At 66.5% G+C, this 56,040-nt stretch carries 50 protein-coding genes, 1 other RNA gene and 1 pseudogene (2 of these 52 cut by a window edge); 29 read left to right on the top strand and 23 right to left on the bottom strand.

Annotated features, from left to right (window positions below; translation table 11 throughout):
- Window positions 1–56: a transfer-messenger RNA gene (gene ssrA, locus QP457_RS08910) on the bottom strand; it reaches 337 nt to the left of the window's first position.
- Between the two features lie 163 nt (window positions 57–219).
- Here ssrA and QP457_RS08915 point away from each other — a divergent pair.
- The gene (locus tag QP457_RS08915; RefSeq protein WP_205404668.1) at window positions 220–651 is read left to right on the top strand and encodes a GNAT family N-acetyltransferase; all 432 of its coding nucleotides are present in this window, start codon (window positions 220–222) and stop codon (window positions 649–651) included.
- Window positions 652–792: 141 nt separating this feature from the next.
- Complete coding sequence (locus QP457_RS08920; RefSeq protein WP_100552273.1) at window positions 793–1,365, top strand: hypothetical protein; 573 nt, start codon at window positions 793–795, stop codon at window positions 1,363–1,365.
- Window positions 1,366–1,456: 91 nt separating this feature from the next.
- Here QP457_RS08920 and smpB read toward each other — a convergent pair whose 3' ends face one another.
- Window positions 1,457–1,960, bottom strand: coding sequence for an SsrA-binding protein SmpB (gene smpB, locus QP457_RS08925; RefSeq protein ID WP_025878861.1), 504 nt, complete (start codon window positions 1,958–1,960; stop codon window positions 1,457–1,459).
- 57 nt (window positions 1,961–2,017) lie between these two features.
- Between smpB and QP457_RS08930 the strand changes: the two genes are divergently transcribed.
- The gene (locus QP457_RS08930; protein ID WP_025878862.1) at window positions 2,018–2,443 is read left to right on the top strand and encodes a type II toxin-antitoxin system RatA family toxin; all 426 of its coding nucleotides are present in this window, start codon (window positions 2,018–2,020) and stop codon (window positions 2,441–2,443) included.
- 3 nt (window positions 2,444–2,446) lie between these two features.
- Window positions 2,447–2,704 (top strand): RnfH family protein, encoded by a 258-nt coding sequence (locus tag QP457_RS08935; RefSeq protein WP_180167524.1) that lies wholly within the window; start codon window positions 2,447–2,449, stop codon window positions 2,702–2,704.
- A 36-nt stretch (window positions 2,705–2,740) separates the two neighbouring features.
- On the opposite strand, the gene bamE is transcribed toward QP457_RS08935, so the two are convergent.
- The gene (gene bamE, locus QP457_RS08940; protein WP_205404667.1) at window positions 2,741–3,136 is read right to left on the bottom strand and encodes an outer membrane protein assembly factor BamE; all 396 of its coding nucleotides are present in this window, start codon (window positions 3,134–3,136) and stop codon (window positions 2,741–2,743) included.
- Window positions 3,137–3,239: 103 nt separating this feature from the next.
- Between bamE and fur the strand changes: the two genes are divergently transcribed.
- Window positions 3,240–3,647, top strand: a complete 408-nt coding sequence (gene fur / locus QP457_RS08945) for a ferric iron uptake transcriptional regulator (protein WP_100552275.1) — start codon at window positions 3,240–3,242, stop codon at window positions 3,645–3,647.
- A gap of 57 nt (window positions 3,648–3,704) precedes the next feature.
- On the opposite strand, the gene QP457_RS08950 is transcribed toward fur, so the two are convergent.
- Window positions 3,705–4,949: an SGNH/GDSL hydrolase family protein gene (locus QP457_RS08950; protein WP_205404666.1), complete on the bottom strand. Its 1,245-nt coding sequence runs from the start codon at window positions 4,947–4,949 to the stop codon at window positions 3,705–3,707.
- Between the two features lie 97 nt (window positions 4,950–5,046).
- Here QP457_RS08950 and QP457_RS08955 point away from each other — a divergent pair, with 97 nt between their 5' ends.
- Window positions 5,047–5,964, top strand: a complete 918-nt coding sequence (locus tag QP457_RS08955) for a LysR family transcriptional regulator (protein WP_205404665.1) — start codon at window positions 5,047–5,049, stop codon at window positions 5,962–5,964.
- Between the two features lie 104 nt (window positions 5,965–6,068).
- Here the strand turns inward: QP457_RS08955 and recN are convergent, their stop codons facing one another.
- Entirely contained in the window at window positions 6,069–7,730 is a 1,662-nt protein-coding gene (recN, locus tag QP457_RS08960) for a DNA repair protein RecN (protein ID WP_205404664.1), read from the bottom strand.
- Window positions 7,731–7,845: 115 nt separating this feature from the next.
- Here recN and hrcA point away from each other — a divergent pair, with 115 nt between their 5' ends.
- The 4 genes from hrcA to dnaJ all read left to right on the top strand — a co-directional run bounded on the left by hrcA (window position 7,846) and on the right by dnaJ (window position 12,906).
- The gene (hrcA, locus tag QP457_RS08965) at window positions 7,846–8,910 is read left to right on the top strand and encodes a heat-inducible transcriptional repressor HrcA (RefSeq protein ID WP_089240450.1); all 1,065 of its coding nucleotides are present in this window, start codon (window positions 7,846–7,848) and stop codon (window positions 8,908–8,910) included.
- Between the two features lie 63 nt (window positions 8,911–8,973).
- Window positions 8,974–9,489 (top strand): nucleotide exchange factor GrpE, encoded by a 516-nt coding sequence (gene grpE, locus QP457_RS08970; RefSeq protein ID WP_025878870.1) that lies wholly within the window; start codon window positions 8,974–8,976, stop codon window positions 9,487–9,489.
- Between the two features lie 203 nt (window positions 9,490–9,692).
- Window positions 9,693–11,618, top strand: a complete 1,926-nt coding sequence (gene dnaK / locus QP457_RS08975; RefSeq protein WP_099820185.1) for a molecular chaperone DnaK — start codon at window positions 9,693–9,695, stop codon at window positions 11,616–11,618.
- A gap of 154 nt (window positions 11,619–11,772) precedes the next feature.
- Window positions 11,773–12,906 carry a molecular chaperone DnaJ gene (dnaJ, locus tag QP457_RS08980; protein ID WP_025878872.1) on the top strand — a complete coding sequence of 378 codons (1,134 nt, stop codon included), beginning with the start codon at window positions 11,773–11,775 and terminating at the stop codon, window positions 12,904–12,906.
- Between the two features lie 99 nt (window positions 12,907–13,005).
- Here the strand turns inward: dnaJ and QP457_RS08985 are convergent, their stop codons facing one another.
- Entirely contained in the window at window positions 13,006–13,803 is a 798-nt protein-coding gene (locus QP457_RS08985; protein ID WP_205404663.1) for a helix-turn-helix transcriptional regulator, read from the bottom strand.
- Window positions 13,804–13,876: 73 nt separating this feature from the next.
- Between QP457_RS08985 and QP457_RS08990 the strand changes: the two genes are divergently transcribed.
- From QP457_RS08990 to QP457_RS09000, 3 genes are all read left to right on the top strand, one after another.
- The gene (locus QP457_RS08990; protein WP_100552283.1) at window positions 13,877–15,076 is read left to right on the top strand and encodes an MFS transporter; all 1,200 of its coding nucleotides are present in this window, start codon (window positions 13,877–13,879) and stop codon (window positions 15,074–15,076) included.
- A gap of 551 nt (window positions 15,077–15,627) precedes the next feature.
- The gene (gene pdxY, locus QP457_RS08995; RefSeq protein ID WP_099820190.1) at window positions 15,628–16,536 is read left to right on the top strand and encodes a pyridoxal kinase; all 909 of its coding nucleotides are present in this window, start codon (window positions 15,628–15,630) and stop codon (window positions 16,534–16,536) included.
- Complete coding sequence (locus tag QP457_RS09000; protein WP_205404662.1) at window positions 16,533–17,657, top strand: prephenate dehydrogenase; 1,125 nt, start codon at window positions 16,533–16,535, stop codon at window positions 17,655–17,657. Before pdxY ends, QP457_RS09000 begins: the two co-directional genes overlap by 4 nt.
- Before the next feature lie 166 nt (window positions 17,658–17,823).
- Here the strand turns inward: QP457_RS09000 and QP457_RS09005 are convergent, their stop codons facing one another.
- From QP457_RS09005 to QP457_RS09025, 5 genes are all read right to left on the bottom strand, one after another.
- Window positions 17,824–18,018, bottom strand: coding sequence for a hypothetical protein (locus QP457_RS09005; protein WP_088101408.1), 195 nt, complete (start codon window positions 18,016–18,018; stop codon window positions 17,824–17,826).
- A gap of 68 nt (window positions 18,019–18,086) precedes the next feature.
- Entirely contained in the window at window positions 18,087–19,865 is a 1,779-nt protein-coding gene (locus QP457_RS09010; protein WP_205404661.1) for an ABC transporter transmembrane domain-containing protein, read from the bottom strand.
- On the bottom strand, window positions 19,858–20,454 hold the full coding sequence (locus QP457_RS09015) for a YigZ family protein (protein WP_180167516.1): 597 nt from the start codon (window positions 20,452–20,454) through the stop codon (window positions 19,858–19,860). Before QP457_RS09015 ends, QP457_RS09010 begins: the two co-directional genes overlap by 8 nt.
- 34 nt (window positions 20,455–20,488) lie before the next feature.
- Entirely contained in the window at window positions 20,489–21,472 is a 984-nt protein-coding gene (locus QP457_RS09020; RefSeq protein ID WP_205404660.1) for a hypothetical protein, read from the bottom strand.
- The gene (locus tag QP457_RS09025) at window positions 21,469–21,987 is read right to left on the bottom strand and encodes an RNA polymerase sigma factor (RefSeq protein ID WP_240196468.1); all 519 of its coding nucleotides are present in this window, start codon (window positions 21,985–21,987) and stop codon (window positions 21,469–21,471) included. Before QP457_RS09025 ends, QP457_RS09020 begins: the two co-directional genes overlap by 4 nt.
- Window positions 21,988–22,234: 247 nt before the next feature.
- On the opposite strand from QP457_RS09025, the gene QP457_RS09030 reads away from it, so the two are divergent.
- Window positions 22,235–25,081: an EAL domain-containing protein gene (locus tag QP457_RS09030; RefSeq protein WP_205404659.1), complete on the top strand. Its 2,847-nt coding sequence runs from the start codon at window positions 22,235–22,237 to the stop codon at window positions 25,079–25,081.
- Between the two features lie 19 nt (window positions 25,082–25,100).
- Here QP457_RS09030 and QP457_RS09035 read toward each other — a convergent pair whose 3' ends face one another.
- Window positions 25,101–25,694, bottom strand: coding sequence for a TIGR00730 family Rossman fold protein (locus QP457_RS09035; protein ID WP_025875132.1), 594 nt, complete (start codon window positions 25,692–25,694; stop codon window positions 25,101–25,103).
- 201 nt (window positions 25,695–25,895) lie between these two features.
- The gene (locus tag QP457_RS09040) at window positions 25,896–27,392 is read right to left on the bottom strand and encodes an aminotransferase class III-fold pyridoxal phosphate-dependent enzyme (RefSeq protein ID WP_100552290.1); all 1,497 of its coding nucleotides are present in this window, start codon (window positions 27,390–27,392) and stop codon (window positions 25,896–25,898) included.
- Window positions 27,393–27,638: 246 nt separating this feature from the next.
- Here QP457_RS09040 and queA point away from each other — a divergent pair, with 246 nt between their 5' ends.
- The 6 genes from queA to fabV all read left to right on the top strand — a co-directional run bounded on the left by queA (window position 27,639) and on the right by fabV (window position 35,284).
- Window positions 27,639–28,670, top strand: coding sequence for a tRNA preQ1(34) S-adenosylmethionine ribosyltransferase-isomerase QueA (gene queA, locus QP457_RS09045; RefSeq protein ID WP_099820217.1), 1,032 nt, complete (start codon window positions 27,639–27,641; stop codon window positions 28,668–28,670).
- Between the two features lie 137 nt (window positions 28,671–28,807).
- Window positions 28,808–29,938, top strand: a complete 1,131-nt coding sequence (gene tgt / locus QP457_RS09050; protein WP_025875126.1) for a tRNA guanosine(34) transglycosylase Tgt — start codon at window positions 28,808–28,810, stop codon at window positions 29,936–29,938.
- 136 nt (window positions 29,939–30,074) lie between these two features.
- Window positions 30,075–30,419, top strand: a complete 345-nt coding sequence (gene yajC, locus QP457_RS09055; RefSeq protein WP_089240484.1) for a preprotein translocase subunit YajC — start codon at window positions 30,075–30,077, stop codon at window positions 30,417–30,419.
- Between the two features lie 61 nt (window positions 30,420–30,480).
- Window positions 30,481–32,337, top strand: a complete 1,857-nt coding sequence (gene secD, locus QP457_RS09060; RefSeq protein WP_205404658.1) for a protein translocase subunit SecD — start codon at window positions 30,481–30,483, stop codon at window positions 32,335–32,337.
- Window positions 32,338–32,352: 15 nt separating this feature from the next.
- Window positions 32,353–33,333, top strand: coding sequence for a protein translocase subunit SecF (gene secF / locus QP457_RS09065; RefSeq protein ID WP_180167511.1), 981 nt, complete (start codon window positions 32,353–32,355; stop codon window positions 33,331–33,333).
- A gap of 691 nt (window positions 33,334–34,024) precedes the next feature.
- Window positions 34,025–35,284 (top strand): enoyl-ACP reductase FabV, encoded by a 1,260-nt coding sequence (gene fabV, locus QP457_RS09070; RefSeq protein ID WP_180167510.1) that lies wholly within the window; start codon window positions 34,025–34,027, stop codon window positions 35,282–35,284.
- 46 nt (window positions 35,285–35,330) lie between these two features.
- Here the strand turns inward: fabV and QP457_RS09075 are convergent, their stop codons facing one another.
- The 3 genes from QP457_RS09075 to QP457_RS09085 all read right to left on the bottom strand — a co-directional run bounded on the left by QP457_RS09075 (window position 35,331) and on the right by QP457_RS09085 (window position 39,221).
- The gene (locus QP457_RS09075; RefSeq protein WP_205404657.1) at window positions 35,331–37,400 is read right to left on the bottom strand and encodes an EAL domain-containing protein; all 2,070 of its coding nucleotides are present in this window, start codon (window positions 37,398–37,400) and stop codon (window positions 35,331–35,333) included.
- Window positions 37,401–37,491: 91 nt separating this feature from the next.
- On the bottom strand, window positions 37,492–38,676 hold the full coding sequence (locus QP457_RS09080; RefSeq protein ID WP_089240490.1) for an NAD(P)/FAD-dependent oxidoreductase: 1,185 nt from the start codon (window positions 38,674–38,676) through the stop codon (window positions 37,492–37,494).
- The gene (locus QP457_RS09085) at window positions 38,673–39,221 is read right to left on the bottom strand and encodes a YaeQ family protein (RefSeq protein ID WP_025875114.1); all 549 of its coding nucleotides are present in this window, start codon (window positions 39,219–39,221) and stop codon (window positions 38,673–38,675) included. The genes QP457_RS09080 and QP457_RS09085 overlap by 4 nt, the downstream gene beginning before the upstream one ends.
- A gap of 180 nt (window positions 39,222–39,401) precedes the next feature.
- Between QP457_RS09085 and QP457_RS09090 the strand changes: the two genes are divergently transcribed.
- Window positions 39,402–40,271, top strand: coding sequence for a pseudouridine synthase (locus tag QP457_RS09090; RefSeq protein WP_205404656.1), 870 nt, complete (start codon window positions 39,402–39,404; stop codon window positions 40,269–40,271).
- Between the two features lie 13 nt (window positions 40,272–40,284).
- Here QP457_RS09090 and QP457_RS09095 read toward each other — a convergent pair whose 3' ends face one another.
- Entirely contained in the window at window positions 40,285–40,773 is a 489-nt protein-coding gene (locus tag QP457_RS09095) for a YaiI/YqxD family protein (protein WP_099821241.1), read from the bottom strand.
- A gap of 304 nt (window positions 40,774–41,077) precedes the next feature.
- On the opposite strand from QP457_RS09095, the gene QP457_RS09100 reads away from it, so the two are divergent.
- From QP457_RS09100 to QP457_RS09115, 4 genes are all read left to right on the top strand, one after another.
- Window positions 41,078–41,287, top strand: a complete 210-nt coding sequence (locus QP457_RS09100) for a cold-shock protein (protein WP_025875108.1) — start codon at window positions 41,078–41,080, stop codon at window positions 41,285–41,287.
- Window positions 41,288–41,439: 152 nt separating this feature from the next.
- Entirely contained in the window at window positions 41,440–42,129 is a 690-nt protein-coding gene (locus tag QP457_RS09105) for a glutathione S-transferase (protein WP_100465033.1), read from the top strand.
- A gap of 31 nt (window positions 42,130–42,160) precedes the next feature.
- Window positions 42,161–43,726, top strand: a complete 1,566-nt coding sequence (locus QP457_RS09110) for a YdiU family protein (protein WP_205404654.1) — start codon at window positions 42,161–42,163, stop codon at window positions 43,724–43,726.
- A 668-nt stretch (window positions 43,727–44,394) separates the two neighbouring features.
- Window positions 44,395–44,931, top strand: a complete 537-nt coding sequence (locus tag QP457_RS09115; RefSeq protein WP_108265793.1) for an adenine phosphoribosyltransferase — start codon at window positions 44,395–44,397, stop codon at window positions 44,929–44,931.
- Between the two features lie 154 nt (window positions 44,932–45,085).
- On the opposite strand, the gene dbpA is transcribed toward QP457_RS09115, so the two are convergent.
- The 4 genes from dbpA to QP457_RS09135 all read right to left on the bottom strand — a co-directional run bounded on the left by dbpA (window position 45,086) and on the right by QP457_RS09135 (window position 48,577).
- Window positions 45,086–46,462, bottom strand: a complete 1,377-nt coding sequence (gene dbpA, locus QP457_RS09120; RefSeq protein ID WP_025875072.1) for an ATP-dependent RNA helicase DbpA — start codon at window positions 46,460–46,462, stop codon at window positions 45,086–45,088.
- Between the two features lie 101 nt (window positions 46,463–46,563).
- Window positions 46,564–46,836 carry a hypothetical protein gene (locus QP457_RS09125; RefSeq protein ID WP_180167492.1) on the bottom strand — a complete coding sequence of 91 codons (273 nt, stop codon included), beginning with the start codon at window positions 46,834–46,836 and terminating at the stop codon, window positions 46,564–46,566.
- Window positions 46,837–46,880: 44 nt separating this feature from the next.
- On the bottom strand, window positions 46,881–47,423 hold the full coding sequence (locus QP457_RS09130) for a CbrC family protein (RefSeq protein ID WP_180167491.1): 543 nt from the start codon (window positions 47,421–47,423) through the stop codon (window positions 46,881–46,883).
- A 74-nt stretch (window positions 47,424–47,497) separates the two neighbouring features.
- Window positions 47,498–48,577: a YeiH family protein gene (locus QP457_RS09135; protein ID WP_205406441.1), complete on the bottom strand. Its 1,080-nt coding sequence runs from the start codon at window positions 48,575–48,577 to the stop codon at window positions 47,498–47,500.
- Window positions 48,578–48,678: 101 nt separating this feature from the next.
- On the opposite strand from QP457_RS09135, the gene QP457_RS09140 reads away from it, so the two are divergent.
- On the top strand, window positions 48,679–49,554 hold the full coding sequence (locus QP457_RS09140; protein WP_205406442.1) for a LysR family transcriptional regulator: 876 nt from the start codon (window positions 48,679–48,681) through the stop codon (window positions 49,552–49,554).
- 328 nt (window positions 49,555–49,882) lie between these two features.
- On the top strand, window positions 49,883–51,769 hold the full coding sequence (locus QP457_RS09145) for an ATP-binding cassette domain-containing protein (RefSeq protein WP_205407021.1): 1,887 nt from the start codon (window positions 49,883–49,885) through the stop codon (window positions 51,767–51,769).
- 207 nt (window positions 51,770–51,976) lie between these two features.
- On the opposite strand, the gene QP457_RS09150 is transcribed toward QP457_RS09145, so the two are convergent.
- Window positions 51,977–52,438, bottom strand: a complete 462-nt coding sequence (locus tag QP457_RS09150) for a cytochrome c (RefSeq protein ID WP_205406398.1) — start codon at window positions 52,436–52,438, stop codon at window positions 51,977–51,979.
- A gap of 9 nt (window positions 52,439–52,447) precedes the next feature.
- On the bottom strand, window positions 52,448–52,843 hold the full coding sequence (locus QP457_RS09155; protein ID WP_089240512.1) for a c-type cytochrome: 396 nt from the start codon (window positions 52,841–52,843) through the stop codon (window positions 52,448–52,450).
- 205 nt (window positions 52,844–53,048) lie between these two features.
- On the opposite strand from QP457_RS09155, the gene QP457_RS09160 reads away from it, so the two are divergent.
- Both QP457_RS09160 and QP457_RS09165 read left to right on the top strand, forming a co-directional pair.
- Window positions 53,049–54,200 carry an efflux RND transporter periplasmic adaptor subunit gene (locus tag QP457_RS09160; protein WP_205406399.1) on the top strand — a complete coding sequence of 384 codons (1,152 nt, stop codon included), beginning with the start codon at window positions 53,049–53,051 and terminating at the stop codon, window positions 54,198–54,200.
- Window positions 54,201–54,262: 62 nt separating this feature from the next.
- Window positions 54,263–56,040 (top strand): annotated as a pseudogene (locus QP457_RS09165) (efflux RND transporter permease subunit) (its annotated part continues 1,678 nt past the right edge of the window); the annotation flags it as partial.

Here is a 56,040-nt window from a genome sequence, read left to right on the forward strand (position 1 = left end):
CCCCCTCGGCATGCGCCAGGCGACTTCACAACCCCCGTCGAAACCAATGCACCCCCGGTTTCTTCAAGTACTGCAAGGTACAAGGCCTGTTTCGTGTTGCCACGATCAGTACCTGCCTAACACTGCACATGCTACGCCAAAAAGCCTGAACAGTCACCCGGCCCCTTGGGTCCCTTGCTAGCATCGACGGTTCCTACAACCGCCCATGGAAAGGACAGGATGCAGCTCGAAATCGCCGTGACCGACGCCCCCGGCACCCAAGCACTGGAGCTAATCGCCGATGGCCTGGATCAGTTCAATCTGGAGGCCGCCGGCCATGCCGATCGACGCACCTTGGCTGTGCTGGCCACCGATCCGGCCAGCGGTGAAGTGGTGGGGGGGCTGAGCGGGCGCACCTCGCTGGGCCTGTTGTTCATCGACCTGTTCTACCTGCCGCCCGCACAGCGCGGCAACGGTCTGGGGTCGCAGATGCTTGCCGCCGCCGAAGAGGAGGCGCGCAGGCGCGGTTGCCGTTCCGCCGTGCTCTACACCATCAGCTTCCAGGCTCCAGACTTCTATGTGAAGCATGGCTGGACTGTGTTCGGCCAGGTGCCGTGCGATCCGCCGGGCACCAGCAGGATCTTCCTCAGCAAGGACCTGTCTGTCGCTTGAGCGGCAGACGCACGGTATCCGTCACGTCAATCCGCAACATGTTGTAGAGCTTCCGTCATAGCGGATTGCTAACGTCGTTGGCACGAATTTGCGACACACTGGCCACGACCATTCGAGCCAGCACAGAGACGGAGACGGCCGGTGACCGAAGCAATGCAACAGCGCAGCCTGCGTCAGCTGGTTGGCCCGGTAGGGGCCGATTACCAGCGGCGGGCACTGCCGCCCGGCTGGGTCTGGGCGGTGCTGGCGGTGTTGCTGGCTGGAACGTGGGCAACCGAGCTGCCGGCCACGGCGGCAGCTGCGCTGATCGCCAGTGCGGTGGTGGTGCACTGGCCGCGGCGTGGCCGCTTCCATTGGCTGGGTTGGCGGCTGCCGGCGCTGGCGGTGCTCGCCGCGCTGCTGTGGGGCCCGGATGTGCTGTCACAGTGGTTCGAACATGGCCTGGCCCTGACCCTGATGTCGCTGGCCAGCCTCAGTATCGGCGTGCACGTGTGGCAGTCGCGGCAATTGGCCCGGCAACTACAGGCCTCCGCCGATGCGCTGGATGATGCCCAGCTGCTGGCCTTGCTGCCCGTTGATGCCGCGCGGCTAGCGCAGCAGTGGCGTGCCGGCGATGATCGCCATACCCCGGAGCTGTCGGTGGTGATGCACCTGGCGGTGATGCACGCGGCGCTGTCCCCGCGCCTGCGCGGGCAGGGCCTGCTGGCGGGCTGATCAGCGTCTTGTAGAGCCGAGCCTGCGCTCGGCTGCTTCTTTGCCGAAGCCGAGCATGGGCTCGGCTCTACACGAAAGCGGGCCGGCGTCCTTATGCGTCGCGGTTGCCGCGACGCATCACCCGCTGCTTCTCGATCGCCCAGTCACGATCCTTGGCGGCATCGCGCTTGTCGTGGGTCTGCTTGCCCTTGGCGAGCGCCACTTCCAGCTTGATCTTGTTCTTGCTCCAGTACATGGCGGTGGGCACGATCGTGTAGCCATCTCGCTCGACCTTGCCGACCAGCTTGTCGATCTCGCTCCGGTGCAGCAGCAGCTTGCGCTCGCGCCGGTCGTTGGCCACCACATGGGTGGAGGCCTGGATCAGCGGGGTGATCTGCGCACCGATCAGGAAGATCTCGCCATCCTTCACATAGGCGTAGGCGTCGACGATGTTGCCGCGGCCAGCGCGGATCGACTTCACTTCCCAGCCCTGCAGGGCCAGGCCGGCTTCGAAGCGGTCTTCGATGTGGTACTCGTGACGGGCACGCTTGTTCAACGCGATGGTCTTGTTGGCCGTCGCGCTCTTTGCTTTATCCTTGCCGGTGTTCTTGCTCATTTCCGTATTGTCTCCGATTCGGGCCCGCCCGGTCGATTGCCGAAGCGTCCTGTATTCATGCCTACTATCCGCCGCAGTGCCCTGGTCGAACATTCGGCCGCGCGCATGTTCGATCTGGTCAACGACGTCCAGGCCTATCCGCGCCGCTTCCGCTGGTGCTCCGACGCCCGCATCCTCGAGCAGGGCGAAGACCGGCTGGTCGCTCGCCTGGACCTGGGCCTGGGTTCGTTCAGTACCTGGTTCCAGACCGAAAACACCCTGCAGCGCCCGCACAGCATCGACATGCAGCTGCGCGAGGGGCCGTTCAAGCAACTGCACGGCCGCTGGGAGTTCCATGCCCTGGCTGAAGATGCCTGCAAGGTCACCCTCACCCTGGACTTCGAGCCGAGCTCACGCCTGCTGGGTCCGGCGCTTGCGATCGGCTTCCAGGGATTGGCCGATCGCATGGTCAACGATTTCGTCCGCGTCGCCGACGAGGGCTGAACGATGATCGAGGTCGAGGTCGTGCTGGCCTGGCCACAACAGGTGCTGTCGCGCCGGCTGCAGCTGGAGGAAGGGGCGACCGTGGCTGATGCGGTGGCAGCGGCCGGGCTCGAAGGCAGTGCCGATTGTCCGGCCGTTGCCGTGCATGGTGTGCTGGCGCGGCCGCAGCAGCTGCTGCTGGATGGTGATCGTGTGGAGCTGCTGCGTGTCCTGCAGGCCGACCCGAAGGACAACCGCCGGCGGCGCGCGCGCGGCGGATGATCCTCAAGACCCGTCCCGAAGGACGGGCAGGGTGGCTCAGCGGCCGCCCTTCTTCTTCTTGTCCTTCGGCAGATTGCGGCCGAACTGGCGCACGGTCTGCTGGGCAAGTGCCTTGTCGTTGGCCGGGAAGTAATCGCCATCCCAACGGGTGACCACATCATTTTCGAAGTACACGACGAAATTCTTCACGTCGCTACGGCCCAGGCGGTTCACGCGCTCGGTCGAGGTGTAGTCCCAGCGCTGGGCGTGGAACGGGTCCGGCACCGAGGGGGTTCCCAGCAGGGCGTTGACCTGCTGCTTGCTCTGCCCGACCTGCAGCTTGGCCACGGCATCTTCCCGGATCAGGTTGCCCTGGTAGATGGGTTGCTTGTAGATGATGCCGCACCCGGTGGTGGACAAGGCAACGGCGGCGACCAACAGGAGATTGCGCATCGGGACTGGCGGTTGGGGAAATCAATCCGATGATACACTCCCGGCGTGCCACCGCGACCCAATCCGAGGCAGCTGGCGCTAAATCGCCAATGAACGGAGACCTATGGAAACCCACGACCTGCGTAAAGTCGGCCTGAAGGTGACCCATCCGCGGATGCGGATCCTGGCGCTGCTCGAGCAGCGCAATGCCCAGCACCACATGACCGCCGAAGACATCTACCGCCAGCTGCTGGAGCATGGCGACGAGATCGGCCTGGCCACGGTGTACCGGGTGCTGACCCAGTTCGAGGCTGCCGGCCTCGTGCTCAAGCACAATTTCGAAGGCGGCCAGGCCGTCTACGAACTCGACCGCGGCGGCCACCACGACCATATGGTCGACGTGGACAGCGGCAAGATCATCGAGTTCGAAAGCACCGAGATCGAAGAGCTGCAGCGCAAGATCGCCGCCGATCACGGCTACGAGCTGGAAGAGCACTCGCTGGTGCTGTACGTGCGCAAGAAGCGCAAGTAAGCCCCGCAGCCAGCTGATTGCGACGAAACCCCGGGCATGCCCGGGGTTTTTCGTTTGTCACCGTAGATCCACGCCATGCGTGGATGGACCCAGCAGGACCTCCAGATCCACCGCCTCGGCCATCGCCCGGTTTCCCGCATCGCCCGGGTGCAGGTGATCGCCGGAGTCATAGGCAGCCGCCATCCGTGAAGGATCGGCCGGATCGCGCAGGGCGGCGTCGAGGTCGATCACCGCATCGAACGGACTATCCGTGCGCAGCCAGGCATTGAGCTGCCGGCGCTGGGCATCCTTGCCAGGGGCGTAGTAGTCGTCCAGCGGGGTGCCGGGCAGGGCACCGGCAAACGGTGTCAGGGTCGCACCGAGGATGCGCAGCCCGCGGGCATGGGCGCGTTCGGCCAGGTCGCGGTAGCCGGCCTGCAGCTCGCCCAGGGTCGGCTGCGTCTCGCCGCGGGCAAAGGCCGTGCCCGGCCAGCTGATGTCGTTGATGCCGATCAGCACGATCACACTGGCGACGCCGGGCTGGTCGAGCACGTCACGCTGGAAGCGCTCCAGCGCCGATTGGCCCATACCATCGCGCAGCAATCTGCCTCCGGAAATGCCCGCATTGAGCACCGCCACGCCCTCTGGCGCCAGTCGCGTGGCGAGGTGATCGGTCCAGCGCTGGTCCTGATCGAGGCTGGCGGTGGCACCATCGGTGATCGAATCGCCGATCACCACCACACTGCGCGCGCTGGCCGCCGCCTCCACGTCGATACCCGACAAAAGCAGGCGGGCCGTGGTGCTGATGGCGCCGTGCAATGCAGGCAGGCGATGCTGGTCACCCGGCGCAATCCAGCTGGTCTGCCGCCCGTCCCAATGGAAGGTCTGCAGCGGCGTGGGGTCGGGCAGGTAGACGCTGACCTGCAAGGCCTGCCGATCAGCGGTGGGAAGGGGGAGCGGATCGCTCAGGCGGTCCTGCCCCGGCGCAATCACGACCCCGGGCTGGCCGTCGAAGCGGAGCGGCTGCGGCGTGTCACCCGTATGTGCAGCCACGCTGGCAGCGCCGATCTTCAACGGCCGGGTGCCATAGGCATTGCTCAGCCGGACCCGCAGGCGCGCCCCGCCCAGGCTGAGGCGAGCGCTCTGTCGGAAGGTCTGGTCCTGCAGTTGGCCGGGGATGAGGGTAGGGAACAGGAAATCAGCGCTCCATACTGGTTGCGGGCTGGCCTGCCAGCTGGTGACCCAGTGCGGCGCGGGTGACGCGGCGGCAGCGCCGGACAGGGCAAGCAGGGCGGTGGCGGTCAGTTGGCTCAAGCGATTCATGGGAGTGACCCGGTGGCAGGGATGGCCATGGTGCGTCCGCGCTCACCTGTGAACTAGACTGCGCATGGACAATCATCTGTGAATCAAATTCATTGCCATGGCACGCACCGACATCAACCGATCCGGCGAACTGGAAGTGTTCGTGCGGGTGATCGAAACCGGCGGCTTTTCCGCTGCCGCCCGCAGCCTGGAGATGACGCCCTCGGCGGTCAGCAAGCTGGTTGCGCGCCTGGAGCAGCGGCTGGGAACGCGCTTGCTGCAGCGCTCCACCCGCCAACTACAGCTGACCCCAGAGGGGTGTGCGTTCTATGAGCGTGGCCTGCGGGTGCTGGCTGATCTGGAAGAAGCCGAACGCTGCGCCAGCGCCCACGCCGAGCCACGCGGGCGGCTGCGGGTGAATGCCAACGTGCCGTTCGGCCAGCACTTCCTGCTGCCACTGCTGCCGGAATTCCTGCAGCGGCACCCGCAGGTGGGGGTGGACCTGACCCTGACCGACGAGGTGATCGATCTGCTGGAGCAGCGTACCGACGTGGCGGTGCGGGCCGGTCCGCTGAAGAGCTCCAGTCTGGTCGCGCGCCGGCTGGGCGCAACGCGGATGATGATCGTGGCGGCACCGGCCTATGCGGCACGACACGGATTGCCGGGCAATGTCGACGCGCTGCTGGCGCACAACCGGCTGGATATCGGCCACGCACGGTCGGTGCAGGGCTGGCCGCTGTTGCAGGACGGGCAGGAGCAGCGGGTGCTGCCCAGCGGAAATGCGCGCGCCAGCAATGGCGATGCGCTGCGTCAGCTGGTGCTGGGCGGGCTGGGCATGGCCCGGCTGGCGGCGTTCCAGGTGCAGGCCGACATCGCGGCAGGGCGGTTGCTGCCGGTGCTGGAGGACGCCAACCCGGGCGACCTGGAAGAGGTGCACGCCGTGTTCCTGGGGCAGGGTGGTTACCTGCCGCTGCGCGTGCGCGCGTTCCTGGATTTCCTGGTGGAAACGGTGGATCTGGCGCGACCGCTGGGGTGACATGCGCCGCGCTACCGCGCGGAAGCCGAGCATGGGCTCGGCTCTACACGTCGGTTCCGTTCGAGATTCCTGTAGAGCCGAGCCCACGCTCGGCGCCACCAGCCTCAGGCCTGCAACAGCTTGCGCGCGGCGGCGCGGGCTTCCTTGCTCACTTCCACGCCACCCAGCATGCGCGCCAGCTCTTCCTCGCGCGCCTTGGTGTCCAGCTTCTCCACCGAGCTCTGGGTCATGCCTTCCACCGGTGCCTTGCTGACCCGGTAGTGCGCGTGGCCCTTGGAGGCAACCTGCGGCAGGTGGGTCACGCACAGCACCTGACGCTTTTCGCCGAGGGCGCGCAGCTTCTGGCCGACGATGTCAGCCACCGCGCCACCGATGCCGGAATCGACTTCGTCGAACACCATGGTCGGTACCGCGTCCAGGTCGAGCGCGGCCACCTCGATGGCCAGCGAAATGCGTGACAGCTCGCCGCCGGAAGCGACCTTGCGCAGCGCACGCGGCGGCTGGCCGGCATTGGCTGCCACCAGAAACTCAACGCGCTCGGCACCCTGCGGGTCCGGCTTGCCGTTGTCCTGCGGCTCCAGCTCGATCAGGAACTGGCCGCCGCCCATGCCCAGCTCGGCGATGATGCCGGTGGTGGTGGCCGATAGTTCGGCAGCAGCGGTGCGGCGGCTGGCGGTCAGCATCGCGGCCTCGACACGCCAGGCCGCTGCGGCCTTCTCAATCTCGCCGGCCAGGCGCTGCAGGCGTTCGTCGGCGCCGCGCAGCTGTTCCACTTCGGCGTGCATGCGCTCACGCTGCGCACCCAGCTCATCCATCGGCACGCGGTGCTTGCGTGCCAGATCGTGCAGGCGGCCCAGGCGCCGCTCGTTCTCTTCGAACTGGTCCGGATCGGCGTCCAGGTCGTCATGTACCCGGTCGAGCAGGGCCAGGGCTTCGTGCAGCTGGATGGAGGCGCTGTCGATCAAGGCATCGACGTCGCCCAGGCGCGGGTCATGTTCGGCCACCCGGGCCAGTTCATGCCGCACCTGCTGCAGCAGATCGAGCGCCGAGTGGCCTTCGTCACCGTTGAGCTGGTCCGTAGCTGTCTGGCAGGCGCTCAACAGGGCGCTGGCATGCGCCTGGCGGCGATGGCTGGCGCCGAGTGCAGTGATCGATTCCGGCTCCAGATCTTCACGATCCAGTTCGCGCAGCTGGTGCTCGAGGAAGCCGATGCGGTCACTCACATCGCCCTGTTGCGACAGTGCCAGGGATTCATCGACCAGCGCCTGCCAGGTGGCGGCAGCGCGGCGTACCTGGCGGCGTTCGCTTTCGTTGCGGGCATAGGCGTCCAGCAGGGCCAACTGCGACGGACGCGTCAGCAGGGCCTGCTGCTCGTGCTGGCCATGGATCTCCACCAGCAGTCCGGCCAGGTCGGCCAGCTGCGCCAGCGTGACCGGGCGGCCGTTGATCCACGAGCGTGAGCCGCCGTCGGCGCGGATCACGCGGCGCAGCTGGCACTGGTCTTCATCGTCCAGCTCGTTGCTGGCCAGCCACTGGCGGGCGGCCTGCAGCTGGTCCAGCGCGAACTCGGCCGACAGTTCGGCCCTGGCAGCGCCATGGCGGACCACGCCGCTGTCGGCGCGCAGGCCGGACAGGAAGCCCAGGGCGTCGACCATCAGCGACTTGCCCGCGCCGGTCTCGCCTGAAACCACGGTCATGCCCGGCCCGAACTCCAGTTCGGTGGCGCGGACGACGGCGAAATCCTTGATTGAAAGATGTCTGAGCATGGGTAAGGGGGTGTCTGCAGCCGCGCAACGCTAGCACGCGCGGCGGGGTCGTCCAATGACTTGCCAAGGGGATGCGCCGCCATTATCTAATGTCCCTGTCTCACAGGTTGATTCCATGCACGGTTCTCCCGACCAACTTGCCCCACGCGCGCGGCACCTGCTGCGCACGCTGATCGCGCGCTACATCCAGGACGGTGAACCCGTGGGCTCGCAGACGCTGGCGCGTGTGGCCGGCCTGGAGGTCAGTCCCGCCACCATCCGCAACATCCTCGGTGACCTGGAAGATCTTGGGTTGCTGGCGTCACCGCATACCTCGGCGGGGCGGATTCCGACCGCGCATGGCTATCGGGTGTTCGTCGACAGCCTGCTGCAGATGCAGCCGCCGGGCGAAGGTGAGCTGGCCCGGCTGCGTCAGGAGCTGGCCGGAGGCGGCAGTACCCAGGCCCTGCTCGGCAGTGCCTCGGAGCTGCTGTCGGCGATGAGTCATTTCGTTGGCGTGGTCAGCGCCCCACGGCGTGAGCAGTTCGCCTTCCGCCAGATCGATTTCGTGGCGCTGGACGGGCGCCGGGTGCTGGCGATCCTGGTGTTTGCCGACAACGAGGTGCAGAACCGGGTGATCGAGACCCGCCAGGACTTCGCGCCGGGGCAGCTGGAGCAGGTGGCCAATTACCTCAATGCCCACTTCGCCGGACTGCCGCTGGCCGAGATCCGTACCCGCCTGCTGCTGGAGCTGCGCGACGCGCGGTCCGAGCTGGAACAGGTGCTGGCGCACAGCATCGAGCTGGCCGAGCAGGCCCTGCAGCCGCCGGCCGATGACATGCTGGTGGCCGGCCAGACCCGTCTGATGGGGGTGCAGGACCTGTCCGACCTGGAGCGCCTGCGCGAACTGTTCGAGCTGTTTTCCAGCAAGCGCGAGATCCTGCAGCTGCTGGAGCGGACCATCCAGGCCCCCGGCGTGCGCATCTTCATCGGCGAAGAAACCGGCGTGGTGCCGCTGCAGGGCGTCTCGCTGGTCACCGCGCCTTACACGGCCAATGGCCAGGTACTGGGCGTGCTGGGCGTGATCGGGCCGAAGCGGATGGCCTACGACCGCATGATCCCGCTGGTGCAGGCCACCGCCGATGTGCTCGGTGCGGCCTTTTCGCCCGGCGGGCGAAGTCCAGGTGCATCGGACGCTTGAAACGCAGCATCCCGCCCACACTAGGGTGGGTGGAGGCGGAGAGTGACCGCCAGGGACCCAGACATGAATCAAGATCAGCCAGACATCGCCGCCCAGCAGGCCGCCGCCGACGCAGCTGCCGCCGAGGGCGTCAACGAACAGATCGAACAGCTCCGTGCCGAAGTGGAGCAGGTCAAGGCCGAAGCGCTGCGTGAGCGCGCCGACCTGGACAACCAGCGCAAGCGCGTGGCCCGTGACATCGAGCAGGCCCGCAAGTTCGCCAACGAGAAGCTGCTTGGCGAGCTGCTGCCGGTATTCGACAGCCTCGATGCCGGCCTCAAGGCCGCCGGCGACGATGCCCATCCGCTTCGCGAGGGCCTGGAGCTGACCTACAAGCAGCTGCTGAAGGTCGCTGGTGACAACGGCCTGGTGCTGCTGGACCCGACCGGCCAACCGTTCAACCCGGAACACCACCAGGCGATCAGCCAGGTCGCGGCCCCCGGCGCCGCCCCGGGCAGCGTGGTGACCGTGTTCCAGAAGGGTTACCTGCTCAACGAGCGCCTGCTGCGGCCGGCGCTGGTGGTGGTTGCCGCCGACTGACCCCGCGCGCCGGGCCAGGCCTGGCGCGGGTGTCCTCGCCCCGGTCGGGGCATCGGCACGACCGACGCTGAACGTGTTGGGCGAACGGAAACACAGCGTTCGGGGGATGGCTTGAATGTTCCACGAGCCTCCCCCACATCCCATTCATCCACCGGCCGAACGGCCGGACTGACAAAAACAACATCCTTCAAGGAGTCTCCCCCATGGGCAAGATCATTGGTATCGACCTCGGCACCACCAACTCGTGCGTGGCGATCATGGACGGCGGCAAGGCCCGCGTCATCGAAAATTCGGAAGGCGATCGCACCACCCCGTCGATCGTCGCCTACACCAAGGACGGCGAAGTCCTGGTCGGTGCCTCGGCCAAGCGCCAGGCCGTGACCAACCCGAAGAACACCTTCTACGCGGTGAAGCGCCTGATCGGCCGCAAGTTCACCGACGCCGAAGTGCAGAAGGACATCGCGCACGTCCCGTACAGCATCCTGGCCCATGACAATGGCGATGCCTGGGTGGCCACCAGCGATGCCAAGAAGATGGCGCCGCAGGAAATCTCGGCCAAGGTGCTGGAGAAGATGAAGAAGACCGCCGAGGACTTCCTCGGTGAGAAGGTCACCGAAGCGGTCATCACCGTGCCGGCCTACTTCAACGACAGCCAGCGCCAGGCAACCAAGGACGCCGGCCGCATCGCTGGCCTGGACGTCAAGCGCATCATCAACGAGCCGACTGCGGCCGCGCTGGCCTATGGCCTGGACAAGGGCGACAACAAGGATCGCAAGATCGTTGTGTACGACCTGGGCGGCGGCACCTTCGACGTCTCGGTGATCGAGATCGCCAACGTCGACGGCGAGAAGCAGTTCGAAGTGCTGGCCACCAACGGCGACACCTTCCTGGGGGGCGAAGATTTCGACAACCGCGTCATCGAGTACCTGGTTGAAGAGTTCAACAAGGACCAGGGCATCGACCTGCGCAAGGACCCGCTGGCCCTGCAGCGCCTGAAGGATGCTGCCGAGCGCGCCAAGATCGAGCTGTCCAGCGCCCAGCAGACCGAAGTGAACCTGCCGTACGTCACCGCTGACGCGTCGGGTCCGAAGCACCTGAACATCAAGCTGACCCGCGCCAAGCTGGAATCGCTGGTGGAAGAGCTGATCAAGAAGTCGATCGAGCCGTGCCGCGTCGCCTTGAATGACGCCGGCCTGCGTTCGAGCGACATCAGCGAAGTGATTCTGGTCGGTGGCCAGACCCGCATGCCGAAGGTGCAGCAGGCGGTCACCGAGTTCTTCGGCAAGGAACCGCGCAAGGACGTCAATCCGGACGAAGCCGTGGCACTGGGTGCTGCGATCCAGGGCGGCGTGCTCGGCGGCGACGTCAAGGACGTGCTGCTGCTGGACGTGACCCCGCTGTCGCTGGGCATCGAAACCATGGGCGGTGTGTTCACCAAGATCATCGAAAAGAACACCACCATCCCGACCAAGGCCTCGCAGGTGTTCTCCACCGCCGAGGACAACCAGTCGGCCGTGACCGTGCACGTGCTGCAGGGTGAGCGCGAACAGGCCCGCTTCAACAAGTCGCTGGCCAAGTTCGATCTGTCCGGCATCGAGCCGGCCCCGCGTGGCCTGCCGCAGGTGGAAGTGTCCTTCGACATCGACGCCAACGGCATCCTGCACGTGTCGGCCAAGGACAAGAAGACCAACAAGGAACAGAAGGTCGAGATCAAGGCCGGTTCGGGCCTGTCCGAGGAAGAGATCGCACGCATGGTCGCCGACGCGGAAGCCAACCGCGAAGAAGACAAGAAGTTCCAGGAGCTGGTGCAGGCCCGCAACCAGGCCGATGCCCTGATCCACGGCACCCGCAGCGCGATCACCGAGCACGGCAGCAAGGTCGGTGGTGAAGTGATCGGCAAGGTCGAAGCGGCCCTGGCCGATCTGGAAACCGCGATGAAGGGTGACGACAAGGCACAGATCGAAGCCAAGTCGAAGGTGCTGGAAGAAGCCGGCCAGTCGCTGTTCGCTGCGGCTTCGGCCGACCAGGGCGGTGCCGCCCCGGGTGCCGACGCCGGCAATGCGGGCAAGGCGCAGGATGACGTGGTGGACGCCGAGTTCACCGAAGTCAAGGACGACAAGAAGTCCTGATCCGGACCGACGCGGGACGCTGCTTGCCAGCGTCCCGTTGTCGTATCAGGGTCCTGACCGCCCTCTGGCGCGTCGGGGCGCCCGACGCAAGAGCGGACCTGGTTCCGCTCTTCCGCTTTGACGAATCCCGACTTTCCGGAATGCGATCCACGATATGAGCAAGCGCGATTACTACGAAGTGCTGGGCGTTGCCCGCACCGCGACCGACGAAGAACTGAAGAAGTCCTATCGTCGTTGCGCGATGAAATTCCACCCGGACCGCAACCCGGGTGATGCGGCCGCCGAAGCCTCCTTCAAGGAGTGCAAGGAAGCCTACGAAGTACTGTCCGACGGCAACAAGCGCCGCATGTACGACAGCCATGGCCACGCCGCGTTCGAACACGGCATGGGCGGTGGTGGTGGTGGTCCGGGCGGCCCGGACATGAACGACATTTTCGGTGACATCTTCGGCAACATCTTTGGTGGTGCCGGCGGCGGCGGTCCGCGCCAGGCGCGTCGCGGCGCCGACATCGGTTACGTGATGGAGCTGGACCTGGAAGAAGCGGTGCGTGGCGTCGAACGCCGCATCGAGATTCCGACCCTGGCCGAATGCGGCGACTGCGATGGCAGCGGCTCGGAAGATGGCAAGGTCGAGACCTGCAATGTCTGTCATGGCCGCGGCCAGGTGCGCATCCAGCGTGGCATCTTCGCCATGCAGCAGGCCTGCCACAACTGTGGTGGCCGTGGCCAGATCATCGCCAAGCCCTGCAAGACCTGCCACGGCAACGGCCGTGTCGAGGAAGACAAGGTGCTGTCGGTGAAGGTGCCGGCGGGCGTGGATACCGGCGACCGCATCCGCCTGGCGGGTGAGGGTGAGGCTGGCCCTGCGGGGACGCCGCCGGGCGATCTGTACGTGGAAGTGCGCGTGCGTGAGCACCACATCTTCCAGCGCGACGGCGACGACCTGCACTGCGAAGTGCCGATCCGCATTTCGCAGGCCGCGCTGGGTGACACCGTGCGCGTGGCCACCCTCGGTGGCGAAGCGGAAATCCGCATCCCGGCCGAGACCCAGACCGGCAAGCTGTTCCGCCTGCGCGGCAAGGGTGTTCGTTCGGTGCGCAGCCGCAGCGAAGGCGACCTGTACTGCCGCGTTGTGGTGGAGACGCCGGTCAACCTCACCAGCGACCAGCGCAAGCTGCTGGAGCAGTTCGAAGCCACCTTCAACGGCGAAGATGCACGCAAGCATTCGCCGAAGTCGGCCACCTTCATCGATGGGGTGAAGGGCTTCTGGGATCGGATGACGTCCTGAGCCATCGACGGACATGTTGAACGACAGCGCCGGGCTCTGCCCGGCGTTTTCGTTTGCGTTGCAGTAGATCCACGCCATGCGTGGATGCCGTTCAACGGCTCAACGGAAAAAGGCGGCCGGCGTCTGACCCAGCTGGCGCTTGAACATGCTGGTGAACGCACTCGGGCTTTCATAGCCCATCGCCAGCGCCACATCGATCACCTTCTCGCCGCGGGCCAGCCGTTCCATCGCGGCCAGCAGGCGCGCCTGTTGCCGCCACTGGCCGAAGGTCATGCCCAGTTCGCTGGCGAAGTGGCGCTGGATGGTTTTCACGTCGATCGCCAACGCCTGCGCCCAGTCCTGCAGGGTCGCCTCGTCGCCGGGATGCTTCTGGATGTGCTGGCAGATCCTGTGCAGGCGCGGGTCGACGGGCTCGGGCAGGTGCAACGGCAATACGTCCATGCGGTGCAGCTCATCGAGCATCAGTCGCACTACGCGGCCATCGCGGCTGTCTTCTTCATGCGGTCCGTCGATCAGGATGGCGGCCTGCAGCAGTTCGCGCAGCAGCGGCGCCACCTGCACGGCGAAGGGCTCGGCGGGCAGCTGCGGGGCGAACGCCGGTTCGATGTACAGGCTGCGCATGTGCACCTCGGCGATGCAGTCCACCGCATGCGCCATGCCCGCCGGCATCCAGATGGCACGGGTGGAGGGCACCACCCAGCGGCCGACTTCCGATCGCACCACCATCAACCCGGACATGGAATAGACCAGCTGGTGTCGGCGGTGCTTGTGTGCCGAGATGTGGGTGCCGGCACGGTAGTCGCGCGCGCGGCAGGTCACCGGACGATGCACCGGCACCTCGTTCCACGGCGCGGTTTCGCGGACAGGGCAGGGGGTGTCCTTTTTGCGATAGGCCATGACCAGAACGCGGCAGAAGGGAGTGGAAGGCCACCGTAGCATGCACGGCTCGCCCCCATCCTGACCGTGCGCAATGTCGACTCTGGCTTCTCCCGCCGTATCCGCCCGCCCCGTATCGCCAGGAGTGCTGGCGGCGATCTCCAGCTCGCACATGGTCAACGACATGATGCAGTCGCTGATCCTGGCCATCTATCCGGTGATCAAGGGCGGCTTCAACCTCAGCTTTACCCAGATCGGCCTGATCACGCTGACCTACCAGCTCACTGCCTCGATCTTCCAGCCGCTGGTCGGGCTCGCCACTGACCGCCGGCCCGCCCCGTATTCCCTGCCGATCGGCATGGCCTCGACGTTGTGCGGCATGCTGCTGCTCGGCTTCGCGCCCAATTACGCGATGGTGCTGCTGGCCGCCGCGCTGGTCGGCATCGGTTCGGCCATCTTCCATCCGGAAGCCTCGCGCATCGCGCGCCTGGCCTCCGGCGGCCGTCATGGCCTGGCGCAGTCGGTGTTCCAGGTAGGGGGCAATTTCGGTACGGCACTGGGGCCGCTGATCGCCGCCGCGGTGATCGTGCCCTACGGCCAGCATTCCGCATCGTGGTTCGCCGGTGCAGCGTTGATCGGCATTGCCCTGCTGACCTATGTCGGCCGCTGGTACTCGCTGCATCTGGGCGCTCCCCGCCCAGCAACACATGGCGTGATCGCGGCGCGCCATCCACCGCGCACGATCGCCCGGGTGCTGGCCATCCTGCTGGTGCTGATCTTCAGCAAGTACTTCTACATGGCCAGCATCGGCAGCTATTTCACCTTCTACCTGATGCATCATTTCGGCATTCCGGTGGCGCAGGCGCAGCTGCATCTGTTCGCCTTCCTGGTGGCGTCCGCGGCGGGCGGTTTCTTTGGTGGGCCGCTGGGTGATCGTATTGGTCGCAAGCCGATCATCTGGGCCTCGATCCTGGGCGTGGCACCGTTCGCGCTGATGCTGCCGCATGCCGATCTGTTGTGGACCACGATTCTGGCGGTGCTGATCGGCTTCGTGCTGTCTTCCGCGTTCTCGGCCATCGTGGTCTATGCGCAGGAAATGATGCCGCACCGGATCGGCATGGTGTCCGGGTTGTTCTTCGGCTTCGCCTTCGGCATGGGTGGTCTCGGTGCAGCAGTGCTCGGTCTGTTGGCCGACAAGACCAGCATCGAATTCGTCTACCAGCTCACCGCGTTCCTGCCATTGCTGGGTATCGTCGCGGCATGGCTGCCGCCGTCCAGGCCTGCTGCGCACTGAGGGGGTTCTTCTGCAGGGCTGCGCCCTGCACCTGCCGAGGCAACGGCAACGGCGACAGCCAAAGCCAAAGCAACAGCGGGCATTCCGTGGGATGGCGGGGTGGGTCCGGTTGCGGGGGACGCCGTAAATACGTCCCTGTAGGCTCGGTCGCGCCATCCATGGCGCTCACGCCCCCGCAACCGGACCCACCCCGCCTTCGACAGATTTCTGCGAACTGATTGAATGGCTCTTGGGGTCAGATCCGTTTTCCGTAGGAAAACGGATCTGACCCCAGATTGATTTCGATATCTGAAAGAGATTCATCCACGCATGGCGTGGATCTACTGCTCGCGGGGAACTGTCGAAGGCGGGGCACTGTGGGTTTGCGGGGTGTGAGCCGCATGGATGCGGCGACCAAGCCTACAAGGACGTACTTGCGGCGGCCCCGCAAACCCACAGTGCCCCGCCATCCCTCGGAGTACCGCTGTTGCTGTTGCCGTGGCTTTGGCTGTTGCCTCTGCAGGTGCAGGGCGCAGCCCTGCCGAAAACCCCCTTGGGCGTAGAATGCGGGCATGAGCGAATCCCTCGACAACCACCTGGTCCACGGCCGCCGCCAGCGGCCCGACGGCCCTTCGCCGATCGATGTCATTTCGGTCCAATCACAACTGGTCTACGGCCATGCCGGCAACAGCGCCGCGCTGCCCCCGATGCGCGCGCTTGGCGTGCGCGTGGCCTCGATCCCGACCACGCTGTTGAGCAATGCGCCGTTCTACGAGACCACCCGTGGCCGTGTGCTGCCCAGCGACTGGTTTGCCGACCTGCTGCTCGGTACGCGCGAACGTGGTCTTCCGCAGCGAGCGAAGATGCTGGTGTCCGGCTATTTCGGCAGCGCCGCCAATGGTGCCGCGTTTGCTGATTGGCTGGACGAGATCCTGCCCGCATGCCCGCAGCTGCGCTACTGCCTGGACCCGGTGATCGGCGATACCCACACCGGTCCCTACGTGGAGCCAGGCCTGGAAGCGATCTTCGCTGAGCGCCTGCTGCCGCATGCCTGGCTGGTCACCCCCAATGCCTTCGAACTCGGTCGCCTGACCGGCATGCCCGCGCTGGCTGAAGCCGATGCCATTGCTGCCTCGCGCGCGCTGCTGGCACGCGGCCCGCAGTGGGTGCTGGCCCACAGCGTCGGCGGCAATCCGGGCGAGCTGGTGACGCTGGCTGTGGGTCGCGAGGAAACCTGGCGCTGGACCTCGCCGCTGCTGCCGGTCGACGTGGCCGGTACCGGCGATGTGCTGATGTCGCTGATGGTGTCCTTCCTGCTGCGCGGTGAGCCGATGCAGATGGCGATCTCGCGCGCCATCGCCGGCACCCATGCGGCGTTGGAGGCGACCCTGGCCCATGGTTTCGAGGAGTTCGATGTGATCGCGGCCGCACCGGCGGCGTTGGCCGACGGGATGCGCTTCCGCGCTGAACGGCTGGCATGAGCGAGCTGCACGAACGTACGCCGCGCACGGTCGGCATCGTCGGCAGTGCCGGCGCCTACGGGCGCTGGCTGGCCCGCTTCTTCGAACAGCACATGCAGGTGCAGGTGATCGGCCACGATCCGGCCGATCCGGATTCGCATGCGCCGGAGCAGCTGCTGGAACAGGCCGATGTGCTGGTGTTCTCCGCACCCATCCGGCACACGTCCGCGTTGATCGCCGAGTACACGCGCCTGTCGGCTGGCCGCGAGCAGGAACGCTTGTGGCTGGACGTAACCTCGGTGAAGGAAGCGCCGGTGCAGGCGATGCTGGCCTCGCGCGCCGAGGTAGTGGGTCTGCATCCGATGACGGCGCCGCCCAAGGCGCCGACCCTGAAGGGCCGGGTGATGGTGGTCTGCGAGGCCCGGCTGCAGCAGTGGCGGCCCTGGGTCGACGCGTTGTGCCAGGCGCTGCAGGCAGAGTGCGTGCGGGCCACGCCGCAGCACCATGACCAGATGATGGCGCTGGTGCAGGCGATGGTGCATGCGACCCATCTGGCCCAGGCGGGTGTGCTGCGCGAGTACCAGCCGCAGCTGGGCACGCTGGAGGCGATGCTGCCGTATCGATCGGCTTCATTCGAACTGGATACGGCGATCATCTCGCGCATCCTGTCGTTGAATCCGGCGATCTACGAAGACATCCAGTTCGGCAATCCCTATGTGGCGCCGATGCTGCAACGCCTGATCGGCCAGCTGCAGACGCTGCAGGCGCAGGTCGGGCAGGGCGACGATGCCGCGCGCGGCGCATTCCGCGAACACCTGCTTGGTGCAAATCGGAGTGCCTTCGGTGATCAGGCGCTGGCTGCGGGAAACTACACCTTCGAGCGCGTCGGCTATCTGCTGGCCGACCTGACCGAGCGCAACGCACTGTCGGTGCATCTGCCTGAAGACCGCGCGGGTTCGTTGCGCGAACTGCTCAACGTGTTCGAGCAGCATGGCATCAGCCTGGCCTCGATCCATTCCTCGCGCACGCCCGCCGGCGAAGTACATTTCCGTATCGGCTTCGTGGCGGGCAGCGAGCCAGGGGCTATCGCGGCGGCCGCCGCCGAGGTGGACGCCAGCGGGATCGGCCGGGTGCTTGCATAGGACATTCATCCACAGGGCGTGTGGATGGCTTCTGCGCAAACATGTGGATAACCAGCTGCAGGCCTTGGCGGGCAAGGTTGTCAAGATGGTTGGTCAAAAAATGACCAACCTTTTTTTGACGGAGCCAACGGCTGAGACGAGCTGGGCTCGGCGCTATAGCGGACCGCTAGATCGACAGCCTGACCTCACCACCGCTGGTGGTGAATTCGCGGCCGTTGCGCACCAGCTGGCGGCCGTCGTCGAGTTCATAACGCGGCGTCGTCTCGGAGCCATGCCCGCTGCCGCTGGCTTCGGGCTTGAACTCGATGATGATGTGGCTTTCACCATTGCTGTCGACAGCAGGGAACTGACGGAACGACATGTTCGACCTCCTTCAGTGGTTCATCGCTACGACGTCAGAGTGAGCCGGCCGGTGTTAGCCGGCCGTCATCAATCGATGAACTGCAGGCGTGCAAGCTCGGCGTACAGGCCGCCTTCAGCCAGCAGCTCCGCATGCGTGCCCTCGGCCACGATGCGACCGTGGTCCATCACCACGATGCGGTCGGCCTTCAGCACGGTCGCCAGCCGGTGGGCGATGACCACCGTGGTGCGCCCGGCCATCAATCGTTCCAGTGCCTGCTGCACGCCGTGCTCGCTCTGCGCGTCCAGCGCGCTGGTGGCTTCGTCGAGCAGCAGGATCGGTGCGTCCTTCAGCAAGGCACGGGCGATCGCCACGCGCTGCTGCTGGCCACCGGACAGGCGGGCACCGCGCTCGCCCAGTTCGCTGTCGTAACCCTGCGGCAGCGCACGCAGGAAGGCGTCGGCCTCGGCGGCACGGGCTGCCTCTTCCACTTCGGCGTCGCTGGCCTCCAGCCGGCCATAGCGGATGTTGTCGCGTGCGCTGGCGGCGAACAACGTCGGCTGCTGCGGCACCAGCGCAAGCTGTGCGCGAAGCGCGGCCGGATCGACGTCGCGCACATCGATGCCGTCCACGCAGATGCGCCCGGCGGCCGGATCGTGGAAGCGCAGCAGCATCGACAGCACCGTGCTCTTGCCGGCGCCTGAGGGGCCAACCAGGGCGACGGTTTCACCCGGTCGCACGTGCAGGTTGAAATGGTCCAGTGCGGCCTGGTCCGGTCGCTGCGGGTAGTTGAACACCACGTCGTCGAAGTGGATTTCGCCACGCAGTGGCTGCGGCATCGCACGCGGCGTGGCCGGCGCACGGATCTCGATGTCTTCCTGCAGCAGCTCGCCGATGCGGCCCATGCCGCCGGACGCGCGCTGCAGTTCATTCCATACTTCGGCCAACGCACCGACCGAACCACCGCCGATCAGTGCGTACAGCACGAACTGACCCAGCGTGCCGGCGCTGAGGCGCCCGTCGATGACGTCGTGCGCGCCCAGCCACAACACGCCGACAATCGCGCCGAACACCAGCAGGATGGCGCTGGCGGTGACCAGCGACTGCGCGCCGATGCGCCGGCGTGCGGCGCGGATCGCATCGCCCAGCGCATGGTCGAAACGGCCGCGTTCATAAGGTTCGCGCGCATGCGCCTGCACCGTGCGCACCGCGCCCAGCGTTTCGCTGGCCAGGCTGTTGGCATCGGCGATACGGTCCTGGCTGCTGCGGGCGACAACGCGCAGTTTGCGCGCGCCGATGATGATCGGCAGCACCGCCAGCGGAATGCCGAGCAGCGACCAGGCGGCCAGCCGTGGGCTGGTGACGAACAGCATCGCCAGGCTGCCGACCACGGTGACGCTGCTGCGCAGCGCCACGGACATGGTCGAGCCGACCACGCTGCGCAGCAGTTCGCTGTCGGCAGTCAGGCGCGACACCAGTTCGCCGCTGCGGCTGCGGTCGTGGAAGCCAGCGCCGAGCTGGATCAGGTGCGCGTAGAGGCGGCTGCGCAGATCCGCCACGACCTTCTCGCCGAGCAACGAAACAAAGTAGAAACGTGCGGCCGTCGCCAGCGCCAGCACCACCGCCACCAGCATCAGTAGCGCAAAGGCACGGTTGATCTGGCCGCCGCTGCTGAAGCCGTGGTCGATCATCTGCTTCACGGCCGGCGGCAGGCTCAGGGTCGCCGCCGAAGAAACGGCCAGGGCCAGCAGCCAGGCGCTGAACAAGCCGCTGTGGCGGCGCACGAACGGCCACAGCGTACGCAGGCTGCCCAGTCGGCGCAGCGGCGGGGTGGCCGGGTCGGAGGCCGGTGCGTCCTTGTCAGTCATCGAGGGGGTCATCTTGGATACGGATACGATCACGGGTGGCGTCGCGCAGGCGGATTTTCAATGCGTCGACCTGGTCGGCGGGCAATTCCACCCGCAATCTCACGCCATTGGCATCGAACTGTTCATCGCGCTTTTCGGCGGCATGGGCGGGCAGGGCCGCGTGCAGTGCGCCCAGATCCTCGAATCCGGCCAGCAGCTGCAGCCGCGCCATCGCGACCAGCGGCAGGCGTGGCGCGGTGCGCAGGCATTCGGCAGCGGCGCCGCCGTACGCGCGGACCAGGCCACCGGCGCCCAGCTTGATGCCGCCGAACCAACGGGTGACCACCACCATCACCCGGTCGAATCCCTGGCCATCAATGGCGGCCAGGATCGGCCGGCCAGCGGTGCCGGCCGGTTCGCCATCGTCGCTGGAGCGATAGTCCTGGCCGTGCCGGTAGGCCCAGCAGTTGTGGGTCGCATCGGCCACGGCCACCTCCTGCAGAAAGGCCAGCGCAGCAGACGCACCCTCGATCGGCGCGGCATGCGCGATGAAGCGGCTGTGCTTGACGTCGAGGGTGTAGCTGACCGGTTGGGCGAGGGTATCGGGCATTCCCTTCATTCTACGGGCTTGCCGCCGACGTGCCTCAGTCGTCCAGCAATGGCCGCACATCCTTTGGCAGTCGCGCCTCGGGATAGGTCTGCAGGTAGCGCTCCAGGCTCGCCCGGGCCAGGTCACGCTGGCCGGCGTCGCGACGCTCGCGGATCTTCTGCAGCCATTGCCGGCGGGGCAGCCCGGCGTCGGCCTGCACTTCGGCCTGCACGGCCTCCGCGCTGAGGCCGGCATCGCTGGCGCGGCGCATGACGCCAGGTGCGGTTCTGCCGGCCGCGTCCTGCTTGGACGCAGTGAGCGTGATGCGGTCTTCGGCCGTGGCCTGTGCGGAGGACATTGATTCCGCCGTCGCCGCAGTGGCCTTGCGCGCCCTCATCGCGGCGGGAGGAGCCGCAGGCGCGGCGGCCGGCGCAGGCGCCGAATAGGCTTCCTGTGCGGGCGGCGCTGCCGCAGGCATCGCAGGCGCGGCAAAGGCCGTGTCGGCTGCGGGCGCAGGTGGCGGTGCCGGCGCCATCATCGGGGCAGGCAACTGCCGCGGTGTCACGGGCGCGGGTTTCGGCACGTCTGCGATGGCCGCTGCCGGAGCCGGTGCTGCCTCAGCGGCCGCAGGTGCTGCTGTCGGTGCAGGTGCCGGTTCAGTGGCTGCGACGTCGGCGGCCGCGCTGTCGTAGGACATGCCTTCGGCGTTCGCATCGGCGGCCATTTCCTGTGCAGCCGGCGCGGTGGCAACCGCCTCCGCAGGGGCCGACGGCGGCTCTGGACGCATCTGCCAGGCGATGCCCACGGCGAACACCGTCGATGCGGCCACGCCGAAGACGGCCGGCCAGCGGCGGCGCGGGCGCAGCGTGCGCGGTGCCGCCGGCAGCGGAGTCGCCTCAGAGGCCGGCGCCTCCACGGCCGCACGCGCAGCGGCCAGGATCGCGGCGTCCAGCGCCGGCGGAGGGCCCTGTTCGGCGCGTCGCCCAAGCAGGCGTGCCAGCTCGCGTTCTTCCGGGGTCAGGGGATCGTCTCGGTTCATGCGTTCAGTCCCGCACGCAGCTTGTCCATCGCATAGCGCAGCCGCGATTTCACGGTTTCCCGGCCAACGCCGGTGATCTGGCCAATCTCCTCCAGGCTCAGTTCCTGTTCCAGCCGCAGCTGCAGCACTTCACGCTGTTCTGCGGGCAGCTCTTCCATCGCCAGTTGGATGCGGCGACGTTGTTCGAATTCGGACAGTTCCGCTTCCGGGCTCTGCCCATCCTCCAGCGCAGCCAGGCGCAGATCGGCATCGGCCGGTGCAGCAGGGCGATGGCGGGCGGCGCGCCAGTGGTCGTTCAGGCGGTTGTGGGCGATGCGGAACAGCCAGGTGCTGAAGGCCGCGTCGGCCTGCCAGCCGGCCCGTGCGCTGATCACCCGTTGCCAGACGTCCTGGAACATCTCCTCGGCCAGCGCGGTGTCGCGCAGCTGCCGCAGCAGGAAGCCGAACAGGCGCTTGCGATGACGTGCATACAGGCTTTCAAACGCGTGCACGTCACCGGCGGCCCAGGCCAGCATCAAGGCTTCATCGGTTGGCAGGGCGCTGGCATCCACGTCGTACAGGGTAAGCCCTGCAGGCGGTGGCGCATAGCCGGCGATGGCGTGGGACAGGGCGACGGTCACGGCGGGAATCAGGAGAGGATCGACAGGAAAAACGCCCGACGGCACGTTTCGGGGTTACCGGGCTTCCATTGCCCCCCGGGTGGCGCGTTATGCTCGGTAATTCAGGGGAGGCGGCGCTCAGGCGGCGCCAAGAGAACGTCATTTGTCCACCGAAGCCGACCGCGCGCTGGAAGCGTCACACAACGAGCCTGTGCTGAGCGCGGCGCTGGTGCGCGCGCTTCATGCGCTGCTGCCGGAAACGGCGGTCGTGCGCGTCGGTTGGGACGATCCGCAGCTCGGCAGCGGGCAGGGCGGTTGGCCGATCGGAGGCGGCGGCGAGAACGTCTGGCAGCCGTTGGCCGACCATGCCGAAGGCCGTCATGGCTGGGAGTACGACGGCGCCCGGCTGCTTCTGTCGGTGAGCGGGGCGACACCCTCCCCGGCCTGGTGGGGGCTGGCCCGGCAGGCGATGGAGCTGGCCTTGCAGCGCGACCGCCAGGCGGGTCAGATCAAGGCGCTGGAACAGGCCGAGCGGTTGCAGCAGGCCTTGTTCCAGATTGCCGACCTGGCCGGTGCCGACCTGGAAATGGGCGAGATGCTGCGCCACGTCCATGGCGTACTGGGCACGCTGATGTATGCGCAGAACTGCTACATCGTCGAGTATGACGATGCCCGCCGGCAGATCCGCTTCCTGTACTTCGCCGACCAGGTAGATGACTTCGTTGCCGATCCTGCACAGAGCTACGACATCGACCAGATGCCGCGCAGCCTGACCGTGGCATTGCTGCGGCATGGCCGGCCGCTGAGCGGGCCTTCGCGCGAACTGCTGGCGCGGGTAGACCAGGAGCACGACCCGCAGCGCGGCCCGGAAAGCCTGGACTGGCTGGGCGTGCCGATGCTGCGCGATGGCCGCGTGTGTGGTGCGATCGTGGTGCAGAGTTACGAGCACGCCGACCGCTACGGCGAAGCCGAACGGGCGCTGCTGGGTTTTGTCGCCCAGCACGTGCAGACCGCCATGGATCGTCGCCAGGCGCAGGTGCGGCTGGAGCAGCAGGTGGAACGGCGCACGCAGGAGCTGCAGCGCGCCAATCTCAGCCTGCAGGATGAAGTGGCCGAGCGCCGTCGTGCAGAGCAGCTGCAGACCGCGCTGTACAACATTGCCGAGATGGCGATGTCGGCCGACAGCCTGGCGCAGTTCTACGGGCAGGTCCACGGTGTGGTCGGGCGCTTGCTGGATGCGCGCAACTTCTACATCGCGCTGGTCAATGCCGAGGGCGATGGGCTGGATTTCGTCTATTCGGTAGACGAGCACAACGCGAGTCGTGCACCGCGCGCGTTCAGCCGAGGGTTGACCGAATATGTGGTCCGCCATCGGCGACCCCTGTTGGCCTCGCGTGCACAGATCGATGCGCTGCTGGAAACCGGCGAGGTACGTGAATCCGGCGCACGTTCGCAGTGCTGGCTCGGTGTGCCGCTGCTGCGCGACGACGAAGTGGTCGGCGCGATCGTGGTGCAGAGCTACACCGAGCAGATCGCCTTCAGTGTGCATGACCAGCGCCTGCTGATTTTCGTCGCACAGAACATCGGCACCGGTCTTGCGCGCCAGCGCGACCAGCAGCGCCTGCGCTCGGCGCATGCCGAGCTGGAAAAACGGGTGGAAGAGCGCACCCGCGAACTGGGCGAGGTCAACGAGAAGCTGCTGGGCCAGATCGGCGAACGCCTTCGCGCCGAGCAGCGCCTCACCCATCAGGCCATGCACGACGCGCTGACCGGGCTGCCCAACCGCCTGCATCTGCTGGACAGGCTGCAGGATGCGCTCGCGCTGGCCCGGCGCGAAGGCGGCCCGGTGTTCGCGGTGCTGTTCCTGGACCTTGACCGCTTCAAGCTGGTCAACGACAGCATCGGCCACGCCGCCGGCGATCGCATGCTGGTGGAAGTGGCCAAGCGCATCGTATCGATGGCGGGTGACAACGACGTGGTTGCGCGCTTGGGCGGCGATGAGTTCGCCGTGCTGCTGCAATGCCCGGACGGGCTGGCGCAGGCGCTGGATTTCGGCCAGCGGTTGTTGTTGGCACTGCAGGAGTCGATGTGGATCGCCGGTCGGGAGCTGTTTCCCTCCGGCAGCCTGGGCATCGCCCTGTGGAACCCGCGTTATCGCACCGGTGAAGAACTGCTGCGCGACGCCGATGCGGCGATGTACCGGGCCAAGGCGCAGGGCCACGACCGCTGCTCGATCTTCGACGAGGAGATGCGCGAGCAGGCGCTGCGCAGTCTGGATCTTGAGGCTGACCTGCGGCGGGCGATCAACAACCGTGATTTCGTGCCGTTCTACCAGCCGATCGTGCGCCTGTCCGATGGCGAAGTGGTTGGCCACGAGGCCCTGCTGCGCTGGAAGCATGAGCGCCGCGGCCTGCTGCTGCCGGGCGCGTTCCTGGAACTGGGCGAGGAAAGTGGCCTGATCGAACAGGTCGACTGGCTGATTTACGAGCAGGTCATTGCCGGCCTCGCCGACGGCGGGCGTGGCTATGTTTCAGTCAACGTGTCGCCACGGCATTTCCGCTCCGCCGAGTTCAGCGGACGGCTGTATGGATTGCTGGAGGCGTGCAACGCGGACCCACAGCGGCTGCGCCTGGAAATCACCGAGGTCGCGCTGCTCGACGATGGTCCGCATACGCTGCACATCCTCAAGGGCCTGCGCGAACGCGGCATCCAGGTGCAGCTGGACGATTTCGGTACCGGCTTCTCGGCGCTGTCCTACCTGCACCGCTTCCCGATCAGCACGTTGAAGATCGACCAGAGCTTCATTGCCGGCCTGCACGGGCCGGAGGCGCAGAGTACGCGCGCGCTGGTGGAGGGCGTGCTGTCACTGGCACGCACGCTGGGCATCGAGACGATCGGCGAAGGCATCGAGACCGAGGCGCAGCGTGACACGCTGTTCGAGCTCGGCTGCGACTACGGCCAGGGTTACCTGCTGGGCCGGCCGGCACCGTGGACGCGCGCGGCGGCCTGAGCCACCGCGCACGCAGTCTTCAACGCAGCGCCGCGCGGCGCTTCTCGTCGATCCACTTCGAGGCCTGGGCCGGCTGGTAGTTCTTCATCCAGGCCAGCATCTCCTCGATGTCCGAGCCGTACCACAGGTCCTGGCGCTGCTCGGGGTGCAGGAAGCGCTCTTCCACCATGCGATCGATCATGCCGATCAGCGGTGCGTAGAAGCCGTCCACGTCGAGGAACGCGCAGGGCTTGTTGCCGATGCCGAGCTGGCGCCAGGTCAGCATCTCGAAGATCTCTTCCATGGTGCCGAAGCCGCCGGGCAGGGCGACGAAGCCATCGGACAGATCGAACATGCGCGACTTGCGCTCATGCATCGAACCGACGATCTCCAGTTCGGTCAGGCCGCGATGGGCCACTTCCCAGTCGGCCAGCTGGCGCGGAATCACGCCGGTGACCTCACCGCCGGCGGCGAGCACGGCATTGGCCACGGTGCCCATCAGGCCGACATTGCCGCCGCCGTACACCAGGCGCATGCCGTCGCGGGCGATGCGGTCGCCCAGCGCAATGGCGCGTTCGGTGTAGACCGGCTTGCTGCCAGCGTTGGAACCGCAGTACACACAGATCGACTTCATGGATCTTCCTGTCTTGGCCGGAAACGAAAACGCCCCGCAGTCGACCAGTGAAGCCGGTCGCAGGGCGGGGTGTCCGGGCAATTATGAGGCCTTACCGATGTTCTCTGTAGCACCGGGCCATGCCCGGCGGCATTTCGTTCAGATCACCGCCAGCCCGTCGGCCTTCAGCCGGGCAGCGCCCGGCTCTACGAAGGTCTGCGGTTACGCAGCGGCAGCCTGCTCGCGGCGGGGTCCTTCACGCAGCGCGCGGCCCACCATGCCCACCAGCAGGTCCAGCTCGCTGCTGTCCATGCCGAAGTGCGGGGTGAAGCGCAGCGAGTTCTCGCCGCCGTGGATCACGTTGATGCCGTGCTGGCGCAGCCATTCCTCGGTGGAATTGGCGCCATAGCACTTGAACTGCGGGGCCAGCTCGCAGGAGAACAGCAGGCCGGTGCCCTGCACCTTGGTGATCAGGCCGCCCAGCTCGTTCTTCAGCTGCTCCAGCTTGCGCACGGCCTCAGCACCGCGCTCGGAGATCGCCGCGCGGACCTGCGGGGTCAGCTGGGCCAAGGTGGCGCAGGCCACGTCCAGCGCACGCGGGTTGCTGGTCATGGTGTTGCCGTAGATGCCCTTGCGGTACAGCTGCGCGGCGTGCTCGGTCACCGCCAGCACCGACAGCGGGTACTGCGCGGCGTTGAGCGCCTTGGAATAGGTTTCCATGTCCGGCGCATCCAGGCCTTCGAAGCCCGGATAGTCGACCACCGACAGCACGCCATGGGCGCGCAGGCCGGCCTGGATCGAGTCCAGCAGCAGCAGGCTGCCGTGGGCACGGGTCAGTTCGCGGGCCAGCGCATAGAACGCCGGCGGCACGGAGCGGCCCGGGTCACCTTCACCCATCACCGGCTCCAGGAACACCGCTTCGATGAACCAGTTGTTCTGCGCGGCATCCTCGAACACCTTGCGCAGCCCGGCCTCGTCGTACGGGGCGACGGTGATCACCGACTCCTCGCCACGGTAGCTGGCCAGGTGCTGCATGTAGGTCTTGCGGCTGGAATCGGAATACAGCGCCGGGCGGTCGGTACGGCCGTGGAAGCTGCCCTTGATGACCACCCGCTTGATCGCCGCACCGGCATGGCGGGCGCCCGGGTCGGTCTGCAGCTTGGCGTTGACGTCGGCGATGCGCGCGGCCAGGCCAACCGCTTCGGAGCCGGAATTCAGGCACATGAAGCGGGTGAACGGGCAGCCGCCACGACGGTGGCCGATCTCGGCCCGCAGCGCGGTGATGAAGCGCTGCTGGGACAGGCTGGGGGTCATGATGTTGGCCATCACCTGCGGCCGTGACATCGCCTCCATGACCGCATCGGGGGTATGGCCGAAGCCGAGCATGCCGTAGCCACCGGCGTCATACAGCACCGCGCCCTTCAGGGTGACCACCCACGGGCCACGTGCGGCCAGCGCCACGTACGGGGTCACCGCATCATCGGCGTAGAAATTGACGAAGCCGTCCTGCATGGCATCGATCTGCGCCTGCTCATCCTGTGCCAGCAGCGGCCCCAGCTCGCCCTGCACGCGCGCGAATTCGGCAGCAGCGGCATCGACTGCGGCAACCAGTTGCGGATGGTTGGCGGCGAGGGCGGTCAGGGTTGCGTCATCCAGGCCGTTGGTGAGGCGGGTGCCGGGCTGGGCGCGGAGGGGGGCGAGGCGTTCGATGAAGCTCATTGCAGATCTCCTGAAACGTTGGGTCGCACGGGCCTTCAAAAGCAAAACGCGCGTCTTTACGCGCGCTTGGGGCGGGCTCGTGCAGCGGACTTCCTCGTCGATGCTAGCACTTGTTTTTTTGCGCGATAACCCCGCAAAAGACTGCTGCATAGCAGCATTTTGCGCGACGTTCGAGGTCCGCTGCGCAGGCTCGCAGACGCTGGACGTACAATGCGCGCCATTGTCGACCTGTTGCCGTCCACTGCCTTGAAGAAGTCCGATTTCCATTACGACCTGCCGGCCGAACTGATCGCCCAGGCACCCTTGGCCGAACGCTCGGCGAGCCGTCTGCTGCTGGTGCCGCCGGCGCCGGCTGCCTTCACCGATCTACAGGTGCGCGACCTGCCGTCGCTGCTGCAGCCGGGCGACCTGCTGGTGTTCAACGACACCCGGGTGATTCCGGCGCGCCTGTTCGGGCAGAAGGCCAGCGGTGGCCGCGTGGAGATCCTGATCGAGCGCCTGCTCGGCGGCCAGCAGGCCCGGGCCCAGGTCGGTGCCAGCAAGTCGCCGAAGGCCGGCAGCCGCATCGCCCTGGATGCCGGAGGCGAAGCCGAGGTGCTGGGCCGCGATGGCGAGTTCTATGTGCTGCAGTTCCATGTGCCGGAGTCGCTGGAACAGTGGCTGCTGCACGCTGGCCGGCTGCCGTTGCCACCTTACATCCAGCGTGAGCCGGGCGTGGACGATCGCGAGCGCTACCAGACCGTGTTTGCCCGCGAAGTGGGCGCGGTGGCGGCGCCGACCGCCGGCCTGCACTTCGATGAGGCGCTGCTGGCGGCACTGAAGGACAAGGGCGTGGATTTCGGCCACGTCACCCTGCACGTGGGCGCGGGCACCTTCCAGCCGGTGCGCGCCGATGACCTGAAGGACCACGTGATGCACCGCGAGTGGCTGAACGTCGGTGCCGAGCTGGTGCAGCAGGTGCGGCGCACGCGTGCGGCCGGTGGCCGGGTGATCGGCGTGGGCACTACCGTGGTGCGCGCGCTGGAAAGCGCGATGCGCGATGGCGAACTGCTGCCGTTCGCCGGCGAAACGCAGATCTTCATCACCCCGGGCTACCGGATCCGCAGCGTCGACGCGATGGTGACCAACTTCCACCTGCCGGAAAGCACGCTGCTGATGATGATCTCGGCCTTCGCCGGTAAGGAGCGGGTGTTCGAGGCCTACCAGCACGCGATCGAGCAGCGTTATCGCTTCTTCAGCTACGGCGACGCGATGCTGCTGTTCCCGCAGGCGGGGTAGGGCTGAGGTGGGTAGCGCCGGGCCATGCCCGGCGTGGCGGAGTTGCGGGTCATCCGCCGGGCATGGTCCGGCGCTACCGGAGCAGAAAAGGCGGTTTTGGGAGACAATGGGCGACTATTTGCCCGAACGACCGCTCCATGTCCCGATTGCAGTTTCAGCTCCAGACCCGTGATGGCCGCGCCCGCCGTGGCCGCCTGACCTTCCCGCGCGGCACGGTGGAAACGCCGGCCTTCATGCCGGTGGGGACCTATGGCTCGGTCAAGGGCATTCTGCCGGACCAGGTGCGGGCACTGGGCGCCGAGATCATCCTCGGCAACACCTTCCACCTGTATCTGCGCCCGGGCCTGGACATCATCGCCGACCATGGCGGCCTGCACGGCTTCTGCCGCTGGGATGGCCCGATCCTGACCGACTCCGGCGGCTTCCAGGTGTTCTCGCTGGCCCACCGCCGCAAGATCACCGAGCAGGGCGTGACCTTCGCCTCGCCGACCGACGGTGCCCGCGTGTTCCTGGGGCCGGAAGAGAGCATGAAGATCCAGAAGGTGCTCGATTCGGACGTGGTGATGATCTTCGACGAGTGCACGCCGTACCCGGCCACCGAGGACGTCGCCCGCCGCTCGATGGAGCTGAGCCTGCGCTGGGCCCAGCGCAGCCGCAACGCCCATGATGAACTCGGCAACGACGCGGCCCTGTTCGGCATCGTCCAAGGCGGGGTGCATACGGACCTGCGCAGCCGCTCGGCCGAGGCCCTGCAGGGGATCGGCTTCGACGGCTATGCCATCGGCGGCCTGGCCGTGGGTGAGCCGGAAGACGAGCGCAACGCCATGCTCGACCATCTGGACCCCGAATTGCCCGCCGACCGTCCGCGCTACCTGATGGGCGTCGGCCGCCCTGAGGACCTGGTCGAGGGTGTCGCACGTGGCGTGGACATGTTCGATTGCGTGATGCCGACCCGCAATGCGCGCAACGGCCACTATTTCACCTCGTTCGGCACCGTCCGCATCCGCAATTCACAGTACGCGCGGGACATGGACCCGATCGAGCCGGGCTGTGGCTGCGTGGCCTGCGCCGGCGGCTATACCCGCTCGTACCTGCGCCATCTGGACCGCTGCAACGAGATGCTGGCGCCGATGCTAGGCACCCAGCACAACCTCTTCTATTACGAAAAACTGATGGCCGACATCCGCGCGGCCATCGAGGCGGGAACCTTCCTGGCCTTCCGCGAGTCCTTCTACGCAGCACGCGGGGCGGTAGCGCCGCCCCTGTAAACCCGCAGCACCCCCTGCCAAACGGCCCAAGGACGAATGCCCGGGGCCGTGGCATACTTCAAGGCTGACCCAGATCCGCGGTCGACACCTCGTGCCCGTGAAACGGCCGAAGCGCCGCCCAACCAAAGGACCAACGATGAACCTGCTTGCCTTCCTGATTCCCGCCGCCCACGCCCAGGCCGCTGGCGGCCAACCGCAGGGCATGGGCCTGACCACGCTGCTGTTCCCGATCATCCTGATCGCCATCATGTACTTCCTGATGATCCGCCCGCAGATGAAGCGGCAGAAGGAGCACAAGTCCATGCTGGAGAAGATCAAGCGCGGCGACGAAGTGCTGACCAACGGCGGCATCGCCGGCAAGGTCACCGATATCGGCGACAACTTCGTCACCGTCGAAGTGGCCGAGAACGTGCGCATCCGCGTGCAGAAGGGCGCTGTCGGCAGCGTGCTGCCGACCGGCACCCTGGATTCGGCCAAGTAAGCCACTCCCTTTCTGAAGCACAACCGCGGCGCCGGGGATGGCGCCGCGCGGGACCCAAGCAATGCTCGAATTTCCACGCTGGAAGTACGTCGTCATCGTGATCGTACTGGCGCTCAGCGCGCTGTACGCACTGCCCAACATCTACCAGAAGGACCCGGCCATCCAGATCACCGCCAACCGTGGCGGCCAGATCGACGATGCGCTGCGTGACCGTGTGCTGGCCGACCTGAAGAAGGCCGGTGTCACCACGCTCGGCGCAGAGAAGGAAGGGGACAGCCTGATCGTCCGCCTGTCGGACCTGAAGTCGCAGTCCGCCGCCAGCGATGCGCTGCGTGACAGCGTGGGCGAGAACTACACGGTGGCCCTGAATCTGGCCTCGACCGTGCCGGACTGGCTGGCCAAGCTCGGCGGTCGCCCGATGGTGCTGGGCCTGGATCTGCAGGGCGGCGTGCACTTCGTGCTGCAGGTCGACCAGAAGGCCGCGCTGGACAAGCGCCTGGATGCCTACACCGAAGACGTGCGCAGCACCCTGCGTGATGCACGCATCGCCTACCAGTCGGTCGAGCGTCGCGCCGACAACACCATCGTCGCCAACCTGAGCCCGTCGGCCGGTGAAGACGCCGGTACCCGTGCCCGCGCCGCGCTGGCCAAGGCGCAGCCGACGCTCGGCTACGACGTCAGCGGCAACCGCATCACGGTCTCCATTCCGGAAGCCGAGATCGCGCAGATCGCCAACGGCGCGATCGAGCAGAACATCAACACTCTGCGCAACCGCGTGAACCAGCTCGGCGTGTCCGAGCCGATCATCCAGCGCCAGGGCGCCGACCGCGTGGTGGTGCAGCTGCCGGGCGTGCAGGACACCGCCGAAGCCAAGCGCATGATCGGTGCCACCGCCACCCTGGAATACCGGGCGGTTGTGGATGGCAACGCGCAGGATGCCATCGCGTCGGGTCGTATCCCGCCGGAAGCCAAGGTCTACCAGCGTCGTGACAACGGCGGTCCGGTGCTGCTGAACAAGCGCGTGATCGTCACCGGTGACCAGATGGTGGCCGCGCAGGCGGTGACCGACTCCACCAGTGGCACCCCGGCAGTCAGCGTGACGCTGAACAACGTCGGTGGACAGCGCATGTTCGACTTCACCAGCGCCAACGTGAACAAGCCGATGGCAGTGGTCTACACCGAGCGCGTGCCGACCGTGACCGTGGTTGACGGCCAGGAAGTGCGTGGCTTCAAGGTCAACGAGGAAGTGATCTCGGTGGCCAACATCAACGGCGTGTTCGGCAAGAACTTCCAGACCACCGGTCTGCAGAAGAAGGAAGCCGAAGACCTGGCCAAGCTGCTGAAGTCGGGCTCGCTGGCTGCGCCGATGGACTTCGTCGAAGAGCGTGTGGTCGGCCCGAGCCTGGGTGCGGAGAACGTCAAGAACGGCATCACCGCGGTGGTCTACGCGTTCATGTTCACGCTGGTGTTCTTTACCATCTACTACCGCATGTTCGGCCTGATCACCTCGGTCGCGATGCTGTTCAACCTGCTGATCGTGGTGGCGGTGATGTCGCTGTTCGGCGCAACCATGACCCTGCCGGGCTTTGCCGGTCTGGCGTTGTCGGTCGGTCTGTCGGTCGACGCCAACGTGCTGATCAACGAACGTATCCGTGAAGAGCTGCGTGCCGGCGTGCCGGGCAAGACCGCGATCGTGACCGGTTACGAGCGGGCATCGGGCACCATCCTCGACGCCAACCTGACCGGCCTGATCGTCGGTGTGGCGCTGTTCGCATTCGGTACCGGTCCGCTGAAGGGCTTCGCGCTGACCATGATCATCGGTATTTTCGCTTCCATGTTCACCGCGATCACCGTATCGCGTGCACTGGCGACGCTGATCTACGGCCGTCGCAAGAAGCTCCAGAACGTGGCCATCTGACGGGACGACACGCACATGAAACTGTTTCCGCTGCACATCCTCCCGAACGATACCAAGATCGACTTCATGCGCTGGCGCCATGTCGCGATGGTCGTCACGATCATCGTGTTCCTGGCATCGATCGGCATCATCGGCTTCAAGGGCTTCAACTACGCGCTGGACTTCACCGGCGGCACCCTGATCGAAGCCCGCTTCGAGCATGCGGTGGACGTCGAGGACGTCCGCAGCAAGCTTGAGCAGAACGGCTTCGACGGCGCCCAGGTACAGAGCGTCGGTGGCAACACCGATCTGCTGATCCGCCTGGCCCCGCACGGTGAACACGCTCCGGGTACCGGTGGCGCGTCTGCCGAGGACAAGGCCACTGCTGCGGCCGTGGTCAAGGCGGTCTCTTCGGCGGACAACCAGGCCACCGTGCTGCGCAACGAGTTTGTTGGCCCGCAGATCGGCAAGGACCTGGCGATGAATGGCCTGTACGCCACCATCTTCATGCTGGCCGGCTTCCTGATCTACATCGCGGTGCGATTCGAATGGAAGTTCGCGGTCACCGCCAGCATCGTGGCCATGTTCGATCTGATCGTGACGGTGGCCTACGTGTCGCTGCTCGGCCGTGAGTTCGACCTGACCGTGCTGGCCGGCCTGCTGTCGGTGATGGGTTTTGCGATCAACGACATCATCGTGGTGTTCGACCGTGTCCGCGAGAACTTCCGCAGCCTGCGCGTGGAGCCGATGGAAGTGCTGAACCGTTCGATCAACCAGACGCTGTCGCGTACGGTGATCACTGCGGTGATGTTCTTCCTGTCTGCGCTGGCGCTGTACCTGTACGGCGGCAGCTCGATGGAAGGCCTGGCCGAGACGCACATGATCGGTGCGGTGATCGTGGTGCTGTCCTCGATCCTGGTCGCCGTGCCGATGCTGACCGTGGGTGCCCTGCGCGTGACCAAGCAGGATCTGCTGCCCAAGGCCAAGGACATCGAAGCCCTGGAGCGTCGTCCGTAAGCCTCCGCTGCACGCAGTACACAGAGAACCCCGCGCAAGCGGGGTTTTTTGTTGGCAGGGCTTGCAGCCCTGCACCTGCTGAGGCCAGAGCAACGTCAACGTCAAAGGCGAGTATCCGTGGTTGGGCGGGGCGGTGTGGGTAGGCAGGACACGCCGTAAACCCATCCCTGGGGGCTCGATGGCGCCATCCATGGCGCCAACGGTCCTGCCCACCCACACCGCCCCACCCCTGACAGGTTCACGCGGCTGTGGGTAGGTGTCGACCTTGGTCGACACATCTGTCAGACATCGAAACAATTCTGGGGTCAGATCCGTTTTCCTTCGGAAAACGGATCTGACCCCAAGAGCTGTTCCGACAGATCGCGGAAGACTGTCGAAGGCGGGGTGGGTCCGGTTGCGGGGGTGTCCGCGGCATGGATGCCGCGGCCAAGCCTACAGGGACGTATTTACGGCGTCCCCCGCAACCGGACCCACCCCGCCATCCCTCAGTACCCCAGCTTTTGACGTTGCTTCGGCCGTTGTCGTTGCCTCTGCAGGTGCAGGGTGCAACCCTGCAAAACACCACCACCCTACGCCAGCGTCGGTTGTGCAATCGGCCCCTGCGCACTACGATCCTGCGGTTCGCGCGCACACGCGTGCCCGTATTCCTGCTGAGCGCCCCGTGCGCCGCATCTGCCAACCCGAGGTCTTCATGGTCATCAAACCGCGCGTCCGCGGCTTCATCTGCGTCACCACCCATCCGACCGGCTGCGACGCCGCCGTCAAGCAGCAGATCGACTACATCCGTGCGCGTCCGCCGATCCAGAACGGCCCCAAGCGCGTACTGGTGATCGGCGCCTCGACCGGCTACGGCCTGGCCGCGCGCATCACCGCCGCCTTCGGCAGTGGCGCTGCAACCCTGGGTATCTTCTTCGAGCGTCCGGGCAGTGAAACCAAGCCGGGCACGGCGGGCTGGTACAACTCGGCGGCGTTCCACAAGTACGCCGACGAAGCGGGCCTGTATGCCAAGAGCATCAACGGCGATGCGTTCTCCGACGAGGTGAAGGCGAAGGCCATCGAGATGATCAAGGCCGATCTCGGCCAGGTCGATCAGGTGGTCTACAGCCTGGCTGCGCCGCGCCGCAAGCACCCCAAGACCGGTGAGATCATCAGCTCCACGCTGAAGCCGATCGGCGAGCCGATCACCCTGCGTGGCCTGGATACCGACAAGGAAGTGCTGACCGAGACCCACCTGCAGCCGGCGACTCCGGAAGAAATCGCCGGCACCGTCGCGGTGATGGGCGGTGAGGACTGGCAGATGTGGATCGACGCGCTGGCCGATGCCGGCGTGCTGGCCAATGGCTGCACCACCACGGCCTTCACCTACGTGGGCGAAGAGATCACCCAGGCGATCTACTGGAATGGTTCCATCGGTGCCGCCAAGAAGGATCTGGACGACAAGGTGCTGGGCCTGCGCGAGAAGCTGGCCAAGATCGGCGGCGATGCGCGCGTGTCGGTGCTGAAGGCAGTGGTGACCCAGGCCAGCTCGGCCATTCCGACCATGCCGCTGTACCTGTCGCTGCTGTTCAAGGTGATGAAGGAGAAGGGCACTCACGAAGGCTGCATCGAGCAGCTCGACGTGTTGTACGACATCCTGTACGGCGCCAAGGCCGATGGCGTGGCGGTCGATCGCCTGCGTCACGATCTCGTCGATGGCGAGGGCCACACCGTCGCTCTGATCGATGAAGAAGGTCGCCTGCGTGCCGACTACAAGGAAATGGCGGCCGAGGTGCAGGGTGAGGTGCTGGCGCTGTGGCCGCAGGTGACCAACGAGAACCTGTACGAGATCAGCGATCTGGCCGGCTACAAGGCCGATTTCCTGCGTCTTTTCGGTTTCGGTGTCGAAGGCGTCGACTACGAAGCCGACGTCAACCCGGATGTGAAGATCGCCAATCTGGTCGATCTGACCTGATGGAAAAAGGCCGGCGCAAGCCGGCCTTCGGCTCTACAGAGAGGCATCAGCCGAACTCGAAGTTCATCGACGGCGCTGCCGGGCCGACGAAATCGCCCTGCACGTAATCCACGCCGGCACTGAACAGCAGTGTCATCGAGTTGGCGTCGCTGACGAACTCGGCCATGGTGCGGATGCCGGCTTCCTGTGCGCGTGCGGTGATCTGGCTGACCCGGTCGATGTTCTCGCGGGTGGCGGCCAGGTCGCTGGTGAAGCCGCGATCGAGCTTGAGGAACTGCGGCTGGAAGTGGGCCAGCAGCTGGAACGAATCCAGGCCCGAGCCGAACTGCTCCAGACCGATCCGGCAGCCGAGAGGTGCTACTTCCGCCAAGAACTGCTGGGCGCTGCGCAGGTGCGTGAACACCTTTGACTCCGGCGCATGCAGCCACAGGCGTTCGCCCGGTACGCCGTGTGCCTGCAACTGCTGGCGCAGCGTGGCGATCATCTTCGGATCGTCGAACGATTCCGGCGTGACCTTCACCAGCATCTGCGTCGGATGACCCTCGCGCGCACGCGCGCCCAGTACCGTGATCGCCTGCGAGACGACCCAGCGGTTGATGTCCGCCAGCAGGCCGTGTTCTTCGGCAATGCCGAGGAAGGCGGTCGGGCTCAGCAACTCTCCGTTGTGTTCCAGCCGCAGGTAGGCTTCATACAGCTCCAGCGACTCGCCCTGCAGGTTCAGCACCGGCTGGTAATGCAGTTGGAAGCCATCGCCTGCCAAGGCCTCGCGGATACGCGCGACCCAGCGCTGCACGCGCTCTTCTTCCACGCGATCGACAGCGGCCGGGTCGAAGATACGGCAGGTATTGCCGAGCGCGGCAGCGGCCTGTGTACATTCACTGGCGCGCGCCAGCACCTGGCCGATGCTGGCGATCTTCTCGCCCACCTGCACCCCGCCAATGCTGACGGTCACCGTGGCCGAGCGCGCGCCGATGCTGAAGACGTGCGCGGCGTAGGCTTCGCGGATTCGCTCGGCCAGTGCCACGGTCTGTGCATAGGGACCGGACTGCAGCACGGCGAAACTGTGTTCGCCGAAGCGGGCCAGTTGCGCATCCTCGCCAACGACCTCGGCCAGCAAGGCGGCGAGGGCGCCGATCAGGGCGTCGGCCGAGGCCAGTCCAATATCGGGGATCAGGCGCGCGTAATGATCCGGTTCGACCATCAGCAGGCCGAACTGACCCTCGCTGCGCCCGGCCTGTGCAACCGCGTCCTCGACCTGCAGCATGAAGGTCGGGCGGTTGAGCAGGCCGGTGACCTGGTCGCGCTGGCGCAGGTCTTCGACCTCGCGTGCCAGCTCCGGGTCGAATTCCATGCGCCGGCGGAACACCACCTGCAGGCAGGATTCGCCCTCGTAGGTGGCTGCGGTGAACTCCATCGTCGCCGGGAAAGCGTTGCCGTCCTGGTGGCGGGCGTCGAGCTGGTACTGCGGTGGTGGCGCTTCGCCGCGGCTGAGTGACTTCAGCAGCTGCTTGAAATCATCCACGTGCTGGGCGGCGACCATGTCCAGCAGCGAGATGCCTTCGACCTCCTCGAAATCCTCGTAACCGAACATCTCCAGGTAGGCATCGTTGGCGCGGATGTGCATGCCTTCGTGGACATAGGCAATCGGTTCACGCGACGAGGCGATCAGCGCGTCGCAGCGACGCTCGGTCTCGCGCATCTGCGCTTCGATCCGGCGCAGGCCGCGGCGTGCCTGCAGGTCGACCCACTGGTCGCGGACCACCGCCAGCAGGTGTTCGGCGCGCTGGCGCAGGGCGAGGGCGCGAACCCCGTTGCTGCTGGCCTGTACCAGTTCGTCCTCGTCGATGCGCTCGGCCAGCAGCACCAGCGGGATGTCCTTGCCGCTGGCGGCGATGTGCTGGGCCACCAGTGGCAGCGGGATGCTCTGCGAGGGCGCCGCCAGCACCAGGTCGATCGCCTGGCTGGCCAGTACCTGCGACAGCTCGGCCGAGTCCTGCGGACGCCATGGGCGCACGGCGATGCCGCTGTTGCGCAGGGTGCTGACGATGGCTTCGGCGTTCTCGCCGCTGTCATCGACGATCAGCAGGCGGATGGTGATGTCGTTCGCGTTCTGCATGCACTGCTCCCCAATCTGCAAATCTAGATACACGATGCGTGGCGGCGCGTCCATGCGCGCAACGCTTGCGTGCCCGGAACGGCGATGCGGTTCACACCACGCAGCCGGCCGCGTGCCCGCTGGCCCAGGCCCACTGGAAGTTGTAGCCGCCCAGCCAGCCGGTCACGTCCAGCACCTCGCCGACGAAATGCAGGCCGGGCACGCGCTTGGATTCCAGCGTCGACGAAGAGACTTCGTTGGTATCGACACCGCCCAGGGTGACTTCGGCGGTGCGGTAGCCCTCGGTGCCGCTGGCCACCAGCGGGAAGGCTGAAAGCACCTGTGCTGCCTTGCGCAGGTCGGGCTCGTCCAGCTGGCGTACCGGGCGGTCGGGCAGCCAGTGCTCGCACAGGCGCTGCGCCAGCCGCTTGGGCAGCACATCGCCCAGCACCGTACGCAGTTCTGCGGCGGGGCGTTCGCGCTTCATCTGGCGCAGCCATTCGGCGGCATCCTGGCCGGGCAGCAGATCCAGCGACAGCGCGTCACCGGGTTGCCAGAACGAGGAAATCTGCAGGATGGCCGGGCCACTGACGCCGCGATGGGTCAGCAGCATGAAGTTGCGGAAGCTGGTGCCGTTGCAGCTGGCCTCGACCGGCAGGGCGACGCCGCTGAGCTCGGCCAGGCGCTCCTGGTGGGTGCCGCTGAGCGTCAACGGCACCAGGCCGGCGCGGGTGGGCAGCAGCTGGTGGCCGAACTGGCGCGCGATCTCGTAGCCGAACCCGGTAGCACCGAGGCTGGGAATGGACAGGCCGCCGGTGGCGACCACCAGCGAGGCGCAATGGAACAGGCCGTGCGTGGTCTGCACGCGGAAGCCGTCAGTGCCGTGCTCGATGCGCTCCACGCTGCACTGCGTGCGGATCTGTACGCCGGCCTGCTGGCACTCGTCCACCAGCATCTTCACGATCTGCTTGGACGAGACATCGCAGAACAGCTGGCCCAGCTCTTTTTCGTGATAGGCGATGCCGTGGCGCTCGACCATCTCGATGAAGTGGTAGGGCGAGTAACGCGCCAGCGCCGACTTGCAGAAATGCGGATTGGCCGACAGGAAGTTGGCCGGGGTGGTACCGGTATTGGTGAAGTTGCAGCGGCCACCGCCGGACATCAGGATCTTCTTGCCGATCTTGTTGGCGTGGTCGATCACCTGCACATGCCGGCCTCGCTGGCCCGCCGTGATCGCGGTCATCAGCCCGGCTGCGCCGGCACCGATCACCAGCACGTCGCAGCGGATCGTGCTCATGCCTTGGCGCGCTTGCGCCAGTTGGGGATCACGTCCAGCTGCATCTGATCGTTGAGCAGCTGCACTTCGGCGTCCTGGATCAGCACGCTCCAGCGCATCGCACGCTGGATCTGCTGGCCCCACAGGTCGACGAATCCGCCGTCCAGGTCAACCACCGACAGGTTGTCGAAGCGGGCCAGGCCCTTGCCCTGCTTCTGCCACCAGATGTCCGACGCATTGCCGCCGTAGTTGACCACCTGCACCTGTCGGCTGCGGTTGCTGGCCTTGCGGATGCGCGACTCGTCCGGGTGGCCGAGGTCGATCCACTGCAGGATGTCGCCGGTGTAGTCGTGTTCCCACAGGTCGGGCTCATCGTCGGTACTCAGGCCGCGGCCGAACTCCAGGCGGTCGCCAGCGTTCAGCGCGAAGGCGAGCAGGCGCACCATCAGGCGTTCGTCGGTTTCAGACGGATGCTGGGCCAGGGTCAGGTTGTGGGTCGCGTAGTAGCCGCGATCCATGTCGCTGATCTGCAGTTCGGCCTTGCGGATGGTGGCGGTGAGGGCCATGAAGATCCAGAGGGGTAAAGACCGTCAATGATAGAGGTTTGCCCCGGGGGTGTCCGGTATGGGGGTGTCGGCAGGGCGTGATCGGTGGCACGCTGGCCGCCCTGATTCTTCCGGCTTGCCCTGTCGTATGTCCCGTTCACGTCCGCGCCGGCTGCAGATCGACAGCGCCACGACCGCGCCATGACCACGCCCAGCCGACTGCAGCTGCCGCCCGGTAACTGGGTTTCCCTGCTGGAGGGGCTGTGCGCGCGCTTCCCGCGCATCGACCGGTTGCAGTGGGAGAGCCGCTTCGCGCGGGGGCGGGTGCAGGACGCGCAGGGCAGGGCGCTGGCGGCCGACATGCCGTGGCAGGTGGGGCTGGAGATCCGCTACTTCCGTGAAGTGGCCGACGAGCCGGTGATTCCCTTCGTGGAGACCATCCTGCATCACGATGCGCACCTGCTGGTGGCTGACAAGCCGCACTTCCTGCCGACCGCGCCTGCCGGTGCCTTCGTGCGCGAAACCCTGTTGGCGCGCCTGGTCGAACGCACCGGCAACGCCGATCTGGTGCCGTTGCATCGGCTGGACCGGCTGACGGCCGGCCTGGTGCTGTTTTCCACCCGGCCGGAAACGCGCGACGCCTACCAGCGCCTGTTCCGTGAGCGCCGCATCGAGAAGACTTATGAGGCGCTGGCACCGGCCTTGCCCGATCTGCGGTTTCCGCTGGAGCGGCACAGCCGGCTGCAGCCAGGGGAGCCGTTCTTCCGTATGGTCGAAGGTCCCGGCGAACCGAATGCGCGGACCCGTATCGAGGTCATCGATGCGCACGGCCCGGCCTGGCGCTACCGGCTTGTGCCGGAATCCGGACGCAAGCATCAGCTGCGCGTCCATATGGCTGCGCTCGGTGCGCCGATCCTGGGCGACGGGTTCTACCCGCAGCTGCAGGACCGGCCGCAGGGTGAGGGCGAGCCGCCGTTGCAGCTGCTGGCGCAGGCACTGGCCTTCGATGATCCGCTTACGGGCCAGCGGCGCAGCTTCCGCAGTGCGCGCACCTTGAGCGTTTCCGGCTGAGGTGCAGCTGGATTCACCTGTTCGGGCGGCGCGCCAGCCAGCGGTCCAGCTCGGCAGCGAACAGCTGGCGGTCGCGCGCGCCCAGAGGAGGCGGTCCGCCGGTCTGCACGCCCGCGCCTCGCAGTTCTTCCATGAAATTGCGCATCGACAGCCGCTCGGCCATGTTGTTGGGGGTGTACAGCTGGCCGCGTGGGTTCAGGGCCACCCCCTTCTTCTCCAGCACCAGGGCGGCCAGCGGGATGTCCTGGGTGACCACCAGGTCGCCGGCGGCCACCCGTTCGACAATGGCGCTGTCGGCCACGTCCAGTCCCTGCGGCACCTGGATCGAGCGCAGCCAGCGCGAGGGTGGGGTGCGGATCCACTGGTTGGCGACCAGGGTCAGTTCCACACCGACCCGTTCAGCGGCGCGGAACAGGATGTCGCGAATGACGACGGGGCAGGCATCTGCGTCCACCCAGATGCGGGGGAGCAGGGGTTCAGCTCGGGTTTCAGCTTCAGTCATTTACCCAGTGTAGGGTAGGAAAAACCTGAATGGGGGCCCGGGTTTAGCCTCGATCTGGTGCAACCCCTTGCCCTGCCTAGGGACAGGCCATTTGTCGCTGAATATCAAGGCTATCGCTTTTTGCTCAAAACACGCGTATCGTCTGGCCCACTGTGTTTGCTAGGGTCACCGTGAATCGTGGCCTGGTGCAGTTGATCTCACGATCCGCTCATCGATCCGCTTTACCAACGCCTGCAACTCAGTCTCGGCCCCGATACCCGGTGGCTGCGATTTTTTTCAACATGTGTTTCAGGAGTTAGTAAATATGTCTGATCGTCAGACCGGCACTGTCAAGTGGTTCAACGACGCCAAGGGCTTCGGCTTCATCACCCCGGAAAGCGGCCCGGACCTGTTCGTGCATTTCCGCGCGATCCAGGGCACCGGCTTCAAGACCCTGCAGGAAGGCCAGAAGGTTACCTTCGTCGCCGTCCAGGGCCAGAAGGGTATGCAGGCTGACCAGGTGCAGGCGGTCTAATCCGTCTGCTACCGTTTGGTAGCCAGAACGCCGGGAGCGAAAGCTCCCGGCGTTTTTCGTTATGGGCTTCCTGTAGCGTCGAGCCAGGCCCGGCTCTACAAAGGGCATGCACCCGGCACGGTACGATGCAGGCCTCCCCAAGGATCGTCCCCATGCGCATCGTCCATCATCTGGAAAACTCCCGTTCGCTGCGCGTGCTGTGGATGCTGGAGGAGCTGGGGCTGGACTACGAGCTGCGCCGCTACCCGCGCGACCCGAAGACGATGCTGGCGCCGCCGGAACTGCGCCAGGTGCATCCGCTGGGCAAGGCGCCGGTGCTGCAGGATGGCGATCTCATCCTCGCCGAATCCGGCGCCATTCTCGACTACCTGGCTGACCGCTACGACGTGCATCGGCAGCTGTCGCCGTCGCCGGTACCGGCCGACGGCAAAGAGCGCATCGATTACCGCTACTGGCTGCACTATGCAGAAGGCTCGGCGATGCCGCCGATGCTGCTGACCTTGGTGATCAGCCGCATCCGCAGCGCGCCGATGCCGTTCTTCGCGCGGCCGATCGCCCGCAGCATCGCCGACAAGGCCGAGCGCGGTTTCGTCGGCCCGCAACGACGCCTGCATCTGGACTGGATGGAGCGGCGTCTGGCCGAAAGCCCGTGGTTTGCCGGCGAGCGCTTCACCGCCGCGGACATCCAGATGAGCTTCCCGATCCAGGCAGCGGCCGCACGCGGCGGCGGGCTGGACGACAAGCCGGCGTTGCGTGGCTTCCTCAAGCGCATCGGCGAGCGTCCGGCCTACCAGCGTGCCGAGGCGCACGGTGGGGCATTGCAGGCCCTGCGCGGCGATTGAGGACGGCCGTCCTCGCCCCCATGCTGTGCTCATGGATACCACGGCTCCCCAGTTCGACAACCGCCTGCTGACTCTGCTGCCGGGCGATCCCGAGTCCGGCCCGCGCCGGCGCGAAGTGCTGGGTGCGGCCTGGTCGCCGGTGATGCCGACACCTGTAGCAGCGCCGGTGCTGCTGGCGTGGTCGCCGGAGGTTGCCGCGATGCTCGGGTTCGATCCTGCGCAGGTCGATGATGAAGGCTTCGCCCAGGTGTTCGCTGGCAACGCGCTGTATGCGGGCATGCAGCCGTGGGCGGCCAACTATGGAGGCCACCAGTTCGGGCACTGGGCCGGGCAGCTGGGTGATGGTCGCGCCATCTCGCTGGGCGAGTTGATCGGCGCCGATGGCAGGCACTGGGAACTGCAGTTGAAGGGCGCCGGGCCAACGCCGTACTCGCGCGGGGCCGACGGCCGTGCGGTGCTGCGCTCGTCGATCCGTGAATTCCTGTGCAGCGAGGCGATGCATCACCTCGGCGTGCCGACTACCCGCGCCCTGTCGCTGGTCGGCACCGGCGAGGACGTGGTGCGCGACATGTTCTATGACGGTCATCCGCGTGCGGAGCCCGGCGCGATCGTCTGCCGGGTATCGCCCTCGTTCCTGCGTTTTGGTTCGTTTGAACTGCCTGCTTCACGTGGCGAGACCGCATTGTTGAAGCAGATGGTCGACGCCTGCATCGCCCGCGATTTCCCGGAACTGAAAGGGCAGGGCGAAGCGCTCTATGGCGACTGGTTCGCACAGATCGCCGTGCGCACCGCAGAGATGATCGCGCACTGGATGCGCGTCGGTTTCGTGCATGGGGTGATGAACACCGACAACCTCTCGGTGCTCGGCGTGACCCTGGACTACGGCCCCTATGGCTGGGTCGAAGACTTCGATCCGGACTGGACGCCGAACACCACCGATGCGCAGGGGCGTCGCTATCGTTTCGGCACCCAGCCGCAGGTGGCGTACTGGAACCTCAGCCGTCTGGCACAGGCGCTGTCGCCGTTGTTCGCCGACGTGCAGCCGCTGCAGGCAGGGCTGGCCGCCTACCAGGCGACCTTTGTTGCGTGCACCCGTCGCGATGTGGCGGCCAAGCTGGGTCTGGCGGCGGCCGACGATGCCGATCTGCAGCTCTTCCAGCGTTGGCAGCAGCTGATGCAGGACGGTGGCATGGACATGACCCTGACATGGCGTGCGCTGATGCGCATCGATGCCAATACACCCGATGCGGGAGTACTGGCCGAAGTCTTCTACGACCCCGAGCGGCAGCACGCGGTGCAGGAACCTCTGCAGCAGTGGCTGCAGGATTACGCGGCCCGACTGCGTGCCGATCCACTGTCGGCACCAGAGCGGTTCGCGAAGATGGGCGCAGCCAATCCGCTGTATGTGCTGCGCAACTGGCTGGCACAGGAAGCAATCGACCGCGCCGAGCAGGGCGACCTGGGCGGTGTGCACGCCCTGCAGGACGTACTGCGTGATCCGTACACCGAACGCCCGGGGCTGGAGCATTACGCCGGCAAGCGCCCGGCGTGGGCCGACAATCGCGCCGGCTGTTCGATGCTGTCCTGCAGTTCCTGAGGGTGGGTTTTGGCAGGGCTGCGTCCTGCACCTGCAGAGGCCAGGTCAACAGCCAGAGCAAAAGCTGGATTCCGTGGTTTGGCGGGTCGGTGTCGGAGTGCGGGGACGCCGCAAGTACTTCCTTGTAGGCTTGGCAGCCGCTTGCTCGTGTGCGCGCTCCTGCGCACACGGCAAGACCGGGGTTGGGCGTCCTGCCCAACCCGCCCGACGCATGCGTCGGGCCCATGCGGCTGACACGCCGCACTCCGACACCGCCCCACCTCCGACAGATTCCCGCTGCTGTGGGTAGGTGTCGACTTTGGTCGACACGGTAGATCCACGCCATGCGTGGATGCTCTTCGTTCAATTCTCGAAATATTCGATTTCGATGGAGATTCATCCACGCATGGCGTGGATCTACTGGCTACCGGCAAACTGTCGAAGGCGGGGCACTGTGGGTTTGCGGGGTGTGAGCCGCATGGATGCGGCGACCAAGCCTCCATGGACGGATTCACGGCGCCCCCGCAGACCCACAGTGCCCCGCCATCCCACGGAATGCACGCCGTTGCCGTTGCTTGGCTTGGCTTGAAAGTCTCTGCAGGTGCCGGGCGCAGCCCGGCCGAACCCCTCAACAGGCAGCCGGCGCCCGGAACAGGTACCCTATGCCGCCATCAGACAACCGAATCGCCATGACCGACGCCATCGTCGCTCCGCAGTGGGCCTCGCGCCTGCGCGACATCGCCGACTTCCCCAAGCCGGGCATCCTGTTCAAGGACATCATGCCGCTGCTCGCCCACAGCGAGGACTTCCGTGGCGCGATCGCAGCGATGGCCGATCGCTGGCGCGGGCAGAAGCTGGACGCGGTGGTCGGCATCGAATCGCGTGGCTTCATTCTGGGCGCGGCCATGGCACTGGAACTGGGCGTCGGCTTCGTGCCGGTGCGCAAGCCGGGCAAACTGCCGGGCAAGGTGCTGCGCGAGGAATACACCCTGGAATACCGCAGCGACTGCATTGAAGTGCATGCCGACGCGTTGCCGGCCGGTGCGCGCGTGGCGATCATCGATGACGTGCTGGCAACCGGCGGTACGCTGGTTGCTGCGTTGTCGCTGGTGCGCCGCCTGGGCGTGGAAGTCGTCGGCGCCGGCGTGCTGGTCGAGCTGGACGGCCTGGGTGGCCGTGGCCGCTGGGAAGCGGATCTGCCGCTGCACACCGAACTGGTGTTCTGATTTCGCAGGTGCCAACCAAGGTTGGCATCTACCCTAGCGAATCGCGGCAAACCGGTAGCTGCCAACCTTGGTTGGCACCGGATGGATGGGCCAACCAAGGTTGGCCACTACCAGGTCATGTCGCTGCCAACCGCGATTGGCAGCGCTCCTTCAATCACATCATCCGCACGCGGAATCGTCGGCCCTTGATCTTGCCGGCTTCCAGCTTCGCCACCGCCTTGTTGACCTGCTCGCGGGCGATTGCCACATAGGAGCGGGTCGGGAAGATCGCGATCTTGCCGATGAACTTGGCCGACAGGCCGGCGTCGCCGGTGAGTGCGCCGAGGATGTCGCCCGCGCGCAGCTTGTCGGTCTTGCCGCCATCGATACGCAGGGTGCGCATCGCCGCCTGCGGCAGCTCGGCCGGGCGCGACGTCGCCAGCGGCGTCTTCTGCCAGTCCAGCGGCTCGCCGCGCTGCGCTTCGATGGCGTCGGCGCGGTTCTTTTCGCGGCCCGCCACCAGGCTGATCGCCAGGCCACTGGCGCCGGCACGACCGGTACGGCCGACACGGTGCTGGTAGCTCTCGACGTCGGTCGGCAGCTCGTAGTTGATCACCGCGGCCAGCTCTTCCACATCCAGCCCGCGTGCGGCGACGTCGCTGGCAACCAGCACGTTGCAGCTGCGGTTGGCCAGGCGCAGCAGCACTTCCTCACGGTCGCGCTGCTCCATGTCGCCATGCAGGGCGAGCGCGGAGAAGCCGAACTGCTGCAGCGAGTTGGCCACTTCGTCCACGTCCTTGCGGGTGTTGCAGAACACCACGGCTGATTCGGGCGTGTACTTCAGCAGCAGGCCGGCCAGCGCCTTCTGCCGGTGTGCCGGTTCGACCTCGCAGAACAGGTGGCGGATGGCCGGGGCCTGGTCGGCGCCTTCCACGGTCACTTCCACGGCATCACGCAGCAGGTCACGGGCCATGGCGCGGATGGTGTCGGGGAAGGTGGCCGAGAACAGCAGGCTCTGGCGATCGCGGTGGGTGCGGCCGGCGATCTCACGGATCGGTTCCTCGAAGCCCATGTCGAGCATGCGGTCGGCTTCGTCCAGCACCAGCGTTCGCACGGCGCCCAGATTCAGTGCGCGCTTGCGCGCCAGTTCCTGTACGCGGCCGGGCGTGCCGACCACCACGTGCGGGTCGTGGCTTTCCAGCGATGCCAGCTGCGGGCCGAGCGGCGTGCCGCCGGTCAGCAGCAACAGCTTCAGGTTGGGGATGCCGGTGGCCAGCTTGCGGATCTGCTTGGCCACCTGGTCGGCCAGCTCGCGGGTGGGGCACAGCACCAGCGCCTGTACGCGGATCAGGCTGGGGTCGATGGACTGCAGCAGGCCCAGGCCGAAGGCGGCGGTCTTGCCGCTGCCGGTCGGGGCTTGGGCGATGACATCGCGGCCATCGAGGATGGCGGGCAGGCTCTGCGCCTGGATCGGCGTGAGGGTGGTGTAGCCGAGGGCATCCAGGCCGGGCTGCAGGGCCGGGCTCAGCGGCAGGGTCGAGAAATCAGTCATGGCGCATTGTACCTGTGCGCGCGCCCGGTCCCGCCGCCGTTCACGATTGAGGGGCGCCCGGTAGCGGCCGACCTTGGTCGGCACCTTGGCCGAGCGTCCCCTCAGGCCAGTCCGAGGGCCACCAGCCGATCAGCCATCGCCTGCAACTGCTCCGGGGTGGCCGGCTTTCCCGCAGCCGTGGGCTCCAGCAGCAGCTGGTGGAACCACGGGTTGGCGTGCTGTGTATCGAAGTCGAACGAACAGGTCGCCTGCTCGCCCATCACCGCCTGCACGATCCCGATCAGCGTGTCTTCGGCTTCGTCGACGTTGCCCGGCCCATAGCGATCATCCAGCAGGCGCAACGGGATCGGCAGCAGGGTGGGAGATACGGGCATGCCCCGAGTCTAACGATCCACGTTGGACAGGAGCAGGAGGAGACTCAGGCCGCGTCAACATGGAACTGGATCAGGCCGCAGTGCAGGCACTCGAACGTGTAGAAGCCGATATCTGCACCGGGCACGTAGTCGCTGGCGAGCTCCAGCCAAACCGCTTTGTCGGCGTCATTGGTCGTGCACCATGCCGCGATGGTCGCTGCCGAGGCCTGACTCACCTGTTCCATGGTGGCGTCGCCCAGGAAGCGGCAGACATCGCTGCAATGTGCCAGCCATTTTTCCCCTTGAAAGCTGACATAGCCTGGCGTGCGCAGGGACAGCTCTTCCAAAGCGGTTTCGGGTACTTCTTGGTCGACGTCCAGACTGCAGGCAAATGCCACACCCAGTGCCGACGCTGCACGGCCATCGGCAATGCACCAAGGGCAGATCTGCTCTGAATAATCTTCGCGCCCTGCGTGGATGGCATCGCGCAGGTACACGTATCCACGCGCTTGCTGGCAGACCCTGCAGGCAGCCGAGGACGGCCCCACGTTGCCCGTCGCAACCGGGTCCGGGTGGTAGCGGAAGTTTGGAAAGTCATTGATGCTCATGGCGTCCATCCAGTGCAGCACAGGGGACGTTCTTGTACGACCTGCCGATGGTCCCGGCAAGCGGGGAGGGTCGCTCAGCCCAGCACCGCCAGCACACCCTGGTGGATCGCCAGGCCGCCGAACAGCAGCCAGCCGAACAGGATCAGCGCCAGCAGCAGCGGCTTCAGGCCGGCCTGGCGCAGGGCCGAGACGTGGGTGGTCAGGCCCAGTGCGGCCATCGCCATCGCCAGCAGCACCGTATCCAGCTGTACCAGCGCTGCCTGCAGCCCGGCCGGCAGCAGGTGCAGCGAATTGAGGCCGGCAACCGCCACGAAACCGAACGCGAACCACGGCACCACGATCCGGGCCTTGCCACCGTCCGCCGCCGCCTTGCCGCCACGCGCCAGCCACAGCGACAGCGCGATCAGGAACGGTGCCAGCAGCATTACCCGCACCATCTTGGTGATGACAGCGGTATCGGCGGCTGGCTCGCTCACCGCGCGTCCGGCGGCGACCACCTGTGCGACCTCGTGCACGGTCGCGCCGGTGAACAGGCCGTACTGCTGTGCGTCCATCGCCAGCCAGCCATGTGCCTGCACCAGCGCGTACAGCGCGGGATACAGGAACATCGCCACCGTGCCGAACACCACCACCGTCGATACCGCCACCGTCACCTGCGCAGCACGGCCGCGCACCACCGGTTCGGCGGCCATGACGGCGGCCGCACCGCAGATCGCGCTGCCGGCACCGATCAGCATGGCGGCCTCGCGCTCCATCTTGAACACGCGCACGCCCAGCCAGCAGGCCAGGCCGAAGGTGCTCGCCACCACCAGCACGTCCATCAGCACGCCGGCCACGCCGACGTGGCCGATGTCCTGGAAGGTCAGCCGCAGGCCGTACAGCACGATGCCCGCGCGCAGCAGCCAATGCTTGGAGAAGCCGACGCCCGCCGCGCTGGCAGGAGCCAGCCGTGGATAGAACGTGTTGCCGACCACGATGCCAGCGACGATCGCCACGGTCAGCGCGCTCAGGCCGTGCGCCTGCAGCCAGGGCAGCTCGGCCAGATACAGCGAAGCGGCCGCGACCAGGCCGACCAGCAGCAGGCCGGGCAGCCGTGGCTGCCAGCGCTGGCGCAGGGCAGGCAGGGACCAGGAGGAGAGAGCGGGGGCGTTCATGGCAGTGGAAGGGTCTGGAGAGGCCATGCCAGCGTGCGCTCGCCACATTGACCTGTAAAACGAATAATATTGGTGAAAATTACCTATTTAGCAGGTTGAATGTGCGCCTGACCCTTCGCCAACTGCAGGTCTTCGTCGCCATCGCCGATCACGGCAGCACCACGGCTGCCGGCCAGGCCATCGCCCTCTCGCAATCGGCCAGCAGCGCCGCGCTGCAGGAACTGGAGGCGCATTTCGGCACGCCGCTGTTCGACCGCATCGGCCGTCGCCTGGCGTTGAATGGCCACGGCCGGGCATTGCTGGAACCGGCGCGCGCGCTGCTGGTCAATGCCGCCGATCTGGAGCGGCAACTGGCGGCGGGCGGTGACCCGGCCCAAGGCGCACCACTGCGGCTGGTACTGGCGGCCAGCACCACCATCGGCAACTATCTGCTGCCGCCGCGTATTGCCGACCTGCTGCGGCAGGCACCGCAGGCCGAGGTCGACCTGCGCATCGACAACAGCGCGGGCGTGGTGGCAGCCGTTCAACGATTGGACGTCGACGCCGGCCTGATCGAAGGCCCGTGCCACGAGCGCGGGCTGCAGGTGACCGCCTGGCAGCAGGATCCGCTGGTGATCGTGGCAGCGGCGGATGCGCCTCCGCGCTGGTCGCTGGATGAACTGCGCGCAGCGCGTTGGCTGCTGCGCGAACCCGGTTCAGGCACCCGCGAGGCCGTTGAACAGGCGCTGCTGCCGCATCTGCGCGGCTTCGCGCAGGCGCTGCAGCTGGGCAACACCGAAGCCATCAAGCAGGCCGCCATCGCCGGCCTCGGCCTGGCCTGCCTGTCCCGCCACGCCCTGGAAGAACCGCTGGCCCTGGGCCGCCTGCGCATTCTGGAAACCCCGCTACCCGCCCTGCAGCGCACGCTGTGGCTGGTACGCCACCCCGGCAAGCGATGGTTGCCGGGTTTGCAGGCGTTGTTGGGGGAAGTGGAGTAATCCGCCGCAATCCAGTCGATTGCATCCATTGATGGATCCTGCAGCGATCATCCACGCATGGCGTGGATCTACGTGTCGACCAAGGTCGACACCTACCGACAGCAGCGGGAAACTGTCTGAGGCGGGGTGATGTGGGGCTGCAGGACCGTTGGCGCCATGGATGGCGCCATCGAGCCCCCATGGAGGGGTTTACGGCGTGTCCTGCAGCCCCACATCACCCCGCCATCCCACTGCAAGCCCGCTTCAGGCTGTTGCTGTTGCTGCGGCCGTTGCCCCGCGGGTGCCGGGCGCCGCCCGGCCAAGCCCCGCAACCCGCTACAATGGTCGGATGCCTCTGATTACTCTGCAAAACGTCGACTTCAGCGTCGGCGGCCCGCTGTTGCTGGAAAAAGCCGAACTGTCGATCGAGCCGGGCGAGCGTATCGCCCTGATCGGCCGCAATGGCGCCGGCAAATCGACCCTGCTCAAGCTGCTGTCCGGCGACCACAAGCCCGATGACGGCGAAGTGCGCGTGCAGCAGGGCGTGCGCGTGACCCGCCTGGAGCAGGAAGTGCCGCACGGCGCCGCCGGCAGCGTGTTCGACGTCGTCGCCGATGGCCTAGGCGAACTGGGCCAATGGCTCGCCGAATTCCATCACCTCAGCCACGCCGAAGTATTCGATGGCGAAGCGCTGGGCAACGTCCAGGCGAAGATCGATGCCGCCAACGGCTGGGGCCTGGACCAGCGCGTCAGCGAAACGCTGACCAAGCTCGATCTCGATGGCGACGCGGAGTTCGCGCGCCTGTCCGGCGGCATGAAGCGCCGCGTGCTGCTCGGCCGTGCGCTGGTATCCAGCCCCGACCTGCTGTTGCTGGACGAACCGACCAACCACCTGGACATCGAAGCCATCGACTGGCTCGAAATGTTCCTCAAGAACTGGAACGGCAGCGTGGTGTTCGTCACCCATGACCGCCGCTTCCTGCGCGCGCTGGCCACCCGCATCGTCGAGATCGATCGCGGCCAGGTCACCAGCTGGCCGGGTGACTGGGCCAACTACGAGCGCCGTCGCGAAGAACGCCTCAATGCGCAGGCGCAGGAAAACGCGCGATTCGACAAGCTGCTGGCGCAGGAAGAAGTGTGGATCCGCCAGGGCATCAAAGCCCGCCGCACCCGTGATGAAGGCCGCGTGCGCCGCTTGAAGGCGATGCGCAACGAGCGCTCCGCACGCCGCGACCTCAGTGGCAACGTCAAGATGGAAGCGGCCCAGGGCATGAGCTCGGGCAAGAAGGTCATCGACATCAAGGACATCTCGTTCGCCTTCGGCGATCGCACGATGGTCCGTGATTTCTCCACCACCATTTTGCGTGGCGACCGCATCGGCCTGATCGGCCCCAACGGCAGTGGCAAGACCACGCTGCTGAAGCTGCTGCTGGGCGAACTGCAGCCGCAGAAGGGTGAGGTCAACGCCGGCACCAACCTGCAGGTTGCGTACTTCGACCAGTACCGTGCGGTGCTGCGCGAAGACTGGAGCGCGATCGAGAACGTGGCCGAAGGCCGCGATTTCCTCGAGTTCAACGGCAAGCGCAAGCACGTGCATGCCTACCTGCAGGACTTCATGTTCACCCCCGAGCGTGCGCGCGCGCCGATCACCCGCCTGTCCGGTGGCGAGCGCAACCGCCTGCTGCTGGCCAAGCTGTTCGCGCAGCCGTCCAACCTGCTGGTGATGGACGAACCGACCAACGACCTGGACGTGGAAACCCTGGAGCTGCTGGAAGAGCTGCTGGGCGAATACAACGGCACCTTGCTGCTGGTCAGCCATGATCGTGACTTCATCGACAACGTGGTGACCTCCACCCTGGTGATGGAAGGCGATGGCGTGATCGGTGAGTACGTGGGTGGCTACAGCGACTGGCAGCGTTACGCGGCCAGTGTGGCCGCAGCGCCTGCGGTGGTTGCCGCGGTCAAGCCCGCTGCCGCTGCGCCGGTGGCGGCTGCGGCTGCGGAACCGGCTGCGCCCAAGCGCAAGCTTGCCTACAAGGAAGCGCGCGAGCTGGAACAGCTGCCGAAGACGATCGAAAAGCTCGAAGGCGATGTTGAAGGCCTGACTGCAGCGATGAACGATCCGTCGTTCTACACGCGCAGCAGCGCCGAAGTGACCGCGCACACCCAGCAGCTGGCCAAGGTGCAGGCCGAACTGGACGCCGCGTACGCGCGCTGGGAAGAGCTGGAAGGCTGATCGGACGGCCGTCTCGCCTTGGCGAGCGGCTGTGGCTTCTGATCTGATTCCGCCTTGTAGCGAGCCGAGCACCGCAGGGTACCGGTGCGTAGCACCGGCTCGCGGATGGCGGAGCGTTTCTTTTGGTTACTTTTCTTTGCGCGCAAAGAAAAGTAACGCTCATGAACGCATCAGATTGCAGCAGCAGTCACGATCCGCGCAGCGCGGTCATTTAACCCCGTGCAGATCCCGCAGCTGGCTCGTGCGGCTGCCGAAGTACGCCGCCAGATCGGCGATGTCCTGATCGCTCAGGTCCTTCGCCTGCGGAGTCATCAACGCGTGCTGGCGGTCACCGGCACGGTAGGCCTGCAGCGCATGCGCCAGGTAATCGCCATATTGCCCACCCAGCTTCGGATAGGTCGGATCGATCGGCGCATTGCCGTCGGCACCGTGGCAATCGATGCAGCTCTGGCTGGTGGCCTTGCTCTTGACCTTGGCGCGGGCCTCACCGGCGGCTTCACGCCCGGTAGGCAGGCCAGCGGATGAAGACGATCCGTGCTCGCCGCTGGCATGGCCGGGATCGCCGGCGGATTTCTCGCTGTTCTCCACCTGTGACTGCGAGCAGGCCGCCAGCAGCAGGGCGACGGACAGGGCGATGGCGTGACGCAGTGGATGCGCGGCTTTCGACATGGGCGGGCCTTACTTGACGGTGGACAGGTAAACAGCGAGATCGGCGATCTCCTGTTCGCTGAAACTCATCGACTGCGCCTGCATCGTTGGATGCCGGCGCTTGCCCTGGCGGTACTCGGTCAGGGCCTGGGTCAGGTACTGCTGGGTCTGGCCACCGATCTTCGGTACCCGGTAACTGGGGTAGGCGTTCTTGTAACCGGTGATGCCGTGGCACCCCTGGCAGGTATAGGCCAGCACACGGCCATTGTCGAAACTGCCGGTGGGCGTGGCGGCCGCCGGCACAGGGGCCGTAGCCGGTGCCGGGGCGGGTGCTGCAGGAGCAGAAGCAGGAGCGGGCTGTGCGGCGGCCCCGAGGGGCAGGAGGACGGCCAGAGCGAGACAAGCGGCGAGCGGCTGCGGGCGCATGGTGTCTTTTCCGGGGATTCGGGTCTGGTCGTTCCGGCGTGGGGTACGGAACGACCCGAGTATAGCCTCAGGTTTCATCTAGCTGAAATGGGGTCGGCCCGACCGGCGGCGTGAAGACACCATGACCTTTGGGATATGGTGTTGCCGTGAAGTGGTGCATTACTTTGCTACCACACCTGCCCACGCATCCTCTAGGGATCTGACGATGTCGCACCAAACCTTCCTGCTCGGCCCCCGCAGCGGACTCTGCGCTGCCGCGCTGCTGCTCTCCACCTCCCTGCTGCTGAGCGGCTGCGCCGCTGGGCCCAACAACGAGGCCAAGGCGGCCGAGACCAAGGACGAGAAGAAGGTCGAGGCGGTGCCGGTGGAAGTGGCCGTGGCCAGCCATCGCGCGGTGGCCGCCAGCTACACCGGAACCGCAGCACTGGAGCCGCGCGCCGAATCGCAGGTGGTTGCCAAGACCTCGGGCGTTGCCTTGGCAGTGCTGGTCGAGGAAGGGCAGCGGGTCAGCGCCGGACAGCCGCTGGTTCGCCTGGATCCGGACCGCGCGCGCCTGGCCGTAGCGCAGAGCGAAGCGCAGATGCGCAAATTGGAAAACGACTATCAGCGTGCGCAGAAGCTGGTCGCCCAGCAGCTGGTCAGTGCGGCCAGCGTCGACCAGTTGCGCTACGACCTGGAAAACGTGCGCGCCCAGTACCGCCTGGCCACGCTGGAATTGTCGTACACCACCGTGGTCGCACCGATTTCCGGCGTGATCGCCTCGCGTTCGATCAAGACCGGCAACTTCGTGCAGATCAACACGCCGATCTTCCGCATCGTCGACAACTCGCGGCTGGAAGCCACCCTCAACGTGCCCGAGCGTGAGCTGGCGACGTTGCGCGCAGGCCAGCCGGTCACGTTGTCGGCCGATGCGCTGCCGGGCCAGACCTTCACCGGTGTCGTCGACCGCATCGCGCCAGTGGTCGATTCGGGCAGTGGCACCTTCCGTGTGGTCAGCGCCTTCGATGGCGCCGCGCAGTCGCTGCAGCCGGGCATGTTCGGCCGCATCCGCATCGACTACGACCAGCGTGCCGATGCGCTGGTGGTGCCGCGCCTGGCACTGCTGGACGATGGCGAGCCGGCGGTGTTCCGGGTGCGCGAGGGCAAGGTCGCGCGGGTGCCGGTCAAGCTCGGTTATGCCGAAGGACCGTGGGTGGAAATCCGTGAGGGCCTGGCCGCTGGCGACCAGATCGTCACCGCCGGCAAGGTCGCCCTGCGCGATGGCACGGCGGTGCAGGTGATCGCCGATCCGAAGGCCAAGGCAAAGACGGTAGCCACCTCGGCCAAGCCGGCAGAGAAGGCCGGGAGCACGCAATGACCGCGCCCGGCCACGACCCCGGTGCCTCGCCAGGGAGCGACGGCGCCGCCGCAGGCATGCGTGGCGGCCTGGTGGAGTTCGCCACCCGCCGTCGCGTCACCATCGCCATGTGCACGGTCACCCTGCTGCTGTTCGGCCTGATCGCGCTGGGCAACCTCAAGGTCAACCTGCTGCCCGACCTGAGCTATCCGACGCTGACCGTGCGCACCGAGTACACCGGTGCGGCGCCGACTGAAATCGAAACCCTGATCACCCAGCCGGTTGAAGAAGCCGTCGGCGTGGTCAAGAACCTGCGCAAGCTGAAGTCGGTGTCGCGCACCGGCCAGAGTGATGTGGTGCTCGAGTTCGCCTGGGGCACCAACATGGACCAGGCCAGCCTGGAAGTGCGCGACAAGATGGAAGCGCTGAACCTGCCCCTGGAAGCCAAGGCGCCGGTGCTGCTGCGCTTCAATCCCTCCACCGAGCCGATCATGCGCCTGGTGCTGTCGACCAAGGCCGCGCCTGCGACCGACGAAGAAGCGATCCGTGAACTGACCGGTCTGCGCCGCTATGCCGATGAAGACCTGAAGAAGAAGCTGGAGCCGGTCACCGGCGTGGCGGCGGTCAAGGTCGGCGGTGGCCTGGAAGACGAGATCCAGGTTGACATCGACCAGCAGAAACTGGCCCAGCTCAACCTGCCGATCGACACCGTCATCAAGCGCCTGAAGGAAGAGAACATCAACATTTCCGGCGGGCGCCTGGAGGAGGGCTCGCAGCGCTTCCTGGTGCGTACCGTCAACCAGTTCGCTGATCTGGAAGAGATCCGCAACCTGCTGGTCACGACCCAGTCCGCCAACGGCAGCGCGGCCGATTCGGCGCTGCAGCAGATGTTCAACATCGCTGCCTCGACCGGCTCGGCTGCGGCGGTTGCTGCTGCATCGGCCGCGCAGAGCGCTTCGTCGGGCGGTGCGTCCAGCGTGGTCGCCAACGGTGTGCCGGTGCGCCTTAAGGACGTGGCCACCGTGCGCCAGGGCTACAAGGAACGCGAAGCGGTCATCCGCCTGGGCGGCAAGGAGTCGGTCGAACTGGCGATCTACAAGGAAGGCGATGCCAATACCGTTGCCACCGCCGAGGCGCTGCGCAAGCGCCTTGAGCAGATCAAGGCAACGTTCCCGGCCGATGCCGAACTGACCACCATCGAAGACCAGTCGCGCTTCATCGAGCACGCCATCGCCGACGTCAAGAAGGACGCAGTGATCGGTGGCCTGCTGGCGATCCTGATCATCTTCCTGTTCCTGCGCGATGGCTGGAGCACGTTCGTGATCAGCCTGTCGTTGCCGGTCTCGATCATCGCCACGTTCTTCTTCATGGGCCAGCTCGGGCTGAGCTTGAACGTGATGTCGCTGGGCGGCCTGGCACTGGCCACGGGCCTGGTGGTGGATGACTCGATCGTGGTGCTGGAGAGCATCGCCAAGGCGCGCGAACGCGGCCTCGGCATCCTGCAGGCGGCCATCGCCGGTACCCGCGAAGTGAGCATGGCCGTGGTCGCTTCGACCCTGACCACCATCGCGGTGTTCCTGCCGTTGGTGTTCGTCGACGGCATCGCCGGCCAGCTGTTCCGCGACCAGGCGCTGACCGTGGCCATCGCCATCGCGATCTCGCTGCTGGTGTCGATGACCCTGATTCCGATGCTGAGCTCGCTGAAGGGCCGGCCGCCGCTGGCATTCCCGGAGGAAGCTGCGGCCGAGCCGTGGCAGCCGCAGAGCCGCTGGCAGAAGCCGGTCGCGCTCGGCCGTCGTGGTGTGATGGCAACGATGCGCTGGAGCTTCTACGCGCTGGCGTGGCTGGTGGTGCGCCTCTG

The organism is Stenotrophomonas sp. As-7, from assembly GCF_030291015.1.
Taxonomy (GTDB): Bacteria; Pseudomonadota; Gammaproteobacteria; order Xanthomonadales; family Xanthomonadaceae; genus Stenotrophomonas; species Stenotrophomonas lactitubi.

What these genes read in the sequence shown, in the direction of transcription:
- QP457_RS08950 (WP_205404666.1), bottom strand. Translation starts at nt 4,949, where the DNA reads ATGAATCGCTTGAGCCAACTGACCGCCACCGCCCTGCTTGCCCTGTCC.
- QP457_RS09000 (WP_205404662.1), top strand. Translation starts at nt 16,533, where the DNA reads ATGAGCGAGCTGCACGAACGTACGCCGCGCACGGTCGGCATCGTCGGC.
- QP457_RS09080 (WP_089240490.1), bottom strand. Translation starts at nt 38,676, where the DNA reads ATGAGCACGATCCGCTGCGACGTGCTGGTGATCGGTGCCGGCGCAGCC.
- grpE (WP_025878870.1), top strand. Translation starts at nt 8,974, where the DNA reads ATGAATCAAGATCAGCCAGACATCGCCGCCCAGCAGGCCGCCGCCGAC.
- hrcA (WP_089240450.1), top strand. Translation starts at nt 7,846, where the DNA reads ATGCACGGTTCTCCCGACCAACTTGCCCCACGCGCGCGGCACCTGCTG.
- QP457_RS08990 (WP_100552283.1), top strand. Translation starts at nt 13,877, where the DNA reads ATGTCGACTCTGGCTTCTCCCGCCGTATCCGCCCGCCCCGTATCGCCA.
- QP457_RS08915 (WP_205404668.1), top strand. Translation starts at nt 220, where the DNA reads ATGCAGCTCGAAATCGCCGTGACCGACGCCCCCGGCACCCAAGCACTG.
- QP457_RS09095 (WP_099821241.1), bottom strand. Translation starts at nt 40,773, where the DNA reads ATGACTGAAGCTGAAACCCGAGCTGAACCCCTGCTCCCCCGCATCTGG.
- fabV (WP_180167510.1), top strand. Translation starts at nt 34,025, where the DNA reads ATGGTCATCAAACCGCGCGTCCGCGGCTTCATCTGCGTCACCACCCAT.
- QP457_RS08985 (WP_205404663.1), bottom strand. Translation starts at nt 13,803, where the DNA reads ATGGCCTATCGCAAAAAGGACACCCCCTGCCCTGTCCGCGAAACCGCG.
- QP457_RS09100 (WP_025875108.1), top strand. Translation starts at nt 41,078, where the DNA reads ATGTCTGATCGTCAGACCGGCACTGTCAAGTGGTTCAACGACGCCAAG.
- pdxY (WP_099820190.1), top strand. Translation starts at nt 15,628, where the DNA reads ATGAGCGAATCCCTCGACAACCACCTGGTCCACGGCCGCCGCCAGCGG.
- QP457_RS09035 (WP_025875132.1), bottom strand. Translation starts at nt 25,694, where the DNA reads ATGAAGTCGATCTGTGTGTACTGCGGTTCCAACGCTGGCAGCAAGCCG.
- QP457_RS09010 (WP_205404661.1), bottom strand. Translation starts at nt 19,865, where the DNA reads ATGACTGACAAGGACGCACCGGCCTCCGACCCGGCCACCCCGCCGCTG.
- QP457_RS09135 (WP_205406441.1), bottom strand. Translation starts at nt 48,577, where the DNA reads ATGAACGCCCCCGCTCTCTCCTCCTGGTCCCTGCCTGCCCTGCGCCAG.
- QP457_RS09015 (WP_180167516.1), bottom strand. Translation starts at nt 20,454, where the DNA reads ATGCCCGATACCCTCGCCCAACCGGTCAGCTACACCCTCGACGTCAAG.
- QP457_RS09075 (WP_205404657.1), bottom strand. Translation starts at nt 37,400, where the DNA reads ATGCAGAACGCGAACGACATCACCATCCGCCTGCTGATCGTCGATGAC.
- QP457_RS09150 (WP_205406398.1), bottom strand. Translation starts at nt 52,438, where the DNA reads ATGTCGAAAGCCGCGCATCCACTGCGTCACGCCATCGCCCTGTCCGTC.
- tgt (WP_025875126.1), top strand. Translation starts at nt 28,808, where the DNA reads ATGTCCCGATTGCAGTTTCAGCTCCAGACCCGTGATGGCCGCGCCCGC.
- QP457_RS09105 (WP_100465033.1), top strand. Translation starts at nt 41,440, where the DNA reads ATGCGCATCGTCCATCATCTGGAAAACTCCCGTTCGCTGCGCGTGCTG.
- QP457_RS09005 (WP_088101408.1), bottom strand. Translation starts at nt 18,018, where the DNA reads ATGTCGTTCCGTCAGTTCCCTGCTGTCGACAGCAATGGTGAAAGCCAC.
- yajC (WP_089240484.1), top strand. Translation starts at nt 30,075, where the DNA reads ATGAACCTGCTTGCCTTCCTGATTCCCGCCGCCCACGCCCAGGCCGCT.
- QP457_RS09085 (WP_025875114.1), bottom strand. Translation starts at nt 39,221, where the DNA reads ATGGCCCTCACCGCCACCATCCGCAAGGCCGAACTGCAGATCAGCGAC.
- secD (WP_205404658.1), top strand. Translation starts at nt 30,481, where the DNA reads ATGCTCGAATTTCCACGCTGGAAGTACGTCGTCATCGTGATCGTACTG.
- dnaJ (WP_025878872.1), top strand. Translation starts at nt 11,773, where the DNA reads ATGAGCAAGCGCGATTACTACGAAGTGCTGGGCGTTGCCCGCACCGCG.
- QP457_RS09130 (WP_180167491.1), bottom strand. Translation starts at nt 47,423, where the DNA reads ATGAGCATCAATGACTTTCCAAACTTCCGCTACCACCCGGACCCGGTT.
- QP457_RS09125 (WP_180167492.1), bottom strand. Translation starts at nt 46,836, where the DNA reads ATGCCCGTATCTCCCACCCTGCTGCCGATCCCGTTGCGCCTGCTGGAT.
- QP457_RS09110 (WP_205404654.1), top strand. Translation starts at nt 42,161, where the DNA reads ATGGATACCACGGCTCCCCAGTTCGACAACCGCCTGCTGACTCTGCTG.
- bamE (WP_205404667.1), bottom strand. Translation starts at nt 3,136, where the DNA reads ATGCGCAATCTCCTGTTGGTCGCCGCCGTTGCCTTGTCCACCACCGGG.
- dnaK (WP_099820185.1), top strand. Translation starts at nt 9,693, where the DNA reads ATGGGCAAGATCATTGGTATCGACCTCGGCACCACCAACTCGTGCGTG.
- secF (WP_180167511.1), top strand. Translation starts at nt 32,353, where the DNA reads ATGAAACTGTTTCCGCTGCACATCCTCCCGAACGATACCAAGATCGAC.
- QP457_RS08955 (WP_205404665.1), top strand. Translation starts at nt 5,047, where the DNA reads ATGGCACGCACCGACATCAACCGATCCGGCGAACTGGAAGTGTTCGTG.
- QP457_RS09090 (WP_205404656.1), top strand. Translation starts at nt 39,402, where the DNA reads ATGACCACGCCCAGCCGACTGCAGCTGCCGCCCGGTAACTGGGTTTCC.
- QP457_RS09025 (WP_240196468.1), bottom strand. Translation starts at nt 21,987, where the DNA reads ATGCTGGCCTGGGCCGCCGGTGACGTGCACGCGTTTGAAAGCCTGTAT.
- QP457_RS09115 (WP_108265793.1), top strand. Translation starts at nt 44,395, where the DNA reads ATGACCGACGCCATCGTCGCTCCGCAGTGGGCCTCGCGCCTGCGCGAC.
- fur (WP_100552275.1), top strand. Translation starts at nt 3,240, where the DNA reads ATGGAAACCCACGACCTGCGTAAAGTCGGCCTGAAGGTGACCCATCCG.
- QP457_RS09040 (WP_100552290.1), bottom strand. Translation starts at nt 27,392, where the DNA reads ATGAGCTTCATCGAACGCCTCGCCCCCCTCCGCGCCCAGCCCGGCACC.
- QP457_RS08935 (WP_180167524.1), top strand. Translation starts at nt 2,447, where the DNA reads ATGATCGAGGTCGAGGTCGTGCTGGCCTGGCCACAACAGGTGCTGTCG.
- QP457_RS09145 (WP_205407021.1), top strand. Translation starts at nt 49,883, where the DNA reads ATGCCTCTGATTACTCTGCAAAACGTCGACTTCAGCGTCGGCGGCCCG.
- QP457_RS09020 (WP_205404660.1), bottom strand. Translation starts at nt 21,472, where the DNA reads ATGAACCGAGACGATCCCCTGACCCCGGAAGAACGCGAGCTGGCACGC.
- dbpA (WP_025875072.1), bottom strand. Translation starts at nt 46,462, where the DNA reads ATGACTGATTTCTCGACCCTGCCGCTGAGCCCGGCCCTGCAGCCCGGC.
- smpB (WP_025878861.1), bottom strand. Translation starts at nt 1,960, where the DNA reads ATGAGCAAGAACACCGGCAAGGATAAAGCAAAGAGCGCGACGGCCAAC.
- recN (WP_205404664.1), bottom strand. Translation starts at nt 7,730, where the DNA reads ATGCTCAGACATCTTTCAATCAAGGATTTCGCCGTCGTCCGCGCCACC.
- QP457_RS09155 (WP_089240512.1), bottom strand. Translation starts at nt 52,843, where the DNA reads ATGCGCCCGCAGCCGCTCGCCGCTTGTCTCGCTCTGGCCGTCCTCCTG.
- QP457_RS08930 (WP_025878862.1), top strand. Translation starts at nt 2,018, where the DNA reads ATGCCTACTATCCGCCGCAGTGCCCTGGTCGAACATTCGGCCGCGCGC.
- QP457_RS09160 (WP_205406399.1), top strand. Translation starts at nt 53,049, where the DNA reads ATGTCGCACCAAACCTTCCTGCTCGGCCCCCGCAGCGGACTCTGCGCT.